This is a genomic window from Acidovorax sp. K2F (genome assembly GCF_025246485.1).
Lineage (GTDB): Bacteria > Pseudomonadota > Gammaproteobacteria > Burkholderiales > Burkholderiaceae_C > Acidovorax > Acidovorax delafieldii.
In genome coordinates, this window is sequence record NZ_JAOBSQ010000030.1 from 170,158 (window position 1) to 227,828 (window position 57,671).

The 57,671-nt window shown below is 64.4% G+C and carries 45 protein-coding genes and 2 tRNA genes (2 of these 47 only partly in view); 25 read left to right on the forward strand and 22 right to left on the reverse strand.

Annotated elements, in window-relative coordinates; translation table 11 throughout:
* The 3 genes from N4G42_RS09940 to N4G42_RS09950 form a co-directional block, all read left to right on the forward strand.
* Window positions 1-1,499, forward strand: the 3' portion of a protein-coding gene (locus tag N4G42_RS09940) for a methyl-accepting chemotaxis protein (RefSeq protein WP_260667028.1). It extends 304 nt beyond the left edge of the window; 1,499 of the gene's 1,803 nt are visible here — the last part of the coding sequence; the start codon falls outside the window, past its left edge; it ends in the stop codon at window positions 1,497-1,499.
* 604 nt (window positions 1,500-2,103) lie between these two features.
* Window positions 2,104-3,897 carry a methyl-accepting chemotaxis protein gene (locus N4G42_RS09945; RefSeq protein WP_260667029.1) on the forward strand — a complete coding sequence of 598 codons (1,794 nt, stop codon included), beginning with the start codon at window positions 2,104-2,106 and terminating at the stop codon, window positions 3,895-3,897.
* Between the two features lie 400 nt (window positions 3,898-4,297).
* Complete coding sequence (locus tag N4G42_RS09950; RefSeq protein ID WP_260667030.1) at window positions 4,298-6,049, forward strand: methyl-accepting chemotaxis protein; 1,752 nt, start codon at window positions 4,298-4,300, stop codon at window positions 6,047-6,049.
* A gap of 105 nt (window positions 6,050-6,154) precedes the next feature.
* Here N4G42_RS09950 and N4G42_RS09955 read toward each other — a convergent pair whose 3' ends face one another.
* Window positions 6,155-7,414: a GNAT family N-acetyltransferase gene (locus N4G42_RS09955; protein WP_260667031.1), complete on the reverse strand. Its 1,260-nt coding sequence runs from the start codon at window positions 7,412-7,414 to the stop codon at window positions 6,155-6,157.
* Between the two features lie 80 nt (window positions 7,415-7,494).
* On the opposite strand from N4G42_RS09955, the gene N4G42_RS09960 reads away from it, so the two are divergent.
* Entirely contained in the window at window positions 7,495-9,153 is a 1,659-nt protein-coding gene (locus tag N4G42_RS09960) for an NAD+ synthase (protein ID WP_260667032.1), read from the forward strand.
* A gap of 54 nt (window positions 9,154-9,207) precedes the next feature.
* Window positions 9,208-9,546, forward strand: a complete 339-nt coding sequence (locus N4G42_RS09965; protein WP_015013651.1) for a P-II family nitrogen regulator — start codon at window positions 9,208-9,210, stop codon at window positions 9,544-9,546.
* Between the two features lie 174 nt (window positions 9,547-9,720).
* Here N4G42_RS09965 and N4G42_RS09970 read toward each other — a convergent pair whose 3' ends face one another.
* The 6 genes from N4G42_RS09970 to N4G42_RS09995 are packed head-to-tail and all read right to left on the reverse strand — an operon-like array spanning window position 9,721 to window position 13,252.
* Window positions 9,721-10,314 carry a TIGR00730 family Rossman fold protein gene (locus tag N4G42_RS09970; RefSeq protein WP_260667033.1) on the reverse strand — a complete coding sequence of 198 codons (594 nt, stop codon included), beginning with the start codon at window positions 10,312-10,314 and terminating at the stop codon, window positions 9,721-9,723.
* A complete protein-coding gene (locus tag N4G42_RS09975) occupies window positions 10,307-10,717 on the reverse strand; it encodes a diacylglycerol kinase (protein WP_056744177.1) in 411 nt (136 codons plus the stop codon). The genes N4G42_RS09970 and N4G42_RS09975 overlap by 8 nt, the downstream gene beginning before the upstream one ends.
* Window positions 10,718-10,721: 4 nt before the next feature.
* Entirely contained in the window at window positions 10,722-11,273 is a 552-nt protein-coding gene (locus N4G42_RS09980; protein WP_082522553.1) for an RDD family protein, read from the reverse strand.
* Between the two features lie 37 nt (window positions 11,274-11,310).
* Window positions 11,311-12,210: a DUF3106 domain-containing protein gene (locus tag N4G42_RS09985; protein WP_260667034.1), complete on the reverse strand. Its 900-nt coding sequence runs from the start codon at window positions 12,208-12,210 to the stop codon at window positions 11,311-11,313.
* Between the two features lie 20 nt (window positions 12,211-12,230).
* On the reverse strand, window positions 12,231-12,686 hold the full coding sequence (locus tag N4G42_RS09990; RefSeq protein ID WP_108499920.1) for a DUF3619 family protein: 456 nt from the start codon (window positions 12,684-12,686) through the stop codon (window positions 12,231-12,233).
* Window positions 12,683-13,252, reverse strand: coding sequence for an RNA polymerase sigma factor (locus tag N4G42_RS09995; RefSeq protein ID WP_056067354.1), 570 nt, complete (start codon window positions 13,250-13,252; stop codon window positions 12,683-12,685). Before N4G42_RS09995 ends, N4G42_RS09990 begins: the two co-directional genes overlap by 4 nt.
* Before the next feature lie 292 nt (window positions 13,253-13,544).
* Here N4G42_RS09995 and N4G42_RS10000 point away from each other — a divergent pair, with 292 nt between their 5' ends.
* The 6 genes from N4G42_RS10000 to N4G42_RS10025 all read left to right on the forward strand — a co-directional run bounded on the left by N4G42_RS10000 (window position 13,545) and on the right by N4G42_RS10025 (window position 21,017).
* Window positions 13,545-15,338 carry an acetolactate synthase 3 catalytic subunit gene (locus N4G42_RS10000; RefSeq protein ID WP_146872388.1) on the forward strand — a complete coding sequence of 598 codons (1,794 nt, stop codon included), beginning with the start codon at window positions 13,545-13,547 and terminating at the stop codon, window positions 15,336-15,338.
* A 144-nt stretch (window positions 15,339-15,482) separates the two neighbouring features.
* Window positions 15,483-15,974 (forward strand): acetolactate synthase small subunit, encoded by a 492-nt coding sequence (ilvN, locus tag N4G42_RS10005; protein ID WP_015013659.1) that lies wholly within the window; start codon window positions 15,483-15,485, stop codon window positions 15,972-15,974.
* A 63-nt stretch (window positions 15,975-16,037) separates the two neighbouring features.
* On the forward strand, window positions 16,038-17,054 hold the full coding sequence (gene ilvC / locus N4G42_RS10010; RefSeq protein ID WP_056067358.1) for a ketol-acid reductoisomerase: 1,017 nt from the start codon (window positions 16,038-16,040) through the stop codon (window positions 17,052-17,054).
* 192 nt (window positions 17,055-17,246) lie between these two features.
* The gene (pssA, locus tag N4G42_RS10015) at window positions 17,247-18,080 is read left to right on the forward strand and encodes a CDP-diacylglycerol--serine O-phosphatidyltransferase (protein WP_056067359.1); all 834 of its coding nucleotides are present in this window, start codon (window positions 17,247-17,249) and stop codon (window positions 18,078-18,080) included.
* Between the two features lie 206 nt (window positions 18,081-18,286).
* Window positions 18,287-19,825: a 2-isopropylmalate synthase gene (locus N4G42_RS10020; RefSeq protein WP_056067361.1), complete on the forward strand. Its 1,539-nt coding sequence runs from the start codon at window positions 18,287-18,289 to the stop codon at window positions 19,823-19,825.
* A gap of 115 nt (window positions 19,826-19,940) precedes the next feature.
* A complete protein-coding gene (locus tag N4G42_RS10025) occupies window positions 19,941-21,017 on the forward strand; it encodes a serine hydrolase (RefSeq protein WP_260667035.1) in 1,077 nt (358 codons plus the stop codon).
* A gap of 275 nt (window positions 21,018-21,292) precedes the next feature.
* Here N4G42_RS10025 and N4G42_RS10030 read toward each other — a convergent pair whose 3' ends face one another.
* The 5 genes from N4G42_RS10030 to N4G42_RS10050 form a co-directional block, all read right to left on the reverse strand.
* Window positions 21,293-22,120 carry an IclR family transcriptional regulator gene (locus N4G42_RS10030; protein ID WP_116749561.1) on the reverse strand — a complete coding sequence of 276 codons (828 nt, stop codon included), beginning with the start codon at window positions 22,118-22,120 and terminating at the stop codon, window positions 21,293-21,295.
* A gap of 56 nt (window positions 22,121-22,176) precedes the next feature.
* On the reverse strand, window positions 22,177-22,935 hold the full coding sequence (locus N4G42_RS10035) for an arginyltransferase (RefSeq protein WP_056744184.1): 759 nt from the start codon (window positions 22,933-22,935) through the stop codon (window positions 22,177-22,179).
* Window positions 22,932-23,687, reverse strand: coding sequence for a leucyl/phenylalanyl-tRNA--protein transferase (gene aat, locus N4G42_RS10040; protein ID WP_260667036.1), 756 nt, complete (start codon window positions 23,685-23,687; stop codon window positions 22,932-22,934). Before aat ends, N4G42_RS10035 begins: the two co-directional genes overlap by 4 nt.
* 112 nt (window positions 23,688-23,799) lie before the next feature.
* Window positions 23,800-23,875: transfer RNA gene (locus tag N4G42_RS10045), tRNA-Asn, on the reverse strand.
* Between the two features lie 66 nt (window positions 23,876-23,941).
* Window positions 23,942-24,017: transfer RNA gene (locus N4G42_RS10050), tRNA-Asn, on the reverse strand.
* 164 nt (window positions 24,018-24,181) lie between these two features.
* Between N4G42_RS10050 and def the strand changes: the two genes are divergently transcribed.
* Complete coding sequence (gene def, locus N4G42_RS10055; RefSeq protein ID WP_260667037.1) at window positions 24,182-24,721, forward strand: peptide deformylase; 540 nt, start codon at window positions 24,182-24,184, stop codon at window positions 24,719-24,721.
* A 33-nt stretch (window positions 24,722-24,754) separates the two neighbouring features.
* Here the strand turns inward: def and N4G42_RS10060 are convergent, their stop codons facing one another.
* Window positions 24,755-27,355 (reverse strand): [protein-PII] uridylyltransferase, encoded by a 2,601-nt coding sequence (locus N4G42_RS10060; RefSeq protein WP_056067374.1) that lies wholly within the window; start codon window positions 27,353-27,355, stop codon window positions 24,755-24,757.
* Between the two features lie 95 nt (window positions 27,356-27,450).
* Window positions 27,451-28,266 carry a type I methionyl aminopeptidase gene (gene map / locus N4G42_RS10065; RefSeq protein ID WP_056067376.1) on the reverse strand — a complete coding sequence of 272 codons (816 nt, stop codon included), beginning with the start codon at window positions 28,264-28,266 and terminating at the stop codon, window positions 27,451-27,453.
* Window positions 28,267-28,403: 137 nt separating this feature from the next.
* Between map and purL the strand changes: the two genes are divergently transcribed.
* A complete protein-coding gene (purL, locus tag N4G42_RS10070; protein ID WP_260667038.1) occupies window positions 28,404-32,411 on the forward strand; it encodes a phosphoribosylformylglycinamidine synthase in 4,008 nt (1,335 codons plus the stop codon).
* Between the two features lie 186 nt (window positions 32,412-32,597).
* On the opposite strand, the gene N4G42_RS10075 is transcribed toward purL, so the two are convergent.
* Window positions 32,598-33,287: a class I SAM-dependent methyltransferase gene (locus N4G42_RS10075; RefSeq protein ID WP_116749566.1), complete on the reverse strand. Its 690-nt coding sequence runs from the start codon at window positions 33,285-33,287 to the stop codon at window positions 32,598-32,600.
* A gap of 234 nt (window positions 33,288-33,521) precedes the next feature.
* Between N4G42_RS10075 and N4G42_RS10080 the strand changes: the two genes are divergently transcribed.
* From N4G42_RS10080 to egtB, 4 genes are all read left to right on the forward strand, one after another.
* A complete protein-coding gene (locus N4G42_RS10080) occupies window positions 33,522-34,508 on the forward strand; it encodes a DUF808 domain-containing protein (protein ID WP_260667039.1) in 987 nt (328 codons plus the stop codon).
* A gap of 129 nt (window positions 34,509-34,637) precedes the next feature.
* Window positions 34,638-35,228, forward strand: coding sequence for an OmpW/AlkL family protein (locus N4G42_RS10085; protein ID WP_015013729.1), 591 nt, complete (start codon window positions 34,638-34,640; stop codon window positions 35,226-35,228).
* A 240-nt stretch (window positions 35,229-35,468) separates the two neighbouring features.
* The gene (gene egtD / locus N4G42_RS10090) at window positions 35,469-36,386 is read left to right on the forward strand and encodes an L-histidine N(alpha)-methyltransferase (protein ID WP_108499952.1); all 918 of its coding nucleotides are present in this window, start codon (window positions 35,469-35,471) and stop codon (window positions 36,384-36,386) included.
* 12 nt (window positions 36,387-36,398) lie between these two features.
* The gene (egtB, locus tag N4G42_RS10095) at window positions 36,399-37,604 is read left to right on the forward strand and encodes an ergothioneine biosynthesis protein EgtB (protein WP_260667040.1); all 1,206 of its coding nucleotides are present in this window, start codon (window positions 36,399-36,401) and stop codon (window positions 37,602-37,604) included.
* 205 nt (window positions 37,605-37,809) lie between these two features.
* Here the strand turns inward: egtB and N4G42_RS10100 are convergent, their stop codons facing one another.
* From N4G42_RS10100 to N4G42_RS10110, 3 genes are all read right to left on the reverse strand, one after another.
* Window positions 37,810-39,093 carry an O-acetylhomoserine aminocarboxypropyltransferase/cysteine synthase family protein gene (locus N4G42_RS10100; RefSeq protein WP_260667042.1) on the reverse strand — a complete coding sequence of 428 codons (1,284 nt, stop codon included), beginning with the start codon at window positions 39,091-39,093 and terminating at the stop codon, window positions 37,810-37,812.
* Between the two features lie 169 nt (window positions 39,094-39,262).
* Entirely contained in the window at window positions 39,263-41,956 is a 2,694-nt protein-coding gene (locus tag N4G42_RS10105) for a cation-translocating P-type ATPase (protein WP_260667043.1), read from the reverse strand.
* A gap of 55 nt (window positions 41,957-42,011) precedes the next feature.
* Window positions 42,012-44,015 carry a peptidase U32 family protein gene (locus N4G42_RS10110; protein WP_260667044.1) on the reverse strand — a complete coding sequence of 668 codons (2,004 nt, stop codon included), beginning with the start codon at window positions 44,013-44,015 and terminating at the stop codon, window positions 42,012-42,014.
* 196 nt (window positions 44,016-44,211) lie between these two features.
* On the opposite strand from N4G42_RS10110, the gene N4G42_RS10115 reads away from it, so the two are divergent.
* The 4 genes from N4G42_RS10115 to N4G42_RS10130 all read left to right on the forward strand — a co-directional run bounded on the left by N4G42_RS10115 (window position 44,212) and on the right by N4G42_RS10130 (window position 48,277).
* Window positions 44,212-45,366, forward strand: a complete 1,155-nt coding sequence (locus tag N4G42_RS10115; RefSeq protein WP_409557814.1) for a branched-chain amino acid ABC transporter substrate-binding protein — start codon at window positions 44,212-44,214, stop codon at window positions 45,364-45,366.
* 141 nt (window positions 45,367-45,507) lie between these two features.
* Window positions 45,508-45,759: a hypothetical protein gene (locus N4G42_RS10120; protein ID WP_121943192.1), complete on the forward strand. Its 252-nt coding sequence runs from the start codon at window positions 45,508-45,510 to the stop codon at window positions 45,757-45,759.
* 58 nt (window positions 45,760-45,817) lie between these two features.
* On the forward strand, window positions 45,818-47,209 hold the full coding sequence (tadA, locus tag N4G42_RS10125; protein WP_260667045.1) for a tRNA adenosine(34) deaminase TadA: 1,392 nt from the start codon (window positions 45,818-45,820) through the stop codon (window positions 47,207-47,209).
* 84 nt (window positions 47,210-47,293) lie between these two features.
* Entirely contained in the window at window positions 47,294-48,277 is a 984-nt protein-coding gene (locus N4G42_RS10130; protein WP_260667046.1) for an LD-carboxypeptidase, read from the forward strand.
* Window positions 48,278-48,368: 91 nt separating this feature from the next.
* Here N4G42_RS10130 and N4G42_RS10135 read toward each other — a convergent pair whose 3' ends face one another.
* Window positions 48,369-48,728: a hypothetical protein gene (locus tag N4G42_RS10135; protein WP_056067399.1), complete on the reverse strand. Its 360-nt coding sequence runs from the start codon at window positions 48,726-48,728 to the stop codon at window positions 48,369-48,371.
* Between the two features lie 400 nt (window positions 48,729-49,128).
* On the opposite strand from N4G42_RS10135, the gene N4G42_RS10140 reads away from it, so the two are divergent.
* The 3 genes from N4G42_RS10140 to N4G42_RS10150 all read left to right on the forward strand — a co-directional run bounded on the left by N4G42_RS10140 (window position 49,129) and on the right by N4G42_RS10150 (window position 53,756).
* Window positions 49,129-50,058, forward strand: a complete 930-nt coding sequence (locus N4G42_RS10140) for an adenylate/guanylate cyclase domain-containing protein (protein WP_056744210.1) — start codon at window positions 49,129-49,131, stop codon at window positions 50,056-50,058.
* A gap of 113 nt (window positions 50,059-50,171) precedes the next feature.
* Window positions 50,172-52,724 carry a penicillin acylase family protein gene (locus tag N4G42_RS10145; protein ID WP_260667047.1) on the forward strand — a complete coding sequence of 851 codons (2,553 nt, stop codon included), beginning with the start codon at window positions 50,172-50,174 and terminating at the stop codon, window positions 52,722-52,724.
* A gap of 18 nt (window positions 52,725-52,742) precedes the next feature.
* On the forward strand, window positions 52,743-53,756 hold the full coding sequence (locus tag N4G42_RS10150) for an asparaginase (RefSeq protein ID WP_260667048.1): 1,014 nt from the start codon (window positions 52,743-52,745) through the stop codon (window positions 53,754-53,756).
* Window positions 53,757-53,853: 97 nt separating this feature from the next.
* Here N4G42_RS10150 and N4G42_RS10155 read toward each other — a convergent pair whose 3' ends face one another.
* A complete protein-coding gene (locus tag N4G42_RS10155) occupies window positions 53,854-54,471 on the reverse strand; it encodes a hypothetical protein (RefSeq protein WP_260667049.1) in 618 nt (205 codons plus the stop codon).
* Window positions 54,472-54,704: 233 nt separating this feature from the next.
* Between N4G42_RS10155 and N4G42_RS10160 the strand changes: the two genes are divergently transcribed.
* Window positions 54,705-55,433, forward strand: a complete 729-nt coding sequence (locus N4G42_RS10160) for a hypothetical protein (protein ID WP_260667050.1) — start codon at window positions 54,705-54,707, stop codon at window positions 55,431-55,433.
* Window positions 55,434-55,469: 36 nt separating this feature from the next.
* On the opposite strand, the gene N4G42_RS10165 is transcribed toward N4G42_RS10160, so the two are convergent.
* Together N4G42_RS10165 and N4G42_RS10170 are read right to left on the reverse strand one after the other, a co-directional pair.
* The gene (locus N4G42_RS10165) at window positions 55,470-56,744 is read right to left on the reverse strand and encodes an acyl-CoA dehydrogenase family protein (protein WP_056067410.1); all 1,275 of its coding nucleotides are present in this window, start codon (window positions 56,742-56,744) and stop codon (window positions 55,470-55,472) included.
* A gap of 52 nt (window positions 56,745-56,796) precedes the next feature.
* A protein-coding gene (locus N4G42_RS10170; protein ID WP_260667051.1) for a phosphotransferase crosses the window boundary here: on the reverse strand, window positions 56,797-57,671 show its 3' portion. Its footprint extends 211 nt past the window's final position; 875 of the gene's 1,086 nt are visible here — the last part of the coding sequence; the start codon falls outside the window, past its right edge; its stop codon occupies window positions 56,797-56,799.

A 57,671-nucleotide genomic window follows, 5' to 3' on the forward strand; every position in this document is an offset into this window, starting at 1 on the left:
CCTTGATAACCTCGGAGAAGGGCAGAGCGCTCTTGGCGACGATGGAGCAGCGTCGCGCCGACTTCATGAAGTTGAGGGACCAATATCTTGCAATGGTCCAGCAGGGTCAACGGGATGAAGCGCTGAAACTTCTGGAAGAGCAACTTCGACCTGCGCAGCGTGCCTACCAGAGTGCCATAGAAGATCAGTTGAATTTTCAATCGGAGAAGGCTGCAGAATCAGGCGCTCGAGCCGAGTCTGCAGCGGTTGCACTTCAACGCGATGTCTTGATCGCCGGAGCAATTGCGATTGGTATCGCCATCTTCTTGGCCATCACCATCATCCGCTCCATCACCCGCCCCCTGGCGCAGGCGGTGGAAGCGGCCGACCGCGTGGCCAGTGGCGACCTGAGCGGCCAGATCGTCGTGCAGTCCAAGGACGAAACCGGCCACCTGCTCAGCGCCCTGCAGCGCATGCAGCAAAGCCTGGTCAACACCGTCAGCTCGGTGCGCCAGAACGCCGAAGGCGTAGCATCGGCGAGCGCACAGATCGCCTCAGGCAACAACGACCTGAGCGCACGCACGGAACAGCAAGCCAGTGCACTGGAAGAAACGGCCGCCTCGATGGAAGAGCTGGGCTCGACCGTGCGCCAGAACGCCGACAACGCGCGAGCCGCCAACCAGCTGGCCGTGAGCGCCAGCACCGTGGCCGTGCAAGGCGGAGACGTGGTGGCCGAAGTGGTCGAGACCATGAAAGGCATCAACGCCAGCAGCAACAAGATCGCAGACATCATCAGCGTCATCGACGGCATCGCCTTCCAGACCAACATCCTGGCGCTCAACGCAGCCGTGGAAGCCGCCCGCGCCGGCGAACAAGGCCGGGGCTTTGCCGTGGTGGCCGGAGAAGTACGCAACCTGGCAGGACGCAGCGCAGAAGCCGCCAAGGAAATCAAAGCCCTCATCACCGCCAGCGTGGAACGCGTGGAACAAGGCACCGCCCTGGTCGACAAGGCCGGAGCCACCATGACCGAAGTCGTCAGCGCCATCCGGCGAGTGACCGACATCATGGGAGAGATCAGCGCCGCCAGCAGCGAACAAAGCGCAGGTGTCGGCCAGGTGGGAGAAGCCGTCACCCAGATGGACCAGGCCACCCAGCAAAACGCCGCCCTGGTGGAAGAAATGGCCGCAGCTGCCAGCGCACTGAACGCCCAGGCCGGCGAACTGGTCAACGCCGTGGCCGTGTTCAAGCTCGACGCCAGCAGCACGAACAGCAGCTACAGCCCGAACCGCCACACGGCAGCCCCCGCCCGCACCCCCATTGCAGCGCCCAGCTACAAAGCCCCGGCCCGCAGCACCAGCCTGGGCAGCAGCGCCAAGAGCAGAAGCAACAAACCCGCCGCCAGCCTGGCGGCGCCCAAGGCCAGCCGCCCGGCAGCCTCAACTGCCGCCAAGCCTGCAGCGCCCAGCCCGGCCCCGGCACCCAAGGCTGCGGGAAGCGACGACGACTGGGAGAGCTTCTGACCAGGGCCCCGCAGGCCCCAGGGTGAAGAAATCAGGTGAAAACGGCTACAGGCGCAGGTTGAACATGCGCTGACAGCTATCAAAAACAAAGCAAGAAAGCACGCAGAGGGGGGTTACCTTCTGCGTGCTTTTTTGTGGGCGGGCGCTTTGTTGGTGATGGCTGAAGGCATGCGTGGGGCGGGTCAGCCACCCGCTGGCGCGATGCTTGCTGCAGGTGCGTGATGGCGAGTTGCCGTTGTGGGCAGCGGCGCGCCAATGTAGGTGGGCGATTTGTACGCAAACGTAACGGAAAGCGCTATGCTGGGCGGGCCCGCCACGGCGCGCGGCCCGTCGGTGGGTGGACATTCCTTTTTGGCGCCGTTCTCCACAGGAGTTCTGCAATGGACCGAGGTTTCAACGCGTCGCGCACGTACATGATGGGTAGCCGCCCCATCATCACCAGCGCGAGCCGCCGTGCGCCTGCCGTGTGGTCTGCTACGCCAACCGTGGCGCCGCCCAGGCCGCACCTAAGTCTGCTGCGCGCTCCCCATATGCCCCTTTCCAACCGCTGGTGCGCTGCCAGCCGGGCGCAGCCTGTTTGCTTGTTTCCCTCAGGAGTGTTGTCATGAACCAGTTCAAGATTTCCACCCGCCTGGCGGGTTTGCTTGCGGCCTTGTGCCTGCTGGTGTTGCTGGTGGGCGTGGCGGGGCTGTATGGCATGGGCAATTCCAATGCCGGGCTCAAGTCGGTATACGACGACCGGGTGGTGCCGCTCAAGCAGATCAAAGTCGTGGCGGACATGTATGCGGTCAACGTGGTGGACACGGCCCACAAGGTGCGTGACGGTACGCTGACACCCGCACAGGGCCTGCAGTCGGTGGCCGATGCGCGCAAGGCCATCGAGGCCAACTGGAAGGCCTATCTGGCCACCCAGCTGGTGCCGGAGGAAACGCAGTTGGTCGAGCGCTTCAAGCCGCTGCAGGCCAAGGCAGATGCGGCCACCGATGTACTGGCGGGGCACTTCAAGTCGGGCGATGTGGCGGCCCTGACCGCGTTTGCGGCCAAGGAGATGTACCCCGCCATCGACCCATTGCAGGAGGTGCTGGGCCAGCTGATGCAGGTGCAGCTGGACCGTGCCAAGGCCGAGTACGACAGTGCGGCCGCCAGCTACCAGACCATCCGCGCACTGGCGGTCACGGCCGTGGTGGCGGGCATTGTGCTGGCGGTGCTGATGGGCGGCGCCATGATCCGGCAGATTTCGCGCGCGCTGGGCGATGCGGTGCAGATCACCGACGCGGTGGCGCAGGGCGACCTGACCGTGGCGATCCACGCGCGGGGCAAGGACGAGATCGCCCAGTTGCTCAGCGGCCTCACCGCCATGCGGGACAACCTGGCGTATGTGGTGTCGGGCGTGCGTGGCAATGCCCAGGGCGTGGCGTCGGCCAGTGCCGAGATCGCATCGGGCAACAACGACCTGTCCATCCGCACCGAGCAGCAGGCCAGCGCGCTGCAGGAAACCGCTGCGTCGATGGAGGAGCTGAGTTCCACCGTCAAGCAAAACGCCGACAACGCGCGCCAGGCCAACCAGCTGGCGATGAGCGCATCCACCGTGGCGGGGCAGGGCGGCGATGTGGTGGCCGAGGTGGTGACCACCATGAAGGGCATCAACGACAGCAGCAAAAAGATCGCCGACATCATCAGCGTGATTGACGGCATTGCGTTCCAGACCAACATCCTGGCGCTGAACGCGGCCGTGGAGGCCGCCCGCGCGGGCGAACAGGGCCGGGGCTTTGCGGTAGTGGCGGGCGAGGTGCGCAATCTGGCCCAGCGCAGCGCCGAGGCGGCCAAAGAGATCAAGTCGCTCATCACTGCCAGCGTGGAGCGGGTCGAGCAGGGCACCCAGCTGGTGGACAAGGCGGGTATCACCATGACCGAGGTGGTGGGGGCCATTCGCCGCGTGACGGACATCATGGGCGAGATCAGCGCCGCCAGCAGCGAGCAGAGCACGGGCGTGTCGCAGGTGGGCGAGGCCGTCACGCAGATGGACCAGGTCACCCAGCAGAACGCGGCGCTGGTCGAGGAAATGGCGGCTGCTGCCAGCAGCCTGAGCCACCAGGCCCAGGCCTTGGTGGGGGCGGTGGCGGTGTTCAAGCTCACGGCCGACCAGGCGCGGGCATCGCAGCCTGGCGGCGCTGTGGACCCGGTGCCGCGCCCTGCGCCCGCCGCGGACACGCGCAAGGCGGCGATGGGCGGCCATGCGGCGGGCAGCAAGGCAACCCTTGCTTTGCGCTCTCCCTCTGCTCCTGCCGCCAAAAAGGCACCTGCTGCCAGTGCCACCCCCAAGGCCGCGGGCGTCGCACCCAAAGCGGCCCCACAAGCAGTGGCCGCCGGTGCCGAGGACGACTGGGAGAGCTTTTGACCGACGGCAGGCCGCGCTTGCACCGTTTGTAAGTTTTTTGCCCCGTTTTGGGGCGTAGACTTCCCCAAGCTGGTTCGGTGCCTGGCACTGCGCCGACAGCGCCCGCGATGTAGCACTCCAGCCCGTGCGTGCGCTGCACGCACGGGGCCTTGTGCGCTGTTTTGATATCCCCACGGCTGACACAGGGGGCCGCACCCATGCCCCCACCGGGGCAGCGCTTGCGCAGTGGGCCGTCGACTCTTTTGTGATGATTAAAATTGATAAAATCATATTTATCATAAATATGATATAATTATCACATCCCAGCCGCTGATTCCTTGTGGTCCCGCGCAGGTGCGCCGAACCACATCGGCGCAGCCATGGCTGGCAAAAGCCCCCATAAAAACCACGAAAGATTCCCATGAGCAACCTGAAAATCGGAGCGCGCCTGAGCCTGGCCTTTGGCCTTGTGCTGTTGATCACCGCCACCATCGCCGCCACCGGCGTCTGGCGACTGGCGGTACTCAAGGAGGCCAGCAGTCGCATTGCCACTGTCGAAATGGAACGCAACGCCCTGGCGCAGGAGTGGAAGGCGGCCATCGACCTGAACTGGGTGCGGGCGTCGGCGTCGCTCAAGGCCACGGACGCGGGCTATATCCAGTCGCTGACGGCCGACATGGCCACCACGTCGCAGCGTGCCAGCGAGGCACAGAAAAAGCTGGAAGCGCTGGTGGACGACCCGACCGAAAAGGCGCTGATGGAGCGCGTGGCGGTGACCCGCAAGGCCTATGTGGATGCGCGCGCCAAGCTGCTGGACCGCAAGAAGGCGGGCGAGGATGTGTTTGCGCTGGTGGACAGCGACCTCAAGCCGCTGGCCACGGCCTACCTGCAATCGCTGGCCGATGTGGCAGACAACACGCACAAGCAGCTCGATGAGTTTGAAGGCGCCATCCTCCAGGACGCGGTCACCAGCCAATGGGTGCTGGCGCTGGCTGCGATGGCATCGCTGGTGCTGGGCGCCTTGTTTGCGCTGTGGACCACGCGCTCCATCGTGGGGCCGGTGCAGCGGGCTGTGTACGCGGCCGATGAAATCAGCCATGGCAACTTGTCGGTCCACATTCCCGATCTGGGGGAGAGCCGCAATGAGATGGCGCACCTGCTGCGGTCGCTGAACGAGATGCAGCAGAACCTGTCGCGCATCGTGGGGCATGTGCGCTCCGGCTCCGAGAACGTGGCCACGGCGTCGTCGGAGATCGCCCAGGGCAACAACGACCTGAGCGCACGCACCGAGCAGCAGGCCAGCGCCCTGCAGGAGACGGCGGCATCCATGGAGCAGCTCAATTCGACCGTGCGCCAGAACGCCGACAACGCCCGCCAGGCCAACCAGCTTGCGCAGAGCGCATCGACGGTGGCCGTGCATGGCGGAGAGGTGGTGAGCCAGGTGGTGGACACCATGAAGGGCATTCACGACAGCAGCAGTAAGATCGCCGACATCATCGGTGTGATCGATGGCATTGCCTTTCAGACCAACATCCTTGCGCTGAACGCGGCCGTCGAAGCAGCGCGTGCGGGCGAGCAGGGCCGGGGCTTTGCGGTGGTGGCGTCCGAGGTGCGCAGCCTGGCGGGCCGTTCGGCCGACGCGGCCAAGCAGATCAAGACCCTGATCAACGACAGCGTGGAACGCGTGGCCGCAGGCACCACGCTGGTCGATCAGGCGGGTGCAACCATGACCGAGGTGGTGGGCTCCATCAAACGTGTCACGGATTTGATGGGCGAGATCAGTGCCGCCAGCTCTGAACAAAGCCAGGGTGTGGCCCAGGTGGGCGAGGCTGTGACACAGATGGACCAGGTCACCCAGCAAAACGCTGCCCTGGTGGAAGAAATGGCCGCCGCCGCTGCCAGCCTCAACAACCAGGCGCAGGACCTGGTGAGCACGGTGGCGTTCTTCAAGCTGTCGCCAGCGCAGGCGGCGCAGCCGGCTGCGTCTGCCTTTGCGTATGTGCCCAAGGCTGCAGTCCCATCTCCGGCCTTGGCCGGTTCCAGCAGACCAGCCCCTGTGGCCCCGTCCAAGGTGCCGCCCCTGCGTGCGGCCGCCAAGCCCGCACCGGCTCTTGCGTCAACGGCGCCAGCTCGTTCGGGCAGCGGCAATGATGCTGACTGGGAGAGTTTTTGACAGTGACTCGCCGCCCTCGGCAGGCGTGACGGGCCCTGCCTTCGCCGTGTGTTGGTTCAAACCTGGCTTTGATCTCGTCCGCGCGTCCTGCCTGACCACTGCAGGTCAGGCGGCCTTGAAGGGGCTTCGCGCTTGCAGGTCGCCGAGGTAGCTTTCCACGCCAGCGCCTTCGCGGTCCAGAAAGCGCTGCACTGCCTCAGCAAATGCCGGGTGTGCCAGCCAGTGCGCGCTGGTGGCCTGCACGGGCAGCAGCGCGCGGGCCATCTTGTGCTCGCCCTGGGCTCCCCCCTCAAACCGCACGGCACCGTGGGCGATGCACCACTGCAGCGGCTGGTAGTAGCAGGCCTCGAAGTGCAGGCAGTCCACGCGCTCCAGCGCGCCCCAGTAGCGGCCGTAGGCCACCAGCTCGGAGCGTGATTCGGGGTCTGATTCAGCGTCTTTTTGGGCTGATGCGCTAGATGCATATGCGCCGATAGCTATCAAACTGCTAGCAATAGGCCGCCCGTCCCGCTCCCCCACAAACAGCAGCCAGGCCTCGGGCATGTCCGCTGCCATGCGGGCGAAGAAGTCGCGCGTGAGGTAGGGCGGGTTGCCGTGCTCCAGATAGGTGCGCTCGTAGCAGCGGTAGAAAAAATCCCAGTCTGCAGCGCTGATGTCCGCCCCGCGTGACCAGCGGAAGGTGACTCCGGCATCGGCAACGCGGCGGCGCTCCTGGCGGATCTTCTTGCGTTTGTCTTGCGACAGGCTGGCGAGGAACTGGTCAAAGTCCTGGTAGCGCGGGGTTTCGCCGTCGGTGGCGGCTACACCCTGGGCCACAGGGAGCGTGGGCCGCTCATTCTTCCAGTGAAACTGCACGGTGTGCCGCAGCATCAGGTCTTGTTGCGCGCCGGTCAGCACATCGTCATCGCTGGCAAACAGCACATGCACGGACGATACGTCTTCTTGCTCGCACCACTGGCACACCGCCTGCACCAGCAGGGCGCGCGTGGTGGCATCGCGGGCCAGCAGCCGGCTGCCTGGCACGGGCGTAAAGGGCACGGCAATGACGGCCTTGGGGTAGTAGGGCACACGGTGCTGCTCGTAAGCGCTGGCCCAGGCCCAGTCAAACACATATTCGCCGTACGAATGGCTCTTGAGGTACAGGGGGCAGGCTGCCACCAGGGTGTCGCCGTCCCACAGCGTCATGAAGCGGGGCGTCCAGCCGGTACGCGGCGTGGCGCTGCCGCTGCTTTCCAGCGCTGCCAGGTATTCATGCCGCATGAAGGGCGTGGGGTGGCTTTGCTGCGCCAGCAGGTGGTTCCAGGCGGTAGTGTCCACGTCCAGCACGGAGGGGAGCACGCGGGCGATAATGGCAGCTTCAGCCATGCAGGCCCCTGTGATGCACCTTTGATTGCGGGCCTGCAACGGCGGTATTCAACCTGGCCGCAGGGGCCGATTCCAGTTCCATGACGCTCTCCATTTGCACTGCGCAGCTCAACTTTGTTGTGGGCGACATGCCCGGCAACGCCCAAAAGATCATTGCGGCAGCCCGCGAGGCCTATGCCCAGGGTGCTCGCCTGTTGCTGACACCGGAGCTGGCCATCTGCGGCTACGCGGCCGAAGACCTGTTCCTGCGCCCTGCCTTCATTGCGGCCTGCGATGATGCCGTGAAAACCGTGGCCCGCGAGACTGCGGGGTTGAAAGGCCTGGCCATCGTGCTGGGCCACCCGCAGGCCATGGCCCCTGGCGCCCAGGCCTTCAGCGTCTGCTTCAACGCCGCCAGCGTGGTGCGCGACGGCAAGATCGAGCAGACCTATGCCAAGCGCGAGCTGCCCAACTACCAGGTGTTTGACGAGCGGCGCTACTTCGTGCCCGGCAGCAAGCCCTGTGTGTTCGAGGTGGAAGGCGTGAAGGTGGGTGTGCTGGTGTGCGAAGACGCCTGGTTTGCCACCCCCGCGCGCGATACTGCTGCCGCCGGTGCGCAGTTGCTGGCGGTCATCAATGCATCGCCTTTCCACCTGGGCAAGGGCACGGAGCGCGAGGCCACCATGCGCTCCCGTGTGGTCGAGACGGGCCTGCCGCTGGTTTACGCCCACTTGGTGGGCGGGCAGGACGAGGTGGTGTTCGAAGGCCGCTCGTTTGCGCTGGCCGCCGACGGCTCGGTGGCGGCGCGGGCACCTGCTTTTGTGGAAAAACTGGTCTATGCGCTAGTCGAATCTGCCCAGGGTGCTATCAAAATTACAGCAGAGGTTGCCCCAGAGCGCACGCTGGAGGCCGACCTGTGGGATGCCCTGGTGCTGGGTGTGCGCGACTATGTGGGCAAGAACGGCTTCCCGGGCGCGCTGCTGGGGTTGTCGGGCGGCATCGACTCGGCGCTGGTGCTGGCGATTGCGGTGGATGCGCTCGGTGCCGACAAGGTCCGCACGGTGATGATGCCATCGCCCTACACCGCCGACATCAGCTGGATCGACGCGCGCGACATGGCCACGCGCATGGGCGTGCGCTATGACGAGATTTCGATCAAACCGCAGTTCGAGGCCTTCAAGGCCGCGCTGGCCGCCGAGTTTGCCGGGCTGCCCGAAGACACCACCGAAGAAAATCTGCAGGCGCGCATCCGGGGCACGCTGCTGATGGCGCTGTCCAACAAGTTCGGCGCCATCGTGCTGACCACCGGCAACAAGAGCGAGATGTCCACCGGCTACTGCACGCTGTACGGCGACATGGCCGGCGGCTTTGCCGTGATCAAGGATGTGGCCAAGACCCGCGTGTTTGACCTGGCCCGCTGGCGCAATGCCAACGACCCGTATGGCACCTGCGCCAGCCCCATCCCTGAGCGCATCATCACCCGGCCGCCCAGTGCCGAGCTGCGGCCCGACCAGAAGGACCAGGACAGCCTGCCGCCGTATGAGGTGCTGGACGCCATCGTGGCCCGCTACATGGAAAACGATGAGCCCATCGAGTCCATCATCGCCAGCGGCTTCGCCCGGGCCGATGTCGAACGCGTGACGCGCCTGATCAAGCTCAACGAGTACAAACGCCGCCAGGCGCCAGTAGGGATTCGTGTCACGCGCCGCAGCTTTGGCAAGGACTGGCGTTACCCTATCACCAGCAAATTCAGGGCGTGACGCTTCGGCGCCGTGCCCCCAGCCCGATTTTTTACATCCTCCAGGAGACCCGCCATGAAAATGATCACCGCCGTCATCAAGCCCTTCAAGCTCGAAGAAGTCCGCGAAGCCCTGGCCGAATGCGGCGTGACCGGCCTCACGGTGACCGAGGTGAAGGGTTTTGGCCGCCAGAAAGGCCATACCGAGCTGTACCGCGGCGCGGAATACGTGGTGGACTTTCTGCCCAAGGTGAAGGTCGAGGTCGTCGTCAAGTCCGAGGATGTGGACCGCTGCGTGGACGCGATCGTGAACGTGGCGCGCACCGGCAAGATCGGTGACGGCAAGATTTTTGTGACCGCCGTGGAGCGCACGGTGCGTATTCGCACAGGCGATCTGGACGACGCAGCGGTGTGAGGTGACAACCCCCTGAGTCGTTTCTTACCTTGCCCTTTCTCTTGAACGGCTGCGCCATTCGAGAAAAGGGAGGCAACGCCAGCGCAAGCAAGCGAAGCGCCGAATGCGCAGCCTGTTGGCCCTTGCTCGGTGGCCTTGGCTTGTGGGCCGCTCCAGTTTCGGAGTGCGGGGGAGTCAGATCACCGAGCGCAGCGGGACAGGCGCTTGGTCGGGCCCCGCGTCTTGCACCAGCGCGCGCAGCAGGGCTTCTGCATCGGTGGATGCGTGCAACAGGCCCATCTGCCATTCACCCATGAAGCCACTGGCCACGCTGCCCTGCAAGAATCCCAGCAGGCCGTCGTAGTAGCCCGCCACGTTCAGCAAGCCCAAGGGCTTGTCGTGGTAGCCCAGCTGGCGCCAGGTCCACACTTCAAACAGTTCTTCAAAGGTGCCGATGCCGCCGGGCAGGGCGAGGAAGGCATCGCTGCGCTCTGCCATCATGGCCTTGCGTTCGTGCATGGTCTGCACGATGTGCAGCTCGTCACATTGGCGGTTGGCCAGCTCTTTGTCCACCAGCGCCTGCGGTATCACCCCCACCACCCGGCCGCCCGCCAGACGCGTCGCCTCGGCCACCGTGCCCATCAGGCCACTGCGGCCACCGCCGTATACCAGTTGTCCGTTGTGGGCGCCGATCCATTGGCCCACTGCCTGCGCCGCCTGGGCATAGGCGGCGCTGTCGCCGGGGCGCGATCCGCAATATACGCACACAGAAAATGTGGGTTCAGCCATGGAAAAACCTCTGAAACAATGCGGCGGCCCAGATGCCAATGCACAGCAGCAAGGCCAGCAGAACCGCTGCGCTGCCCATGTCCTTGGCGCGTTTGGACAGGTCATGCCACTCGGGCCCGATGCGGTCGATGGCGGTCTCGATGCCCGTGTTGAGCAACTCCACAATCATCACGATGACCACGGAGCCCGCCAACAAGGCGACTTCGACCCAACTGCGGCCCAGCCAGAGCGACAGCGGCAGCAGCACCATGGCGGCGATGGCCTCCTGGCGAAAGGCCTTCTCGTTCCAGCCGGCCCGCAGCCCTTCCATGGAATAGCCGGCGGCATGCCAGATGCGATTGAGGCCCGAGCGCGCCTTTTGGGGGTTGGCCGGAGCGTCCGGAGAAGGGGAGGAGGGTTGCATGCGCTTATTTTTTGGGAATTTCGTAGTGCACCAGCCGGGTGCCGGCCAACGCGTCGTGCCAGAACTGCCGCGTGGGGTGGAACCGGCTGAGCAGCGCCCAGATGGCCACCCAGCCCAGCACGATCACGGCCGACTCACCCCCCGACAGGGAAAATGGTGCGATTGCCGCCAGCGGCGGCAAAAACCACAGCCAGCTCAATACATACCGCAACAAGGCGCGCGGCTGGCTGATGGGTTGCCCTGCAGTGCCCACCACGCGGATGTGCCAGGTTTTCTGTGCGAGGGTCTGGCCTTTGGCCCAGAACCAGGTGAAATAAATACCGAACACCACAAAGAGAAAGGCCTGCAGCGCATGGCGGTTGTCCATCGCATTGCGCGTCTGGCTCAGCGTGCCAAACAGGTACCCGGCGATAAAGACCACGCCGAACATCAGCATGCCTTCATATAGCCAGCAGGCCATGCGCCGCCACAGGTTGGGCGTGGGGCCGCCCGCGAGGACACCGCTTGAGGCGTTGGCCGCAGGCTGGGGCGTGGTGGGAGAGGGAGAAACGGACATTCCAGGTCAGGCCCGTCGGGCCAGGGCAGGTTGAGACCTACTGAGGATACAGGCCGGAGGTGTCAGGTGTTACTGCGGGGGTGCCGGGCGAGCCCGTGCTGTCGGCTCCGCCAGAGCCCAGGGGCGGAAGTACAGCAGGCACCGCACTGGGGATCGCCACGGGCGCTGTTTCCACGCCACCCGTCAAGGTTGCCGGCGCTGCGGATGCGGGGGCGGATGGCATCGCAGGCGCCGTCGGCTGAGGCACTGGGGCCGCAACGCGGGGCGAGTGGTCTACCACCGGTGGAATCTTGGGAGCGTTGGGGCGATCGGGGCTGGCTTGCGTTGCTGCGGGCACCTGGGCCAGCTTTTTGGGCGAGACAGGGCGCAGGGCCGTGGCAGCCCCGTGGGGATTGGGGGTCGCCTTGGAGGCCAACGCCTTGCGCTCTTCGTCAGACAGTGCCTGGTAGGCCTCCCACTGCGCCCGTTTGTCGTCCCCAGCCAGGCGCTTGGTGACCGCGTAGTTCAAGCGTGCCTGGTTGCGCTGCTGGGCACTCAGATTGGCCCAGTCGGTGATGCGGTCATGGAACTTGCGTTGTTCCTCTTCCGAAAGACTGGGGTAGTTGATGGCCAAGTCCAGCCAGCGGCGTTTTTGGGCTTCGCTGATCAGCGCCCAGCGTTCCGACAGCGGATACAGCGCTAGTTTTTGCGCCGTGGTGAGCGTGCCCCAGCCTGGTCCTGATTCCGTGGCAGGGGGCATGTTCACGGCTGACAGGTCTGTACGGGCGTTATTGGGGCGGGCCACTGCGGCCTCAGCGCCCGCTTGGAGCACTGTGCTGGGGGCCATGCGCATCTGCACCAACGCCTGCCAGCCACCAGCGGTAAGCGCACCCAGAAGCGCCAATGCCAGCACGAAGGCTGGCAGCGTGGAGGGAGCTTCAGAGGGGCTTGGGTGCATGCAGTCCAGAGTCAGGCAGATCAGTTTGACTGCGCGGAGGTCTTGAGGAATTGTACGAAGCCTGGGTCCGAATAAGCGGCGGGAGGCAGGTCATCGGTCAGCAGAGCGGCATCCACCTCGGCCACATCGTTGGCACTGCGTTCGTCCTGCGCGATGTTGATGACCACCAGTCCCACGACCAGCGCCAGTAGAGGCACGGCGGACACCAGGGCATTCCACCAGCCACCGCCTTCGCCGCCACGGCCCAGTGTGGCGGTGTTGCCTGCGTTGACCACCACTGCTGCGGGGGCGGCGCGATGCACCGGCGCGGTGACTTTGCGTTTGGCCAACGCCTGCATGCGCGAGGCGCGCAGCCGCTCGGAGATGTCATAGGGCAGGGCGTCGGTGCCGCTGGACAGGCGCGCCGTGACGCGCAGCGCAAAGCGCTCGGCAGCAGCTTCAGCTTGGGTCGGTGGGGTCTGTACAGTGTTCTTCATGGCTCGATTCCTTTGGCCTTCAGTGCCTTGCTGAGGGTTTGTATGGCGCGAAAGCAGTGTGTTTTGACACTGCCTTCGGAGCAGCCCATGGCGGCAGCCGTCTCTGCGACGTCCATTTCCTCCCAATAACGCATCAGGAACGCTTCCCGTTGACGTGGTGGCAACTCTGCAATTTCTTCTTCAATGCCCTGGAATATCTGGGCCCGGCGGGTCAGGTCTTCCGCGCTTTCGGCTTTGTCGCCGTCTTCTGTCCCTGAGTACGCTTCGAGTAGATCAAAATCCGTGCCATCTTCACCTGGGCCTTCGAAGTCGCTCATGCTCGAAAACAGTGCATTGCGCGTCTTCTGGCGGCGAAACCAGTCCAGGGTGCAGTTGGAAAGAATCCGCTGGAACAGCATGGGCAGCTCGCCCGCCGGTTTGTCCCCGTAGTGCTCGGCCAACTTGAGCATGCTGTCTTGCACGATGTCGAGCGCCGCTTCCTCGTTGCGAACGTGGTAGACCGAGCGCTTGAACGCGCGCTTTTCTACGCTTTTGAGGAAATCGGAAAGTTCTTGTTCGGTTGCCAAGACGGGTCAGCCCGGGAGGAGATCGGCGCAGATATCTGCAGTTTCGCAACTCAACGGCGCCGTAAAACCGCAGATTATCGCACCCGCCGGAGTTTTTTTCGGCTGCGGAGCGTTTTGTGAGTGTTGCAGTGCGATAATCGACCTGCAATTCAAAAGGCAAACGGGTCACGGTCCGGCGCGGCAATCATCCCGCCCATGTCCTTGGCCTCAAGTTCCAAGCTGGCTTCACAAGAGCGCGTGCGAGGGGCACCCAAGGTTTTTCGTCAGAGAAATTCACAAAGGTTGATCGATCATGGAAATCTCCAAGGCTGAAATTTCTTCAGCAGCCGCTGCTTCGCAGGGCAACACATCTCCCGCTTCCGGTTCGCAGGACCTCATGGGTTCTGAGATCCTTATCAAGGCCCTTCAGGCAGAGAACGTCCAGTACATCTGGGGCTACCCTGGCGGCGCGGTTCTTTACATATACGACGCGCTCTACAAGCAAGACACCATCCAGCACGTGCTGGTGCGTCACGAACAGGCCGCCGTGCACGCAGCCGACGGCTACGCTCGCGCCACGGGTGAAGTCGGCGTGGCCTTGGTCACTTCGGGCCCCGGCTTGACCAACGCCGTGACCGGCATCGCCACCGCGTACATGGACTCGATCCCCATGGTGATCATTTCTGGTCAGGTGCCTACGCCCGCCATCGGGCTTGATGCCTTCCAGGAATGCGATACGGTCGGTATCACCCGCCCCATCGTCAAGCACAATTTTCTCGTCAAGGACCCGCGCGACCTGGCCGCGACGATGAAGAAGGCCTTCCATATTGCCCGTACCGGCCGCCCAGGTCCTGTGGTGGTGGATGTGCCCAAAGATGTTTCCTTCAAGAAGGTGCCTTACACCGGCTACCCGCAAACGGTAGAAATGCGCTCGTACAACCCCGTGCGCAAGGGCCATGGCGGACAGATCCGCAAGGCCCTGCAGTTGCTGCTGACGGCCAAGCGCCCTTATATCTACACGGGCGGCGGAGTGCTGTTGGGCAACGCCACCAACGAGCTGCGTACGCTGGTGGACATGCTGGGTTACCCGGTCACCAACACGTTGATGGGCCTGGGGGCCTATCCGGCCAGCGACCGCAAGTTCCTGGGCATGCTGGGCATGCACGGCACCATCGAAGCCAACAACGCCATGCAGAACTGCGACGTGCTGCTGGCAGTGGGTGCGCGCTTTGACGACCGGGTGATCGGCAACCCCAAGCACTTTGCGCAGAATGACCGCAAGATCATCCACGTGGACATCGACCCGTCGAGCATCTCCAAGCGCGTGAAGGTCGACATCCCGATCGTCGGTGACGTGAAGGATGTGCTCACCGAGCTGATTTCCATGATCCGCGAGAGCAGCACCCGCCCTGACGCCGGTGCCCTGGCTGCCTGGTGGGACACGATTGAAGGCTGGCGCAAGCGTGAGTGCCTGAAGTACAGCATGGGCAGCGGCGATGTGATCAAGCCACAGTACGTGGTAGAGACGCTGTGGAACATGACGAAGGATGGTGATACATACATCACATCCGACGTGGGGCAACACCAGATGTGGGCGGCGCAGTACTACCGCTTCGACGAGCCGCGCCGCTGGATCAATTCCGGTGGTCTGGGCACGATGGGTGTGGGCATTCCCTATGCCATGGGGATCAAGCTGGCCAAGCCACAGTCCGAAGTGTTTTGTATTACGGGCGAAGGCTCGGTGCAGATGAACATCCAGGAACTGTCCACCTGCCTGCAGTACAACACGCCGATCAAGATCTGCTCGTTGAATAACCGTTATCTGGGCATGGTGCGCCAGTGGCAGGAGATCGAATACTCCGGTCGGTACAGCCACAGCTACATGGACGCGCTGCCCAACTTCGTGAAGCTGGCTGAGGCCTATGGCCACGTAGGGATGCTGATCGAGCACCCCAAGGACGTGGAGCCCGCATTGCGCGAAGCCCGCAAGCTCAAGGACCGCACGGTGTTCATGGACTTCCGTACCGACCCCACCGAGAACGTGTTCCCGATGGTGCAGGCCGGCAAGGGCATCACCGAAATGCTGCTGGGGTCGGAAGACCTTTGAGCCAAATCGGCCTCAGGCGCATGTTTTTCATGCGCTACCAGCTATCGAATAGATAGCATCTAAATTTTTGACGAATCTATTGCCTGCCAAGCCCATGCATTACCGTGCATGGGGGAGGGCAGCAAAAAGAGGAATCTCTTCATCATGAAACACATCATTGCTGTCTTGCTGGAAAACGAGCCTGGCGCTCTTTCCCGTGTCGTGGGCCTGTTCTCGGCCCGTGGCTACAACATCGAGTCGCTCACCGTGGCGCCTACCGAGGATGCATCGCTGTCGCGCATGACCATCCAGACCACGGGCTCCGATGACGTGATCGAGCAGATCACCAAGCACCTGAACCGCCTCATTGAAGTGGTCAAGGTGGTTGACCTCACCGAAGGTGCCTACACCGAGCGTGAGCTCATGATGGTGAAGGTGCGCGCGGTGGGCAAAGAGCGCGAGGAGATGAAGCGCATGGCGGATATCTTCCGTGGCCGCATCATCGACGTGACCGAGAAGAGCTACACCATCGAGCTGACGGGCGACCAGTCCAAGAACGACGCGTTCCTGCAAGCCATCGACCGCACGGCCATCCTGGAAACCGTGCGCACGGGCGCCAGCGGCATCGGCCGGGGCGAGCGCATTTTGCGCGTGTAAGACAATTCACCCCGTTTTTCCCATTTCAATCCCCCCAACAACGCATTTCAACCGGAGCGACCCATGAAAGTTTTCTACGACAAAGACACCGACCTGAGCCTGATCAAGGGCAAGACCGTGGCCATCATCGGCTACGGCTCGCAGGGCCATGCCCACGCACAAAACCTGAACGACAGCGGCGTGAAGGTGGTGGTCGGCCTGCGCAAGGGCGGTGCCTCGTGGGACAAGGTTGGCAAGGCCGGCCTGAACGTTCTGGAAGTCAACGACGCTGTGAAGGCCGCTGACGTGGTCATGATCTTGCTGCCCGATGAAGACATCGCAGCCGTGTACAAGAACAACGTCGAACCCAACATCAAGCAAGGCGCTTCGCTGGCCTTTGCCCACGGTTTCAACGTGCACTACAACCAAGTCGTGCCCCGCGCCGACTTGGACGTGTGGATGGTTGCCCCCAAGGCCCCAGGCCACACTGTGCGCAACACTTACACCCAAGGCGGCGGCGTGCCCCACCTGGTCGCAGTGCACCAAGACAAGTCCGGCAAGGCCCGTGACCTGGCCTTGAGCTACGCTGCTGCCAACGGCGGTGGCAAGGCTGGCATCATCGAGACCAACTTCAAGGAAGAAACCGAGACCGACCTGTTCGGCGAACAGGCCGTGCTGTGCGGCGGTGCCGTCGAGCTGATCAAGATGGGTTACGAAACCCTGGTCGAAGCTGGCTACGCTCCTGAAATGGCCTATTTCGAGTGCCTGCACGAGCTCAAGCTCATCGTGGACCTGATCTACGAAGGCGGCATTGCCAACATGAACTACTCGATCTCAAACAACGCCGAATACGGCGAGTACGTGACCGGTCCTGAAGTGATCAACGAGCAATCGCGCGCCGCTATGCGCAATGCGCTCAAGCGCATCCAGAACGGCGACTACGCCAAGATGTTCATCCAGGAAGGCCGCCTGAACTACCCATCGATGACGGCCCGCCGCCGCAACACGGCCGACCACAGCATCGAAAAGGTGGGCGGCCAGTTGCGCGCCATGATGCCCTGGATCGCCAAGAACAAGCTGGTCGACCAGACCCGCAACTGATGTTTCGTTTCTGAAACGTCAAAAGGCCACTTCGGTGGCCTTTTTCATTGGCGGGCGGCATGGTGGGCAGGCGCTACACTGCGGCCTTCGCCTTTTGCGCGCTTGGCAGTCGGTATTCCTGCGGGAAATGGTTCAATACTATAAATTTAATAGTTGCTTGTGCAATATTTGCAAGCGCTGGAGGTCTGTTTGATGCATGACGGCAATGAGTCCACCGAGAACCCCGGTGTGATGGTGCGCAAAAGGCGCAAAGGCATCTACATCCTGCCCAATCTGTTCACGCTGGCGGCCCTGTTTGGGGGCTTTTACTCCATCGTCATGGCCATGAATGGCCGGTTTGATCAAGCGGCGGTGGGCGTCTTCTGCGCCATGGTGCTCGACAGCCTGGACGGGCGCGTGGCCCGCATGACCAATACCCAGAGTGCGTTTGGCGAGCAGATGGACTCGTTGTCCGACATGGTGTCCTTTGGTGCTGCGCCTGCCCTGATTGCGTATGAGTGGTCCCTGCAGGGTCTGGGCCGCTGGGGCTGGATTGCTGCGTTTGTGTACTGTGCCTGTGCGGCGCTTCGCCTGGCGCGCTTTAACGTGAATACGGGCGTTGTGGACAAGCGCTATTTCCAGGGGCTGCCTTCACCAGCCGCTGCGGCCTTGGTGGCAGGGTTTATCTGGTTGATGACCGAGCTGGGCGTGCGTCCCGGCGAAGACCACTGGCTGACATGGAGCCAGGTGACCTGGATCATGTTCTCCTTCACGCTGTATGCAGGGCTCACCATGGTGACCAATGTGCCGTTTTACAGTTTCAAGGATGTGCAGATGAAAAAGAGCGTGCCTTTTGCTGCCATCGTGCTCATCGCGCTGGGCATCGCTGTCATCAACATTCACCCCCCTATCGTGCTGTTTGGTGTGTTCGTGTTCTATGGCCTGAGTGGTTATGGCGTGTACGCCTGGCGCAAGGCCAAAGGGCAGCACAGCAGCGTGATCAGCACCTCTACCGACGAACCCGACGAGCGCGGTCTGCACAAGTGATGGCCGTGATATCCGGCCAGTTGTGCTACATTGCGCGATATGAATTTGTTTGCTTTGGCGCTACTGCTACCTCCCCACGGGCGGAGACAGTAGGCGCACGCGCACACTTTTCCACAAAGGCCCGTTTGCACCCGCGACGGGCCTTTTGTTTTGGGCGCCAGATTTCTACGTTGCGGGGCCCCACCCACTGATACCAGGAGAACAACATGGCTGACAAACTGATCATTTTTGATACCACCTTGCGCGATGGGGAGCAGTCTCCCGGCGCCTCGATGACCAAGGACGAGAAGCTGCGCATTGCCCGCCAGCTCGAGCGTCTCAAGGTGGATGTGATCGAGGCCGGTTTTGCAGCCAGCTCCAATGGCGACTTTGAAGCCGTGCAGGCGATTGCCAACGCCATCAAGGAGTCCACCATCTGTTCCCTGTCTCGGGCCAATGATCGTGATATTTCACGCGCTGCCGAGGCCCTCAAGGGCGCGGCGAGTGCCCGTATTCATACCTTCATTGCCACTTCGGCGTTGCACATGGAGAAAAAGCTGCGGATGACGCCTGACCAAGTGCTGGAGCAGGCCAAACAGTCGGTCCGTTTCGCCCGCAACCTGGTGGGTGACATCGAGTTCAGCCCTGAGGACGGCTACCGCAGCGACCCCGACTTTTTGTGCCGCGTGCTGGAAGCCGTGATTGCAGAAGGTGCCACCACCATCAACGTGCCCGATACCGTGGGCTATGCCGTTCCGGAGCTGTACGGCAACTTCATCAAGACACTGCGCGAGCGCATCCCCAATAGCGACAAGGCGATCTGGTCGGTGCATTGCCACAATGATCTGGGCATGGCGGTGGCCAACTCGCTCGCCGGTGTGAAGATTGGCGGTGCGCGGCAGGTCGAATGCACCATCAACGGTCTGGGTGAGCGCGCCGGTAACTGCTCCCTCGAAGAGGTGGTGATGGCAGTCAAGACCCGCCGTGACTACTTCGGCCTTGAACTGGGGATTGATACCCAGCACATTGTTGCAGCCAGCCGCATGGTCAGCCAGACCACTGGTTTTGTGGTGCAGCCCAACAAGGCCGTGGTGGGTGCCAACGCATTTGCTCATGCCAGCGGTATCCACCAGGATGGCGTGCTCAAGGCACGCGATACCTACGAGATCATGCGGGCGGAAGATGTGGGCTGGAGCGCCAACAAGATCGTGCTGGGCAAGCTCAGTGGTCGTAACGCCTTCAAGCAGCGCCTGCAGGAACTGGGTGTCAGCCTGGATAGCGAAACCGAAGTCAACACCGCTTTCACGCGCTTCAAGGAATTGGCTGATCGAAAGAGCGAGATCTTTGACGAAGATATCTTGGCACTGGTGAGCGACGAGAGCGTGACTGCTGAAAAAGAGCAATACGGGTTCGTATCGTTGTTCCAGCAAAGCGAAACCGGTGAGCAGCCCCGTGCACGCATTGTGTTCACCGTGGATGGGCAGGAAGTGCGCGGCGAGGCCGAGGGTAACGGTCCTGTCGACGCCTCGCTCAAGGCCATCGAATCGCATGTGAAGAGTGGCGCCGAAATGGTGTTGTATTCCGTCAATGCCATCAGTGGCTCTACCGAGAGCCAGGGCGAGGTCACGGTGCGGTTGCAGAACAGCGGGCGTGTGGTGAATGGGGTGGGCGCGGACCCAGACATCGTAGTGGCGTCGGCGAAGGCCTACCTTAGCGCTTTGAACAAGTTACAAAGTAAAGCCGATCGGGTGGCCGCACAAGGTTGACTGATCAATTTATAATTCACTCACTTTCTCGGAAAGTCGCGCAAGGTATTGATCTTGCGCGACTTTTTTTGATTCTGTACACTGCTCAATAATTCTTACCGTTTGGAGCACTTTGATGCACCATCGCCGCAACGCTGCAGTGAATCGATTTTTCCAGTGGATGGGTTTGGCGCTCTTGAGCGCTGCCCTCATTTCGCCCTCTGTGCATGCGGCAGATGTCAAAAAGCCAGGGGTCAAAAAACAGCAGGTCAGCGCAAGCAACGCCAAGCGTGCTGTGGCACCACGCAAGGTGGCCGCCAGCATCAAGCCCACGCGCGTCGCTGCCCGGACTGCCAAAGCACCTACCAAGGTGGCGTTTGTTCCAGCCAAGCCCTCTTTCGGCCAGATGGCGGGCTTGCACGAGGTCAATGATCCGCTGGACCTCAAGTCCAGCGTAGCGCTGGTGGTGGACCAAGACACCCATGAGGTGTTGCTCCGCAAGAACGATCAGGCTGTGCTTCCCATCGCCTCGCTGACCAAGCTCATGACGGGTATGCTGATTTCGCAGGCCAAGTTGCCCATGGACGAGCCTGTCACCATCACGCAGGACGATGTAGACACCGAAAAGGGGAGTCGGTCGCGTCTGACAGTGGGTACCACGCTGACGCGTGGCGAGATGCTGCACTTGGCGCTGATGTCCAGCGAGAACCGGGCAGCCCATGCACTGGGTCGTACTTACCCGGGTGGGTTGGAGGTCTTTGTGACGCAAATGAACTCCAAGGCCAAGTCGCTGGGCATGAACGATACTCACTATGTGGAGCCCACTGGTCTGTCCAGCCGTAACCAGTCCAGTGCCCGCGATCTTGCAACGCTGGTGGGTGTGGCGCATGGAGATCCTTTGTTGCGCGAGCTGTCCACTTCCCCCGGCTATGAAGTGGCGGTGGGGCATAAGACGCTTCAGTACAACAACACCAACGGTCTCGTGAAAAATCCTACCTGGGACATCGGTCTGCAGAAGACCGGTTATATCTCCGAGGCAGGGCGTTGCTTGGTGATGCAAGCCCAGGTGGCGGGACGCAAATTGATCATGGTGTTCCTGGACTCTGCAGGTAAATTCAGTCGACTGGGCGATGCCGAGCGGGTGCGCCGCTGGGTGGAGTCGAATCCTTCGCTGGCCGCACCTTTACAGGCGGTACGGAGCAACAACGGCTGATAGGCAGACATCTCTCCCACATGCGCCTGACAGGCTGGTCCTGTCAGGCGTTTTCATTTGTAGTGCGAGCCCGGCCTTGCAAACAGTCTTGGGTAAATCGGGTCAGCGGGTATCTCTTGTCTTGAATGGGTTGGGATGCGATGAGCTTGCAAGACCATGCCGGAGGCCTGCTGCGCGTGTCCCTCCCACACCGTGCAGCACCTGCCTCGATGCCTCAATACGCCACTGCGGCCCCCCCATGGCGCCATTGGCAAATGGGGTGTGGATGCAGAACGTCAGCGCAATTCGGTGCGTTGGTTGGTGATTGGGTTGTGACTGGCGTCGGTACTTGGTGTATGACCCAGGGCCAGTGAAATTTCGTTCGCCGTTGCTTGCAGCTTGGGCAGCCAGCCTTCATCCAGTCTGTCAGCGGGGGCAGAAATGGACAGGCCTGCTACCAGTTTTCCCTGGTCGTCATACACACCGGCTGCCATACAGCGCACGCCCAACTCAAGCTCTTCGTTATCGCGGGCAATGCCGTATTGCCGGGCCTTTGCCAGTTCTCGCTCCAGCACGGGCAGCTGGGTGATGCTGTTGCGGGTATGGCCTGCAAGACCAGTGCGGGTGGCGTAGGCACGAACGCGCTGGGGGTCATCCAGTGCGAGGAAGAGCTTTCCTGTAGAGGTCAGGTGCAGTGGTGCCCTGCCGCCGATGGCTCGCACCACCTGCATACCCGACCGCTCACTGTAGGCGCGCTCCACATACACAATCTCATCGCCCTGGCGCATGCTCAGGTTCACGGGCTGCTGGATCAGCTTGTGCAGACTGCGCATGGGGGTCAGCGCCGCATCACGAACGCTCAGGCGTGCCTTCACCAGGTTGCCCAGCTCCAGTAGTCGCATGCCCAGCCGGTAGCTTCCCGATTCGGGGCGGTCCACAAACCGTCCGATGGTCAGGTCGTTCAGGATGCGGTGGGTCGTAGAGGGGTGCAGCCCTGTCTTTTCGCTGATTTCCTTGAGGGAAATCGCCTCTTCACGAGAAGCCAGAACATCGATCAGAGTGAACATGCGCTCAAGCACCTGAACGCTGGGTTTGAGAGGGATGCTGGAATCGGTTTTTTTCATGAGCGGCTATGGTGCGAAGGCCGCTACATTTTATCTTGTGAAATGTTAACGCGTATTCAGGTGCTCGCGTGGCCGGTGTCTGCTACCCGGTGCCATAGCCCATCGGTACGGATTTCATGGGGCACAAAGCGTGCCTTGTAGTTCATCTTGGGGCTGGTTTCTATCCAGTACCCCAGGTAGACATGGGGCAGGCCCAGTGCATGGGCTTGCGCAATTTGCCACATGACGTTGTAGGTGCCGTAGCTGCAATGGGGCTCGGGTTCGTAAAACGTATACACGGCAGACAGGCCGTCATCGAGCACGTCAAGAATGGAGACCATCTTGAGCGCACCGGGTTCGCCTGATGCGTCTGTCTCGCGGAACTCCACCAGTCTCGAGTTCACCCTGCTTTGCAGCAGAAACTGTGTGTACTGGTCGATGCTGTCATGGTCCATGCCACCGCCTGCATGGCGGCCGTTCTGGTAGCGCAGGTACAGCTGGTAATGTTCGGGCACAAAACACAGCCGTAGCACCCGGGCCTGCAGTTGGCCGTGGCGTGTTGCCGCGCGTCTTTGGCTGCGATCAGGCTTGAATTCGTTGACCAGGACCCGCAGCGGTGTACACGCCTGGCATCCGTCGCAATAGGGGCGGTAGGTGAACATGCCACTGCGGCGAAACCCTTTGGTTACGAGGTCGGAATAGAGATCGCTCTGGATCAGATGGCTGGGGGTGGCGACCTGCGATCGTGCCTGACGGTCCGGCAGGTAACTGCAGGGGTAGGGGGCTGTCGCGTAAAACTGCAGGGTCTGCAGTGGAAGGTCATTGAGTTGCGTCATGCCGGATCGATCTTGGGTGGCAGCAGCTCGTTCCAGTATACGGGCTCAAATATCCAGGGGATGGCAGGCTGTTGTCGCGCTTTGTCCACATGTACCAGGAAATCGGCGCGGGGTATTTCCCGGCCGCCCAGGGAGGTCAGGTGCTGCGTATTCTGCTGGCAGTCAATCAAGCTGATGCCATGGCGGCGGCAAAGGCAGACCAAGGCTGCAAGAGCGATCTTGGAGGCGTCGGTCGCATGGGCAAACATGGATTCTCCGAACACCGCACGACCCAGTGCCACGCAGTACAGGCCCCCTATGAGTCGGTCGTCCACCCAGGTTTCCACGCTGTGGGCATGGCCTGCTCGGTGCAAATCAGTGTAGGCGTTCACCATCTCCGGCACGATCCAGGTTCCAGCCTGGCCATCGCGTTCCTTGGTGGCACAAGCCGTGATGACGTCCTGGAATGCGCTATCGACGCGTATTTCGCAATGCGCCTGTCTGCGAAACGCCTGCAGCCGTTTGTTCAGTGATCGATGCAGCCGAAATTCCGACACCGGCAGCACCATGCGCGGATCGGGTGCCCACCACAGGATGGGTTGCCCAGGGCCATACCAGGGAAAGGTGCCCTGCGCGTACGCGGCACGGAGGCTGTCCACATCCAGTGCACCACCTGCGGCCAGCAGTCCCGGCGCAGGGTCACCTTCTCCCCATGCAAGGGTCGGGGCTGGAAGGGGGGCGTCAGGTTCGAGCCAGGGGAGTTGCGGGGGCATGCGGGCGTGTGTCGCAAAGGCACTATTGTCTGGCAAGCACTGGCGCGCTGCGTGGTGGGGTTTCGGCCAACAAAAAAGCCCCACGCTCAGAAAGTGTGGGGCTTTTTCAGATTGGCTCCTCGACCTGGGCTCGAACCAGGGACCTACGGATTAACAGTCCGGCGCTCTACCGACTGAGCTATCGAGGAATGATCGGTATCTATCAACTGACTAACTAAAAGGCCCCGCTTTTTTATGCAGGGCCTGCAAATTCTTGGCTCCTCGACCTGGGCTCGAACCAGGGACCTACGGATTAACAGTCCGGCGCTCTACCGACTGAGCTATCGAGGAACAAGACTTAGATTATATACACAAAAATTGTCCCGAATCCACAAAACTGACTGCATCGGTTCGCAAACCTGCGCGCCAACCTGGAGCCCTACGGCGCGATATGCTGGGCACCCTGCTGCCAATTTGGCGGTCTGTGCCTTGCCTCCAAGCCTGTCTCATATTTCATGACCATCCACACCATTTTGAAAATGGGCGACCCCCGCCTGCTGCGCGTGGCGCAGCCTGTCACAGCGTTCGACACTGACGAGTTGCATCAGCTGGTGCGGGATATGTTCGAGACCATGGCCTCCGTGAACGGAGCCGGCCTTGCGGCGCCGCAGATTGGGGTGGATCTGCAACTGGTGATTTTTGGTTCCAACGACCGCAATCCGCGCTATCCGGATCGGCCGCTTGTGCCGCCCACCGTACTGCTCAACCCGGTGATCACGCCCCTGGGGGTGGAAGAAGGGGAAGACTGGGAGGGTTGTCTCTCCGTGCCCGGCTTGCGCGGCAAGGTGCCCCGCTGGTCGCGCATCCGCTACACAGGCTTCGATCTGTACGGCGACCCCATTGACCGCACGGTAGATGGCTTCCATGCGCGCGTCGTACAGCACGAATGCGACCACCTGATCGGCAAGCTGTATCCCATGCGGGTGCGTGATTTCACGCAGTTCGGGTTTACCGAGGTGCTGTTCCCGGAGATCAGTGCCACCGAAGACGACTGATAGAGATCCTCTCCTGGGCCTATCCCTGCGCGGTCAGGACGACAGTTCCTGCAGCAGCTCGGTCTCGATCTGGATCTGGCGGGCGTTGTTCTGCAGCTCTGGGCCCTGGATGAGAAAGGTGTCTTCCACCCGCTCGCCCAGGGTACTGACCTTGGCCAGTTGCACGCTCAGGTGGTGCTGCGCCAGGATGCGTGCCACGAGATAGAGCAGACCGGCACGGTCGCTGGCCGAGATCGCCAGCAGCCAGCGCTGGGCCTTTTCGTCGGGGCGCAAGGTCACCCGGGGCGCTACAGGAAAGCTCTTGACACGGCGTGACACCCGCTTGCGGGTGGGTTCTGGCAAAGGGCCTCCTTCCTCGATCACGCGCATCAGGTCGCTCTCGACCATGTGGGTCAGCTCGCGGTAGTGCCCTGGCTGCTCCGATGCCGAAGAGGCCACGACCTGAAAGGTGTCCAGCGCATAGCCATTGTTGGCGGTGTGCACCCGCGCATCGAGGATGCTGAAACCCACACGGTCGAAGTAGCCGCAGATGCGTGCAAACAGGTCGGCCTGGTCGGCGGCGTAGACCATCACCTGCAGCCCATCACCCGCCAGCGACTGGCGGGCGCGCACCACGGGCTTGGCCGTGCCCACATGGCGCGACAGGTGGCGTGTGTGCCAGGCAATGTCAGCAGCGTCGTGGCGCATGAAATAGCTCACATCCAGCGTGGCCCACAGCGCCTTGTGGGCCTCAAAGGGCAGCGCATTCAGCGCCAGCAGAACCAGAGCCTCGCGCTTGCGGGCTTCGATTTCGGCCGCAGCATCGGGTGCGCGGCCACCCAGGGTGCGCAGCGTGGCGCGGTACAAGTCCTCCAGCAGCTTGCCTTTCCAGGCATTCCAGACCTTGGGGCTGGTGCCACGGATGTCCGCCACCGTGAGCAGGTACATGGCCGTGAGGTTGCGTTCATTGCCCACGCGGCGTGCAAAGGCAGCAATCACATCGGGGTCGCTCAGGTCCTGCTTTTGCGCCACGGTGCTCATGGTCAGGTGCTCACGCACCAGAAACTCGATGAGCCGGCCATCTTCGCGGTCCACGCCGTGCTGGCGGCAAAACCGCCGCACTTCTTCAGCGCCGATTTGCGAGTGGTCGCCACCGCGTCCCTTGCCAATGTCATGGAAAAGCGCCGCCACATACAAAATCCAGGGCTTGTCCCAGCCGCCCGCCAGCTGCGAGCAAAACGGGTATTCGTGCGCATGCTCGGCCATGAAGAACCGGCGTACGTTGCGCAGCACCATCAGGATGTGCTGGTCCACCGTGTAGACGTGGAACAGGTCATGCTGCATCTGCCCCACGATGCGACGAAACGGCCACAGGTAGCGCCCCAGCACCGAGGTCTGGTTCATCAACCGCATGGCGTGCGTGATGCCCGAGGGCTGCTGCAGGATGCGCATGAAGGCATCGCGGTTGACCGGGTCTCGACGGAAGGCGCTGTCCATCACGCCGCGTGCGTTGTACAGCGCGCGCAAGGTGCGCGCCGACAAGTCCTTGAGCCCGACCGTGGTCTGGTAGAGCAGGAAGGTCTCCAGGATCGCATGCGGGTCGCGGGTGTAAAGGTCGTCGCTGGCCACCTCGATAAGACCCGCCTTCTCAAAGAACCGTTCGTTGATCGGACGCGGCTCATGGGTCGATGGGTTCAGGCGCTCTTCGATGTTGAGCAGCAGGATCTGGCTGAGTTGCGACACGGCCTTCGCTGCCCAGTAGTACCGCCGCATCAGACTTTCGCTGGCCCGCATGGGCAGGCGCGAACCATCGGGTGCTTGCGAGCGGTAGCCGAACGACTCGGCCACGGCGGTCTGCAAGTCGAACACCAGCCGGTCTTCGTGCCGCCCGGCAGCCGCATGCAGACGGGCGCGAATCAGGCACAGCAGTGCCTCATTGCGCTCGATCTGGCGCACTTCAAAGGCCGTGGCCAGGCCACTGGTGGCCAGTTCCTTCCAGTTGCTGCCCAGCCCGGCAGCCTGTGACACCCACAGGATCATCTGCAGGTCCCGCAGCCCGCCGGGCGACTCCTTGCAGTTGGGCTCCAGCGAATAGGGCGTGTTCTCGTACTTGGTGTGGCGCTGGCGCATCTCCAGGGTCTTGGCGACCAGAAACGCCTGGGGGTTCATCTGCGCGCGGTACTGGCGCTGGAATTCTGCAAACAGCGCGGCGCTGCCGCACACCAGCCGCGATTCGAGCAGCGAGGTCTGCACGGTGACATCGCCCGCGCTTTCGGCAAGGCATTCGGCCACTGTGCGCACGCTCGATCCGATCTCCAGGCCCGTGTCCCAGCAGCTACCGATGAAGCCTTCCAGCTTCGTGCGCAAGGCACTGCCGGCCTCGGGCGCCGTGCCGTCGGGCAGCAGCAGCAGAACATCGACATCGGAATAGGGGAACAACTGGTCGCGCCCAAATCCGCCGACGGCCACCAGGGCCATATCGTCGGGCAGCGCAGCACGCTGCCACAGGGTCTGCAGCAGGTTTCCCGCCAGCGACGACAGCTTGCGCAGCAGCACCCGGATGCCGCGTGTCGATGCGCCGGTGGATTGCATGGCCGCCAGCAGCGCGGCCTTGTCGCTGCGGTAGGCGTCGCGCAGGGCATGGAGTTCAGTCATGGTCGGTAAGTATCGTGGGAGGCCATGAAAAAGCCATGCAAGAGTTGTGCAAGCGGCTGCCTTTTTGCGCGGGAACCGGTGGCCCGGCGCTCGCCTCAGGTCTTGGTGGCGGTCACAAAGGACGGCAACGGGGGCGAACCCGCTGACAGCGTCATCACCTCGTACCCCGTGGGCGTGACCAGTACCGTGTGCTCCCACTGGGCCGACAGGCTGTGGTCCTTGGTCACGATGGTCCAGCCGTCGTTGCCAAATTCCTTCACTTCGCGGCGGCCGGCATTGATCATGGGCTCGATGGTGAACACCATGCCGGGTACCAGCTCTTCGAGCGTGCCGGGCTTGCCATAGTGCAGCACCTGGGGTTCTTCGTGGAACTTTTGGCCAATGCCGTGGCCGCAGAACTCGCGCACCACCGAGAAGCCGTGCCCTTCGGCAAACTTCTGGATCGCGTGGCCGATATCCCCCAGCCGTGCGCCGGGCTTGACCTGCACGATGCCATGCCACATGGCTTCAAACGTCAGCGCTGACAGGCGCTTGGCGGCGATCGAGCACTCGCCGATCAGGAACATGCGGCTGTTGTCACCGTACCAGCCGTCCTTGGTGATCACGGTCACGTCCACATTGACGATGTCGCCCTTCTTGAGCGGCTTGTCGTTGGGGATGCCGTGGCACACCACATGGTTGACCGAGGTGCACAGCGAAGCCGGGTAGGGCGGGTAGCCCGGTGGCTGGTAGCCCACGGTGGCCGAGATGGTGCCCTGCTGGGCCATGCATTCGGCGCCCAGGCGATCGATTTCTTTGGTGGTGATGCCGGGCTTGATGTGCGGTGTGATGTAGTCCAGCACTTCGGAGGCCAGACGGCAGGCCAGGCGCATGCCCTCGATGTCCTCGGCGCTTTTGATGGTGATGCTCATGGCGCAATTATCCCATCGGGCCCCCGGCTGCGCAGGCGGCCCGGCCATGCCCGGTAAAATGGAGGGCTCCGGTGCTGGTTGCACGCTGGCGCCCGGAGCCACCCTCTACCCCTGACACCCCCCAACAGGCCGCTACCGTGACCTTGCACATGACCACGCTGGCGGGCGGCAACGCCCTCAGCTCCTTCCGCGCCCAGCAACTTCAACCCGCCCTGGAGGCGATCCACCCCAAGATCAGTGGCATTGCAGCGCGTTTCGTGCACCTGGTCGCCACCGATGCGGCCCCCACTCCTGCAGAACAAGAACGCCTGGCCGCGCTGCTGACCTATGGCGACCCCTACGCGGGCCCTGAAGACGGCGCCGCGCTCATCGTCACGCCCCGCCTGGGCACGCTGTCGCCCTGGGCCTCCAAGGCCACCGACATTGCGCGCAACTGCGGCATCGCCATCCGCCGTGTCGAGCGCATCACCGAGTACCGCATCAGCCTGAAATCCGGCCTGCTGGGCAAGACACCCGAGCTGACGGCCGAGCAACTGGGCCAGATCGCCGCACTGCTGCACGACCGCATGACCGAATCGGTGGTGGCCGACCGCAGCGCCGCAGCCGCCCTGTTCACCGAACTGCAGCCCGCCCTCATGGAGCATGTGGATGTGCTGGCCGGTGGTCGCGCGGCACTCGAAGCGGCCAACACCCGCTTCGGCCTGGCCCTCGCCGACGATGAAATCGACTACCTCGTGACCGCCTTCACGGGCCTGAAGCGCAACCCCACCGACGTGGAACTGATGATGTTCGCGCAGGCCAACAGCGAACACTGCCGCCACAAGATCTTCAACGCCGAGTTCACCATCGACGGCGTGGCGCAGAGCAAGAGCCTGTTCGGCATGATCCGCAACACGCACCAGCTGGCGCCCCAGCACACGGTGATCGCGTATTCAGACAACGCCTCGGTCATGGAAGGCCATCAGGTGGAGCGTTTTGTGGCAAAAATGGCCGCAAGCGCTAGTGAATCAAGCGCTAATAGCTATCAAAAAAGTAGCGTTACCCAGCATGTGCTGATGAAGGTGGAAACGCACAACCACCCCACTGCCATCTCGCCCTTCCCAGGCGCATCGACCGGCGCGGGCGGCGAGATCCGCGACGAAGGCGCCACCGGCCGGGGCTCCAAACCCAAGGCGGGCCTCACGGGTTTCACCGTGTCCAAGCTCTGGGGCAGCACCGTGGGCAAGCCTGAGCACATTGCCAGCCCGCTGCAGATCATGGTCGAAGGCCCATTGGGCGGCGCGGCGTTCAACAACGAATTCGGTCGTCCCAACCTGAACGGCTACTTCCGCGAGTACGAGCAGAACGTCGGCGGTGTGCAGCGTGGCTACCACAAGCCCATCATGATCGCGGGCGGTGTGGGCGTGATCGATGCAGAGCTGACGAAAAAGATCGAATTCCCTGCAGGCTCGCTGATGATCCAGCTGGGCGGCCCCGGCATGCGCATCGGCATGGGCGGCAGCGCGGCGAGCTCCATGGCCACCGGCACCAATGCGGCCGAGCTGGACTTTGACTCGGTGCAGCGTGGCAACCCTGAGATCGAGCGCCGTGCACAAGAGGTCATCAACCACTGCTGGGCACAGGGCACGAACAACCCCATCCTGGCCATCCACGACGTGGGCGCGGGCGGTTTGTCCAACGCCTTCCCCGAGCTGACCAATGATGCTGGCCGCGGCGCGCGCTTTGACCTCCGTGCCGTGCAGCTCGAAGAGTCCGGCATGAGCCCGAAGGAAATCTGGAGCAACGAGTCGCAAGAACGCTACGTGCTGGCGATTGCGCCCGAATCGCTGGAGCAGTTCAAAGCCTTCTGCGAACGCGAGCGCTGCCCGTTTGCCGTGATCGGTACGGCCACCGAAGAGCGCCAGCTGGTGTTGCACGACCCCGCTGCCACGGCCGACGACCAGAAGCTCCCCGTGGACATGCCCATGAACGTGCTGCTGGGCAAGCCGCCCAAGATGCACCGCGACGTGAAGACCGTGGTGCGCGAATTTGCACCGATGGACTTGACCGGCGTGCCGCTGCAAAAGGCCGTGATCGATGTGCTGGCCCATCCCACGGTCGCCTCCAAGCGCTTCCTCATCACCATTGGCGACCGCACCGTGGGTGGCCTGTCGCACCGCGACCAGATGGTCGGCCCCTGGCAAGTGCCCGTGGCCGATTGCGCCGTGACACTGGCCGATTACAAGGGCTTTGCGGGTGAAGCGATGAGCATGGGCGAGCGCACGCCGCTGGCCGCCATCAACGCGCCCGCCTCGGGTCGCATGGCCGTGGCCGAGGCCATCACCAATCTGCTGGCTGCGCCCATTGAGCTGCCGCGTGTGAAGCTATCGGCCAACTGGATGGCCGCCTGCGGCGAGCCCGGCGAAGACGCTGCGCTCTACGAAACCGTGAAGGCCGTGGGCATGGAACTGTGCCCCGCGCTGGGCGTGTCCATTCCCGTGGGCAAGGACAGTCTGTCCATGCGCACGCAGTGGAATGAAGGTTCCGACAAGAAGAAAGTCACCTCGCCCGTCAGCCTGATCGTGAGCGCCTTTGCTTCGCTGTCCGACGTGCGGGGTACGCTCACTCCCCAGCTCAACGCCACCGAGGCCGATACCACGCTGGTGCTGATCGACCTGGGCAAGGGCCAGAACCGCATGGGCGGCAGCATCCTGGGCCAGACGCTGGAGCAAAGCGGCGACGTGGTGCCCGATGTTGACGACCCCAAAGACCTGGTCAACTTGGTCAACGCCGTGAACGCACTGCGCGCCAAGGGCCAGATCCTGGCCTACCACGACCGCAGCGATGGTGGCCTGCTGGCCGCAGCAGCCGAAATGGCCTTTGCAGGCCATGTGGGCGTGGCGCTCAACGTGGACATGCTGGTGACTGAAGGCGACGGCATCAGCGACAGCCGCATGGAAACCGGTGACGCCAAGAACTGGGCGCAGCAGGTCAGTGCCCGCCGTGAAGAACTGACGCTCAAGGCGCTGTTCAACGAAGAGCTGGGTGTGCTGCTGCAAGTGCGCACCGCCGAGCGCAACGATGTGATGCAGGTGCTGCGCGAGCATGGCCTGTCCAAATTCAGCCACTTCGTGGGCAAGACGCGCCCAGTGTCGTCCGAAATCGACGCAGGCAAGGGCGAACTCCAGGTCTGGCGCGATGCCAAGGCCGTGTTCAGTGCCTCGCTGGCCGACCTGCACCAGGTGTGGGATGCGGTGAGCTGGAAGATCTGCCAGCAGCGCGACAACCCCGCCAACGCCGATGCCGAGCACGCTGCAGCGGGCGAGCCCGCCGACCCGGGCTTGCACGTGCACCTCACGTTCGACGCAGCCGACAACGTGGCCGCGCCGTACCTCAACCTGGCCAAACCCAAGGTCGCGATCCTGCGCGAGCAGGGCGTGAACTCGCACATCGAGATGGCCTACGCCTTCACCGAGGCGGGCTTCGAGGCCTACGACGTGCACATGACCGACCTGCAGACCGGCCGCGTCCAACTCGAAGACTTCAAGGGCGTGGTGGCCTGCGGCGGCTTCAGCTATGGCGACACGCTGGGCGCTGGCATTGGCTGGGCGCGGTCCATCACCTTCAACCCGGTGCTGGCCGCACAGTTCCAAGGCTTCTTCGGTCGTGCCGACACGTTTGGCCTGGGCGTGTGCAATGGCTGCCAGATGTTCGCGGAACTGGCCGACATCATCCCCGGCGCACAAGACTGGCCGCGCTTCACCACCAACCAGAGCGAGCGCTTCGAGGCCCGCCTGTCGCTGGTGGAAGTGCTCGAATCTCCCAGCCTGTTCCTGCAAGGCATGGCAGGCAGCCGCCTGCCGATTGCGGTGGCACACGGCGAGGGCTATGCCAACTTCAAGTACCGGGGCAACGCCGACAAGGCCATTGCTGCGATGCGCTACGTGGACAACCACGGCCGCGCGACGGAGCAGTACCCCTTCAACCCCAACGGCAGCGCGGGTGGCCTGACGGCAGTGACCACGGCCGACGGCCGCTTCACGGCCATGATGCCGCACCCCGAGCGCGTGTTCCGCAACGTGCAGATGAGCTGGACCAGCGAGGACAAGGCCCAGGCCAGCGGCTGGATGCGCATCTGGCGCAACGCGCGCAAGTGGGTTGGGTAGCAGGGGGCATCCCCCTGAGCGGCTGCGCCGCTTCCCCCTTCTCTCGATTCGCTGCGCGAATCGGGAAGAGGGACGCAGCCCTCGCTGCGGGGCGGCCCTTGCTCGGCTGCCCTGGCGCTTAGGGTGCGCGGGCTCGGCGGTCTGATGGTGGCGCTATCGCGCCGGGCCAACCCTTCAAAGTCGTGTTCAGGCCGCTGTTAAGGTGCGCTGGTACATCAGCAGCCGCCCTTTGTACGCCGGCACATCGGCCAGGGCGGGGTGGTCCAGTCGCTCTTCGATCACATCGAAACGGTGCACAGCCATCTGCTTATGGAAGGTGGAGCGGTTGCCCCTGTTCGGGTCCACGATCCAGATCTGCGCGCCGTCGCCTGCGTGGTGGTCCAGAAAGGTGGCCAGGGACGCACGAGCGTCGCGTTCGTACAGCACATCGCTGCCGATGATGAGGTCGAACTGGCCTTGCACCGCGTTGGCCGGTGCTGGCGCGTCCGAGCCCCATTGACCCGTGCGGTACTTCACGGGTGACAGGCCGTTCAAGCGCGCGTTTTCCTGCAGGAACTGTTGGGCCAGAGGATGGCAGTCGCTGGCGGTGACATCGATACCGCGCCGGTGGCACACCAGGCTGGCCAGGCCCAGTCCGCAGCCGATCTCCAGCACACGTTCGCCCGCCAGCAGGGGGCGGCTGGCCATGCGCTGGGCCAGCTGCGCGCCCGACGGCCACAACAGGCCGAAGAGGGGCCAGGCGGCTGATGAGATGCCCAGCGCCTCGGCGGCGCCCAGCGGGTCGGCAAACTGCTGCTTATCCAGCAGCGACTGGATGATCAGGTCTGCCGCGCCGGTGATGGCGATGTCTTCTTGTTTGGTCAGGTAGCCGGGCATGGCGGGGCGGTGAAGCCCGCAGAAGGCCCCATAGCGGGTAGTGGATGAGGGCGCGAGTATGCGCCTTGTGGCTGGGCAGGCATGCCCGCAGGCAATGTGGGGCTATCTGCGAATGGCATGGCCGCTGCACGACGATGGGGGCTTGCGCGGCGGTTGCCTGTGCGTTGCTATAGTGCGGCGCACACCGGCGGCTTGTTCGCCGCATTTTTTTGCGACTCATCCCAAGGACTTCCCATGGCCGCTGGCAGCCTGCTTGCTTTGCTCGACGATATCGCCACCATCCTCGACGATGTGGCCTTGATGACCAAGGTGGCGGCCAAGAAGAGCGCTGCCATGGCCGACGATGTGTCGGTGATGACCAAGGTGGCTGCACAGAAGACGGCGGGCGTGCTGGGGGACGACCTGGCGCTCAACGCCCAGCAGGTGACCGGGGTGCGCGCTGAGCGCGAGATTCCGGTGGTGTGGGCGGTGGCCAAGGGCTCGTTCATCAACAAGGTCATCCTGGTGCCCGCTGCGCTGCTGATCAGCGCCTTTGCGCCGTGGGCCGTGACGCCGCTGCTGATGGTGGGGGGCGCCTTCCTGTGCTTTGAGGGCTGTGAGAAGGTGGCGCACAAGCTGCTGCACGCCCAACATGAGGATGAGGCCGAGCATGAGAGCCACGCCAAGGCCAATGCCAATCCAGCGGTAGATCTGGTGGCCTTTGAAAAGGACAAGATCAAGGGCGCCGTGCGCACGGACTTCATCCTGTCGGCCGAAATCATTGCGATCACGCTGGGCACGGTGGCCGCTGCGCCCTTCGTGCAGCAGCTCACGGTGCTGTCGGGCATCGCCATCATCATGACCATCGGTGTCTATGGGCTGGTGGCGGGTATCGTCAAGCTGGACGACCTGGGCCTGTGGCTCAACAACAAGGCCAGCAGCGCCGCGCGCGCCCTGGGATCGGGCATCCTGCGCGCAGCACCTTGGCTGATGAAGGGGCTGTCCATTGCGGGCACTGCGGCGATGTTTCTGGTGGGCGGTGGCATTCTGGTGCACGGCGTGCCTGCGTTGCACCATGCGGTTGAGGCTGCAGGCACGGCAGCGGCGCAATGGCCCGTGGGCGGGCTGTGGGCGGTGCTGGTGCCCAACCTGCTGAATGCCGTGGTGGGCATCGTGGCGGGTGGCCTGGTGCTGGCCGGGTGGACCCTGGTTCAGCGCCTGCGGGGCAAGTCCACAGCTTGATAGTGGGTATTCCTTGATCTAGGTCTAAGGGTTACTACCGAGGGCTTGAGGTAAGGCAAGGCCGGGTCGTGGCCGCAGCGGTTCAATGCATGCACGGGGGTCGTCCCCGTCCAACCGATGCGAAATACCATGAAAAAGAACCTGCTGGCTGTCGCCGTTCTCTGTGCCCTTTCTTCTGGCGCTGCCCTGGCGCAACAGGCTGAAGGCCCCTGGATGGTCCGTGCACGTGCGGTGCACCTGGACAGCGCCAACAAGGACAGCACACCGCTGGGCCTGTCGGTCAACAATAAGACCATCCCTGAAGTGGATGTGACCTACTTCTTCAACAAGAACATCGCGGCCGAGCTGATCCTGACCGTGCCCCAGAAGCACACGCTCAGCGCTGGCGGCGCAGCCATTGGCACGCTCAAGCACCTGCCCCCCACACTGCTGGCGCAGTACCACTTTGATGCCCCCGGCTTCAAGCCCTACGTGGGCGCGGGCCTGAACTACACGCGTTTCTCGAGCGTGAACCTGCCCGCAGGCGTGAGCATTGACCGCAACAGCTTCGGCCCCGCGCTGCAAGTGGGTGTGGACATCCCGCTGGCCAAGAACCTGTACCTCAACTTCGACGTGAAGAAGGTTTTCATCAAGACCGACGTGAGCGCAGGCGGTGCCAAGCTGGGCACCTTCAAGGTGGACCCCGTTCTGGTGGGCGTGGGTCTGGGCTGGCGCTTCTAAGGGCACAGGGCCCCAGGCGGGCCCTGCGTTCCTGACAATAAAAGTTCTCCAAGGGTCTGAAGGGCTGGCGCATGTGCCAGCCCTTTTTTTGTGGGTGCGGAAATGGCCTACACACGGCAGTCAGCGAGGCAACGCACAATGGGGCAGGGGAGCGTGTGGGGCGTGCCGCAATGTGGGCGCTCCAGGTGCCTCTGCTTTTGACCACCCGGCGGCGCTGCCGCCCCAACGTCCTGACGACCCATGCTCCTGCCTCGCTATTCCGACATCACCCGCGGACTGACCCAGCGGCCCGCACGCATCTCCCCCAAGTATTTCTACGACCAGCATGGCTCGCAGCTGTTTGAAGCCATCACACGCCTGCCGGAGTACTACCCCACACGCACCGAAATGGCGCTGATGCAGACACATGCAGACAGCATCGCGGGCGCCGTGGGCGCAGGCCGCACCCTGATCGAACTGGGCGCGGGCAACTGCCAGAAGGCCCGCACCCTGTGCCGCCTGGTGCAGCCGGCCTGTTTTGTGGGCGTGGACATTTCGGCGGATTTTCTGGAGCAGGCGGTGCAAGGGCTGCGCGACGACTTCCCGGCGCTGGATGCCCGCGCGCTGGCGGGCGACATGACCCTGGGGGTGTCACTGCCTGACGACATTCCCCGCACCGGGCGCCTCGTGTTCTACCCGGGCTCGTCCATCGGCAACTTCGACCCGCCGCACGCGCTGGAGCTGCTGGCCCACATGCGCGATCTGATCGACGACGATGGCGGCCTGCTCATTGGCATCGATTTGCCCAAGGATGTGGCGGTGCTCGAAGCCGCCTACGACGATGCAGCGGGGGTCACCGCCGAGTTCAACCGCAATGTGCTGCGGCATGTGAACCGCCTGATCGGCAGCGACTTTGACGTGGCGCAGTGGCAGCACCGTGCGTTCTTCAACACCGAGGCGTCGCGCATTGAAATGCACCTGGAGGCTGCCTCTGCCACCGAGGTGTGCTGGCCCGGCGGCGGTCGCAGGTTCGACCAGGGCGAGCGCATCCACACCGAGAACAGCTACAAGTACCCGTTGCCCGTGTTCACCGACATGCTTGCGCGCGCCGGTTTTGCGCAGGCCCAGGCGTGGACGGACGAGCGTGGCTGGTTCGCGGTGGTCCACGCCCGTCCTTGACCGGTGGCTGCCATGACCGTGACATCCCCCGCATTCGACACGCTGTTGGCGCGCTACACCGCGGTACGCGGCCGCTCGCTGGCCCTGGCGGCTCCGCTGTCGCCCGAGGACTGCGCCGCGCAGTCCATGCCCGACGCCAGTCCCACCAAATGGCACCTGGCCCACACCACCTGGTTCTTTGAGACCTTTGTGCTCGAAGCCCACGAGCCAGGTTTCCAGCCGTTTGCACCGGCGTTCCGGGTGCTGTTCAACTCCTACTACAACGGTGTGGGCGCCAAGCACCCGCGTCCGCAGTGCGGGCTGCTCACGCGGCCATCGCTGGACGAGGTGCTCTCCTACCGCGCCAATGTGGACGCCCGCATGGCACGCCTTTGGCCCACCGTGGCGCACGACGACGCGCTGCGTGGCCTGATCGAGCTGGGCCTGCAGCATGAGCAGCAGCACCAGGAGCTGATACTCACCGACATCCTGCACCTGCTGTCCTGCAACCCCTTGTTCCCTACCTATGCCAAGCCTTCAGACGCTGTGGCGCCCGAGGCTGACCAAACACTGGCGTGGCATTCCTTTGACGGGGGGCTGGCCGATATCGGCCACGCTGGCAGCGGCTTTGCCTTTGACAACGAGGGCCCGCGCCATCGTGTGTATCTGCATCCCTACGCGCTGGCCTCGCGGTTGGTGACGCAGGCCGAGTATCTGGCGTTTTTGGAAGGTGGCGGCTACCGCAACCCACTGCTCTGGCTGGCCGAAGGCTGGGACTGGCGGGCGGCGCAGGGTCTGGAGCAGCCGCTGTACTGGCATCGCGTCGACGGGGCCTGGCACCAGTTCACGCTGGCCGGCCTGCAACCGCTGCAGGGCAACCAGCCGGTGGTGCATTTGTCGTACTACGAGGCCGATGCCTACGCGCGCTGGGTGGGCGCGCGCCTGCCCACCGAGGCCGAATGGGAGCATGCGGCCGCGCAGGGTGCCGCTGGCATGGCGCAGTGGCACGACGCTGCCTGGCAGTGGACGCAGTCGAGCTACGCGCCGTACCCCGGCTTCCGGGTGGCCGAAGGCGCCGTGGGTGAGTACAACGGCAAGTTCATGGTCAACCAGTACGTGCTGCGGGGCTCGTCCAGCGCCACGCCGCCGGGGCACGAGCGACTGACCTACCGCAACTTCTTTCCGGCCACGGCGCGCTGGCAGTTCACCGGCATCCGGCTGGCGCGCGACATCGGCTGAAGGCCGCCAGCGCCCGGCGCTGGCCGTCATCGGCCCGCCGCGTTGGGGCCGGCATGACGGTGTCGCTGCGTGCCGTGGTCTTGTTTGCTATTAAATATGTAGCTGGTGGCGCATATTCCACTAGCGCTTGGACGCAAAAAGCCTCAAAAGTACGGTGACAGGTGCTTGGCCATGCGCTTTTGGGGGGCGCATGGCCATTCGCACATCACACCTTGTCGAGTGCCTGCGCCAGGTCCGCCCGCAGGTCGTCGATGTGCTCGATGCCGACCGACAGGCGCACCATGCCTTCGCTCACGCCCGCCTTGGCCAGCTCTTCGGGATTGAGCTGGCGGTGGGTGGTGGACGCGGGGTGGGTGGCCAGCGACTTTGCATCGCCAATGTTCACGAGGCGCGTGAAGAGCTGCAGCGCGTCGAGGAAACGGGCACCGGCCGCACGTGGATCGGCGTCGCTGTTCTTCACGCCAAAGCTCAGGATGCCCGATGCCTTGCCGCCTGACTGGCGTTGCACCAGCGCGTGGTCCGGGTGGTCGGGCAGACCGGCGTAGCGCACCCATTCGACCTTGGGGTGGCTTTGCAGGTACTGGGCAATGGCCAGCGTGTTGTCGCAGATACGGTCCATGCGCAGCGCCAGGGTTTCGATGCCTTGCAGGATCAGGAAGGCATTGAGCGGCGCCAGCGCCGCACCCGTGTTGCGCAGTGGCACCACGCGTGCACGGCCGATGAAGGCGGCGGGGCCCAGCGCCTCGGTGTAGACCACGCCGTGGTAGCTCACGTCGGGCTCGTTCAAGCGCGGGAAGCGTGCCTTGTGCTCCGCCCACGGGAACTTGCCGCTGTCCACAATCGCGCCACCCACGCTGTTGCCGTGGCCGCCCAGGTACTTGGTGAGCGAGTGCACCACGATGTCCGCGCCATGCTCGATGGGGCGCAGCAGGTAGGGGCTGGGCACGGTGTTGTCCACGATCAGCGGCACGCCGTGGTCGTGCGCCACCTGGGCCAGCGCGGCGATGTCGGTCACGTTGCCCAGCGGGTTGCCGATGGACTCGATGAAGATCGCCTTGGTGCGCGCATCGATGTGCTGCGCAAAGCTGGCCGGGTCGCGCGGGTCGGCAAAGCGGGTGGTGATGCCCTGCTGCGGCAGCGTGTGGGCAAACAGGTTGTAGGTGCCGCCGTAGAGCGTGCTGGCCGAGACGATGTTGTCGCCCGCCTCGGCAATGGTCTGGATGGCGTAGGTGATGGCGGCCATGCCCGAGGCCACGGCCAGCGCGGCAATGCCGCCTTCCAGCGCCGCGACGCGCTTTTCGAGCACGTCGGTGGTGGGGTTCATGATGCGGGTGTAGATGTTGCCCGGCACCTTCAAGTCAAACAGGTCGGCGCCATGCTGGGCGCTGTCAAACGCGTAGGCCACCGTCTGGTAGATGGGCACGGCCACGGCCTTGGTGGTGGGGTCGGGGCTGTAGCCTGCGTGGACGGCCAGGGTTTCGATTTGCATGGGTGCTGTCTCTTTCATTGAAGGGATGGGAGTGGCACAACCGGGCTCGGCCCATTGCTGGACGAGGCCCGATGTGCCGAGGGCGCGGGCCATTCTGGCACCCTGGACCCGTGGCGTCATCGAATCGTTGGCTATGTGCTTATGACGTTCTTGTGCGCCCTGGACTCTTTCAGGCCGAGGGCTCGTCCATGGCGCTGTCCATGGGCTCTGGGGTGGTGCGCCGCGCCTGCTGGCTGCGGCGCCAGGCCTTCTCGACTTCCACGACCACCAGCACCACCAGCGCGGCGCCAATGCACAGCGCCAGCTCGCCCAGGCTCAGCGGCTCGGTGCGGAAGATGGGGTTGAGCCAGGGCACATAGATGGTGGCCATCTGCAGCGCAAAGGTGAGCAGCACGGCACCCAGCAGCGGGCGGTTGCTCAGCAGGCCCAGGCGCCAGATGGGTTCGGATTCGGAGCGGATGGCGATCACATGCGCCATCTGCGCCAGCGTGAGCACGGTGAACACCATGGTCTGCCAGTGCGTGTGGCCGGTGTGCAGGGCCCAGGCCTGCACCGCCAGGCACAGCCCGCCGATGAGCAGGCCCACGCCCAGGATGTGCTGCCACATGCCGTGGGCAAACAGGCTCTCGCGCGGCGCGCGGGGCGGGCGCTGCATGATGCCGCGCTCGGCCGGTTCGGCCGCCAGCGCCAGGCCGGGCAGGCCGTCTGTCACGAGGTTGACCCACAGGATGTGGATGGGCAGCAAAGGGATGGGCAACAGCAACAGCGGCGCCAGGAAGATGGTCCAGATCTCGCCCGAGTTGCCCGTCATCGCGTAGCGCACAAACTTGCGGATGTTGTCGTAGATGCGGCGGCCCTCGCGCACCGCCGCGACGATGGTGGCGAAGTTGTCGTCCAGCAGCACCAGGCTCGATGCCTCGCGTGCCACGTCGGTGCCGCCCTGGCCCATGGCCACGCCGATGTCGGCACGCTTGAGCGCCGGGGCATCGTTCACGCCGTCGCCCGTCATGGCCACAAAGTGGCCCTGGGCCTGCAGCGCCTCGACGATGCGGATCTTCTGCGCCGGGTCCACGCGGGCGTAGACCTGCACCTGCTCCACGCGGGCGCGCAGCGCAGCATCGTCCAGTGTGGCCAGGTCGGCGCCGGTAAGCACCGGGGCATCGCTGCTCTTCACAATGCCCAGGCGGTGCGCAATCGCGCGCGCGGTGGCGGGGTGGTCGCCCGTGATCATCACCGGGGTGATGCCCGCGCTGATGCAGTCGCGCACTGCGGCCTGGGCCTCGGCGCGGGGTGGGTCGATGAGGGCGATCAGGCCCAGCAGCTCCAGCTGGTTTTCTACTGCGTCGATGTCGTTGGTGTCGGGCAGGCGGGCGTGGCTGCGGCGGGCGAGGGCCAGCACGCGCAACCCCTGTGCAGCGAGCTGCTGGGCAGTGGCGAGGACCTTGGCGGTGTCTAGTGCGGCAGCGCCTTCAGGCGTCCAGTGGGCGGTGCAGCGGGGCAGCACGGATTCGGGCGCGCCTTTGGTGTAGGCCACAAAGCCTGCGGCCGCGCGGTGGAAGGTCGTCATGCGCTTGCGGTCGGAGTCAAACGGTTGCTCCTGCACGCGGGGGCTTGCAGCGTCGAGCTGGGCCTTGTCCAGCCCGCCCGCGTGGGCGGCCAGCACCAGCGCGATCTCGGTGGGGTCGCCCAGCCAGTGGATGCCCGACTGGCCCTCTTCGTTGTGGACCTGCAGCGTGGCGTCGTTGCACAGCGCGGCGGCACACAGGGCTTCGGCATGGGCGGGGCCGGGCAGGGGATCGCCGGGCACCCAGCGCACACCGTGGGCCAGCAGCAACTCTGCATGCATGCGGTTCTGGGTCAGGGTGCCGGTCTTGTCCGAGCAGATGGTGGTGACCGAGCCCAGGGTCTCCACCGAGGGCAGGCGCCGCACCAGGGCATGCACCGCCACCATGCGGCGTGCGCCCAGGGCCAGCAGCACCGTGACCACGGCGGGCAGGGCCTCGGGGATGGCGGCCACCGCCAGGCTGATGGCGGTGAGGGCCATGAGCAGCGGCGCCTCGCCGCGCAGCACGCCCACCACAAAGATCACCGCGCAGATGCCCAGCACCGCTATCGCCAGGCGCTTGCCAAACGCCGCGAGGCGCAATTGCAGCGGCGTGCTGCGGTCGCCGGTGTCGAGCAGCGTGGCCACCTTGCCCAGCTCCGTGCGCATGCCGGTGGCCACCACCAGCCCGCGTGCGCGGCCATGGGTGGCGGTGGTGCCCTTGAAAGCCATGTTGGTGCGGTCGCCCAGCGCGCCCACGTCTTCGGCTGCCAGGGCTTCGGTCTGTTTGGCCACCGTGACGGACTCGCCCGTGAGGGCCGATTCATCCACCTGCAACTGCGCGATCTCAATGAGCCGCAGGTCGGCCGGGATCTGGTTGCCCGCCTCCAGCAGCACGATGTCACCGGGCACGAGCACGGTGGCAGGAACCACCTGCACCGCACCGCTGCGCAGCACGGTGGCGTGCGCCGCTGCCAGCTGGCGCAGTGCCGCCATGGCCTGGTCGGCGCGCCAGGCCTGCACAAAGCCGATGACGGCATTGAGCACCACGATGACGAGGATCACCAGCGTGTCGGTGACCTCGCCCACCAGCCCCGAGATGACGGCCGCACCCAGCAGCACCAGCACCATGAAGTCCTTGAACTGGTCGGCCAGCAGACGCCACCAGGGGCGGTCCTGCGATGCGGCCAACTCGTTGGCGCCATGGGTGGCGCTGCGGCGCAGCGCTTCGTCGGCGTGCAGGCCTGCGTCAGGGTTGACGCCATGGGCCTGGGCCACGGCGTCGGTGGGGTGCAGGTGCGGCGCGGTGGATGGGGACATGCGGCGATCGGTGAAACGGGCCGCACGCCCGCACAGGGACTTCTTCGGCGTTGCCTTAGTGCGCGACTTGCGGCCGGGCTTTGTAGAACTGGAGCGGGGCTTCTGGCACCTGGTTCAGTACCTGGCGCTTGATCTTGCCCACCACATGCATTTCACAGGGCTTGCAGTCAAAGCGCAAGGTCAGCTTTTCCTTGCCATTGATCAACATCAAGGGTTCGGCCTTGATGGTGCCCTGCACACCCGTCACGCCCTTTGCCTGCTTGGGGCACAGGCTCATGGAAAAGCGCACGCAGTGTTTGGTGATCATGAGGCTAACCTCGCCTTCCTCTTCGTGCGCCTCGTAGGCCGCGTCGATCACCTTCACGCCGTGGCGCACGTAGAAGTCGTGGGCCTTGTGGTTGAACACGTTGCCCAGGAAAGAAAGCGTGTCCTCAGGGTAGGGCGCAGGCGGCTCCACCGGCGTGGCGCGCGGCAGGCGGGCAAAGTTGTGGGCCCGGTTGGCTTCCAGGTCGGCCACAGCATCGCGGCGCAGGGCGTTGAGCACCGAGGCGGGCACAAACCACGGCTGCGAGAGTTGCAGCGCAATGTCGTGCACCGCAAACACCGTGGCGCCAAAGCGGCCGAGCTGCTCGCGCAGGCTGGCTTCGGCCTTGGTGGCGTCGGTGGCAACCTGATGCGGCTGCTGCACGTCTGCGCAACCCACATTGCCGTCATCGTCGGTCAGCATCAGGCTGAAGCCGCTGGGCGTTTCGCTGAGGTGCGCCCACAGGCCGATGCGGCGGTCGCTGGACTTTTTCTCCAGCGTGCGCACCCAGTCCATGTCGCGGTTGCGGTTGACTTCGGTGCCCTTGCGCAGGTCCTTGAAGCCGTCCATCGGGTCCTTGGGGTACACCCGCCACTGGCCGACGCTGCGTGCCGACAGGGGCTCGGCCACGTTGATGGCCATGCCCACCAGCTCCTTGTGCAGGTCGTAGTAGCACAGGCCGTCGCCGTTGTGCAGCACGGTGGCGGGGTCGCTCACTTCCAGCTCCACAAAGTCGGGGCCTACCTTGGTCACCCAGCCGATGGCTTGGCCGGGGTTCTTGGGGGTGTCGAAGGCGCCGATGTCTTCCTTGCGGCCGGTGACAAAGTAGTCGGTGAACTCGCGGTTGAAGTTTTGGAGCGGGTCGGGTTTGAAAGTGAAAGTGGTGCGCCCGCTGGACGAGCGCGACAGCGGGCGGCCTTGCGCCTCGCGCTCTTCAATGATTTCGTCGAGCAGCGTGCGGTAGTGGGCGGTGATGTTCTTCACATAGCCCATGTCCTTGTAGCGCCCTTCGATCTTGAAGCTGCGCACGCCTGCGTCGATGAGAGCACGCAGGTTGTCGGACTGGTTGTTGTCCTTCATGCTCAGCACGTGCTTGTCATGCGCGATGAAGCGGCCCTGCGCGTCCGTCACCTGGTAGGGCAGGCGGCAGGCCTGGCTGCAGTCGCCCCGGTTGGCGCTGCGGCCCGTTTGCGCATGGCTGATGTTGCACTGGCCGCTGTAGGCCACGCACAGCGCGCCATGGATGAAGAACTCGATGTTGGCGCGGCCAGGGGCATCGACCGGGCCCAGCGCCTTGTGCACGGCGGCGATCTGCTGCACCGTCAGCTCGCGCGCCAGCACGATTTGCGACAGGCCTGCGTCCTGCAAAAAGCGCGCTTTTTCGGGCGTGCGGATGTCGGTCTGGGTGCTGGCGTGCAGCTGGATGGGGGGCAGGTCGATTTCCAAGAGGCCCATGTCCTGGATGATGAGTGCGTCCGCGCCCGCCTCGTACACCTGCCAGGCCATGCGGCGCGCGGCTTCGAGCTCGTCGTCGCGCAGGATGGTGTTGAGCGTGATGAAGATGCGGCTGTTGAAGCGGTGCGCGTGCTTGACCAGGCGCTCAATGTCCCGGATGTCGTTGCCCGCGCTGGCCCGGGCGCCGAAGGCCGGGCCGCCGATGTAGACGGCATCGGCGCCGTGGTTGATGGCTTCGATGCCAATGTCTGCGTCGCGCGCAGGCGAGAGCAGTTCGAGCTGGTGGGGCAGGAGGGACATGGGGCGTGATTATCCCAGCCAGCCTCGCCGGGCGGTGCGCGCCGGACGTATTAGCCCGGTTAATGCTGGAGCAAATTACTAAGTTTGCTTAGTAATTTTCCAGAAATGAGGGTTCGGGTGGCTACGATGCAGGGTTTGTTGTGTACAAGTTCGGTGCACAACAGGATGCTTTGACCGACCCAGGAGACTTTGTACTGTGCTGCGCCCCGTTTTCGCTTCTTCGCCCCTGTTCCGTATTTCTGCCCTGACCGCCCTTGCGCTGGCGGCCAACCTGGCCTCCGCCCAGGACGTGCAAACCGTCAAGATCGCCCACGCAGGCCCGGTGTCGGGCGGCATTGCCCACATCGGCAAGGACACGGAAAACGGTGTGCGCCTGGCCATTGACGATCTGAACGCCCAAAACCTCGTCATCGGTGGCAAGAAGATCAAGTTTGAAATCGCGGCCGAAGACGACGCGGGCGACCCACGCCAGGCCACCGCCGTGGCGCAAAAGCTCTGCGACCAGAAGGTGGCGGGCGTGGTGGGCCACCTGCAGTCGGGCACGTCCATTCCCGCGTCGGCCGTCTACGCCAAGTGCGACCTGCCCCACATCACGGCCTCGGCCTCCAACCCCGACCTGACGAAGCCCGGCCACAAGACCACCTTCCGCCTGATCGCCAACGACAACGCGCTGGGCGCTGCGCTGGCGCTGTTTGGTGCGGACCACCTCAAGCTCAAGAACGTGGCCATCATCGACGACCGCACGGCCTACGGCCAGGGCGTGGCCTCGGTCTTCAAGGCCACGGCACAGCAAAAGGGCCTGAAAGTGGTGGCCGAGGAGTTCACTAACGACAAGGCCACCGACTTCATGGCCATCCTCACCGCCATCAAGAACAAGAAGCCCGACGCGATTTTCTACGGCGGCCTGGACGCCCAAGCCGGCCCCATGCTGCGCCAGATGGAGCAACTGGGCCTGGGCAACGTGAAGTTCTTCGGCGGTGATGCGCTGTGCACCGAGAAGCTGCCCGAACTGTCGGGCAAGACCCCCGCGCTGAAGAATGTGACCTGCGCGACGGGCGGTGCCTCGGTGGACAAGATGCAGGGCGGCTCGGACTGGAAGAAGCGCTACGACGCCAAGTTCCCCGGCCAGTTCCAGATCTACAGCCCCTACGCCTATGACGCCGCCATGGTGCTGGCCGACGCGATGAAGCGCGCCAACTCGGTGGACCCCAAGGTGTTCGCGCCGTTCCTCGTCAAGACTGAATACAAGGGCGTGACCGCCAACATCGCCTTCACCGCCAAGGGCGAGTTGACCACGCCCGCCGTGACCTTGTACACGTTCAAGGACGGCAGCCGCGTGGCATTGAACTGAGGTCACTCTCCGGCGTTGCTTCAGCGACTCCTGACCCAACGGCCGCTCCCTGCGGCCGTTTTTGCGTGCGGCGTTTGGCTTTACAGTCAGATCCCATCGCAAGAACGCGCGGGCCCCCGGTGCCCGCCAAGGAGCCCAGGTATGCGCGCAATGTTTGGATTGGTCGGACTGGTGGTGGTGCTGGCCATCGTGGGCCTGCTGGCCAAGAAGCAACTGGCGGCCACGCGCGCCCCCGTGCCCGCATTGCAAACCGCCACAGGCGCGGCGGGGCCTGCGTCGGTGCCGACCGGAACGGTGCGTGAGCAGAGCCAGCAGATGCAGCAGCAGGTCAAGCAGCAGGTAGAAGGCCTGATGCAACAGGCACGCCCCATGCCCGAAGACGAGAAAAAATGAGCCAGATCGGCTTCAAGCGCTGATATTTCATGCCTTAGATGCTATTGAAAATATAGTGATGAAAATCGCCGACGATGCGCACTGGATGCGACTGGCCCTGGCCGAGGCGCAAGCGGCTGCCAGCGCGGGCGAGGTGCCCGTGGGCGCCATCGTGGTCAAGGACGGCCAGGTCATCGCCACTGGCCGCAATGCCCCGGTGGAAGGCCACGACCCGACGGCCCATGCCGAGATCGTGGCCCTGCGTGCTGCGGCGCTGCGCCTGGGCAACTACCGGCTGGACGGCTGCAGCCTGTATGTGACGCTGGAGCCTTGCGCCATGTGCAGTGGCGCCATGCTGCATGCCCGCCTGGCACGGGTGGTGTTTGGTGCGATGGAGCCCAAGACGGGGGCGGCAGGCTCGGTGCTCAACCTGTTTGGGCATGCCGAGATCAACCACCAGACCGAGGTGCAGGGCGGGGTGCTGGCCGAGGAGTGCGGCGGCCTGCTGAGCCGCTTTTTTGCGCAGCGGCGCCGCCAGCAACGCGCCGAGGCATTGGCTCGCCACCCCCTGCGTGACGATGCCTTGCGTACACCCGATGCGGCTTTCGCGAACCTGCCCGGCTACCCCTGGGCTCCCCACTACGTCAGCGACCTGCCGACTCTGGCGGGCCTGCGCCTGCACTACCTGGACGAAGGCCCGCGCGACGCATCGCGCACCTGGCTGTGTCTGCATGGCAACCCGGCCTGGAGCTACCTCTATCGCCGCATGCTGCCCACCTTTCTGGCTGCAGGCGACTGCGTGGTGGCGCCCGACCTGATCGGGTTTGGAAAAAGCGACAAGCCCAAGAAGGAAGGTGCGCACCAGTTCGAATGGCACCGCCAGGTGCTGCTGGAGCTGATCGAGCGGCTGGACCTGTGCAATGTCGTGCTGGTGGTGCAGGACTGGGGCGGCATCCTGGGCCTCACGCTGCCCATGGCGATGCCTGAGCGGTTTGGCGGCCTGCTGGTGATGAACACGCTGCTGGCCACAGGCGATGCACCGTTGCCCCCGGGCTTTGTGGACTGGCGTGCGATGTGCCGGGACAAGCCGCTGTACGGGGTAGGGCGCCTGCTGGCACGCGGCAACCCGCACATGAGCGCTGCGGAATGCGCGGCCTACGATGCCCCCTTTCCGGACAAAGGTTACCGGGCTGCGCTGCGTGCGTTCCCCGAACGTGTCCCTGCCGCCCTGGATGACGCCGGTGCGGCGCTGTCGCGTGCAGCCCGCGATTTCTGGCAGCACCAGTGGCAAGGCCGCAGCCTGATGGTGTTGGGGGCGCAAGACCCCGTGCTGGGGCTGCCCACCATGCGGGCGCTGCAACACAACATCCGTGGATGCCCCGAGCCGGTGGTGCTGCCCCATGCGGGCCACTTTGTTCAGGAGCATGGCGAGGCCATTGCCGCACAGGCTGTGGAATACTTCACGCACTGATGTGCCCGCTCGTGCCCCTTGACTGCATGGGGCAGCGGGCATCCCCCCTGTTTACGGAGCAGGCCCCACCGGGGCCTGAGCGCTTTGCACGACCACCATCACGATCCCTCGCAGTGCGACCACGACCACGGTCCCAAGCACATCTACATCTACTCGCCTTCCAGTGCAGTGCGCGACAAGGCCGCCTTCAAGCGGGGCATCGCCCGTCTCAAGGCCCAGGGCCATGAGGTGGAGGTGGATGTGGACGCGCTGGCCACACACACACGCTTTGCGGGCGACGACGCCACCCGGCTGGCCGCCATCCACCGTGCGGCGGCCAGTGGTGCCGATGTGGCGCTGATCTCGCGCGGGGGCTATGGCCTCACCCGCATCCTGCCGGGCATCCGCTACAAGGCGGTGGCCAAGGCCATCGAAAAGGGCACCCACTTCGTGGGCGTGAGCGACTTCACCGCCTTTCAGCTTGCCGTGCTGGCCAAAACCGGGGCCACCACCTGGGCGGGGCCGTCGCTGGGGGCCGATTTTGGCGTAGAGGGCGCGCCTGACGACATCATGGAAGCCTGCTTTGACGACCTGCTGACCGGCCATGGTGAAGGCACGGGCTGGCGCACGCACAAGGAAAAGCCCCATGCCACTACCGGCAAGCCTGCTGTGCCCAACGTCTATGTGAAAAGCGCCACCCTGTGGGGCGGCAACCTGGCGGTGCTGGCTTCGCTGGTCGGCACGCCGTACTTCCCGCAGGTCAAGGGTGGGGTGCTGTTTGTGGAGGATGTTCACGAGCATCCCTACCGCGTTGAGCGCATGCTGACCCAGCTGCTGCACGCCGGTGTGCTGGCCCAGCAAAAGGCCGTGGTACTGGGGCAGTTCACCAACTTCAAGCTGGCGCCGCACGACAAGGGCTACAAGCTGCAGTCGGTGGTGGACTGGCTGCGCACCCAGATCAAGGCGCCCGTGCTGACCAACCTGCCGTTTGGGCATGTCGAGACCAAGGTGCTGCTGCCCGTGGGCGCAACGGTGTCGTTGTCGGTGGAAGAGCGCGATGCGCTGATCTATTGGGGCCACCAGCACTGAACAGGCGGCGCTAACCCGGGGCCGCAGCGTGGCACGATGCCGGTGCGGCGTGGTGACCGGCCCCGGCCGTCAAGGCTGCAATCTCAGGGTTTCAGAGGTGCGCGCGGGGTGCGTTGGGCATTTGTGGCACCCGCAGCGACAGCGGCAACTGCCCCTGGAACATCGGCGTGACCTGGTCCAGCACCGTCTGTGCGATGGCCTCGCCGCGCAGCAGGGTGAGCGTGTCGAGCAAATCGCTGCGCAGGTACCACAGCGCTTCAATATCGCCCGCATAGCGCAGGCGCATATTCATGCGCGCCACTTCGCAGCCGGTCAACCCCATCAGGCTGTGCAGCATGGCACGCCGCACCTCTTCCAGACCCTGGTCGCGCACCCAGGCCGTCGATGACGGCTTGTCACGACCGAGCAGGTCGTGCAGGTTGTTGCGGAGATTGGGCTTGTTCCAGCGCATGGACGGTGGGCTGTGCGATTTTTGTAACAGGGTCGATCAAAGTAAGCGGGAGTGAGGATTGACGCAAGGGTGGCGCTCCTGTTTTTGCATAAAGACAACACGGCGCCCCCGTTTGTTGCGAACTTTTACGCAATTCATCGCGAATGCTTGCGGCGGCCTGACGCGAGGCAACCGGGTGAACAGGTGCCTTGCTCGGCGTGTGCTTTGCCGGGTCTTCAGGCACCCAAGATGCGCGCCCTCTACGCCTACTGCCACCACCAGCGCCTGCAGTGAGGCCGCAAGTACTGGCGTGCGTGGCCCGCAAAGACCTTGGCAAAGGATTGTTGACGCTTTGATAGATGCGTCTTCGTTGAGCTTGCACTAAACTGGTTCACATGATGTTACTAATCGGCCATCGTTCATGAGTGTGTTGTCAACGGTGGTCTTCGCCGACATTTCGGGCAGCACCTCGTTGTATGAAACGCTGGGCAACGAGCGCGCCACCGAGGCGGTGACGCAGGTCACGCAGTGGATCAGTGACACCATCGAGGCGCATGCAGGCCGCGTGGTCAAGAAGCTGGGCGACGGAGTGTTGTGTGTGTTTGGTGATGCGGCCAGTGCCGTGACTGCCACCACCCACATGCTGCGCCAGCACCAGGCGCGTCTGGACCGGTGGCCGCAGCCGCTGCGCATGGACATCCGCGTGGGAGTGGCCAGTGGCGAGGTGGTCGATGTGGATGGCGACTGCTACGGTGATGCCGTCAATGTGGCCTCCCGCCTGTGTGAGCGCGCGGGCCCCGCCGAAATCTGGGCCACCGAGACGACTGTGCTGCTGGCGGGGGCCGCTGCCGATGTGTGGTACCGCAAGCTGGGCCTGATGGAAATCCGCGGCAAGGCCGAGCTGCAGATGCTCTATCAGGTGGAGTGGCGCGAGAACGAAGAGCCCGACTCGCTCACCATGCAGGCGGCGCTGGTCAGCAGTTTTGCTCCGGCCGATTCCATCCTGGGGCAGATCCAGTTTTCCTGGCATGGGGTGGACATGTCTTTCACCTCGTCGGATGCGCCCGTGCATGTGGGGCGCGCCAACCATGCCCAGCTGTGCATCAATGACCCCCGCGTTTCACGGCTGCATGCGCGCATCGACTGGCGCAACAGCGGCTTTGTGCTGACCGACATGAGCAGCTTCGGCACCTGGGTGCGGTTTGACGGCAGCGACTCGCCCGTGCGGCTGCGCCGCGATGCCTGCATCCTGCATGGCACGGGGCAGATTGCGCTGGGGGTTCCCTTTACCGAGTCCAGTGCTCCGATCATGAACTTTCAGGTCGCCGGCACCAGCGTTCATCTGGGCTGAGGCCGTCGGCTGCCGCCGACAGCTGTCACAGCGCGGCGGGCTCCCGGTCTGCGCGCAGCCCTTTCACTTCCGAACCAACAGAAATAACCCAGAACAATCAGGAGACACGAGACATGGCGTGGATGAAGCGAACGGCCGTCGGGCTGGTGGTGGCGGCCTTGCTGGCTGGCACGGGGGCCGCCGTGTATGTACAGCGTAGCTTTGCGACACTGGATGGCAAGTTGGTCGTGAAGGGCCTGCGGCAGGCCGTGCATGTGCAGCGCGATGGCGCAGACGTCACCCACATTCGCGCGCAGAGCCCGCAAGACGCCTGGTTTGCGATGGGCTACGTGCATGCGCAGGAGCGCACCTGGCAGCTGGAGTTCAACCGCCGTGTGATGCACGGCGAGCTGTCCGAAGTGTTTGGGCCTGCCACGCTGGAGACCGACAAGCTCATGCGCACGCTGGACATCATGGGCACGGCCAAGCGGCAGTATGCAGGCCTGCCGTTGTATGCCCAGGAGGCCCTGCAGGCCTACAGCCAGGGCATCCACGCCTTCCACCAGAACCGCCCCCAGGCGCTGCCGCCGGAGTTCCATATCCTGGGCGTTCAGCCCGGCGGGACCACGGGCGCTGTGTGGGAGCCGGAGGACAGCGTGGGCTGGGCGCTGATGATGGCGCTGGACCTGGGCGGCAACTGGGGCAACGAGTTTGCGCGGCTGTCCGTTGCGAAAACGCTGGACACCGAGCGCTTGTGGCAACTGATGCCACCGTACCCGGGCGAGCGCCCCGCAGCCTCGGCCGACCTGGCCGCGTTGTACCGGCAGTTGGGGGTGTACCGGGCCACCGATGCCAGCGCTTCTGCTGCACCGGCGGCCGCCGCTGAACCGGTCGACCGGGGAGCTGCATCTGCCGCGCTGGGTGACGGGCCTTTGTCCCGCCAGATCAGTGCCGGCATGCTGGCCTGGGCTGACGAACTGACCCGCAATGCGGGTACCAACGAGGGCAAGGGCAGCAACAACTGGGTGCTGGCAGGCACCCGCACCGTCAGTGGCAAACCGTTGCTGGCCAACGACCCGCACCTGGGCCTGTCGGCACCCGCCATCTGGTACTTTGCGGGCTTGCAGGCTCCCGCAGGCCAGGCGTCTGACGGCACCCCCATGGGTGCCATCGACGCGGTGGGCGCCACCTTGCCCGGCATGCCCTTTGTGGTGCTGGGCCGTACGGACAAAGTGGCCTGGGGCTTCACCAACACCGGCCCCGATGTTCAGGACCTGTACCTGGAGCAGATCAACCCCGCTGATGCCTCGCAGTACCGCACGCCCGAGGGTTGGGCGCCCTTCACGGTGCGCAACGAAACCATCCGTGTGAAAGGGCAGGCCGACGTCGCCCTGAAAGTGCGCAGCACCCGGCATGGCCCTGTGTTGAGCGACGCGCAGAAGTCGCATGCCGACGTGCTGGACCTCGGCAAATACGTGCTGGCGCTGCGCTGGAGCGCGCTCGATGCCGACAACCAGACGGTGCTGGCGGGCCTCCAGACCAACCAGGCGAAATCGGTGGACGCGTTGTTCGCGGCCCTGTCGCACTACCACTCGCCGATGCAGAACGTGGTGGCTGCCGATGACCAGGGCAACATCCGTTTCAAGGCCGCAGGCCGCGCACCCGTGCGAGACCCGGCCAACGACATCCGGGGCGTGGCGCCCTCACCGGGCTGGGATGCGCGGTACGACTGGAAGGGCTGGCTGCCGTATGACCAGACGCCCGAGGACAACGGCGCCCGGGGCTGGATTGCCACCGCCAACCAGCGGGTGACCGCGCCGGACTACCCCCACTACCTCACCCAAGACTGGGCCTTGCCCTACCGCTACGAACGCATTGCGCAGTTGATCGAGGCGACCGACAAGCACGATGCCGCGAGCATGCAGGCCATCCACCGCGATGTGACCTCGCTGGCCACGCGCAGGCTGCTGCCCTACCTGCAGCAGGCCAAGTCATCACACCCCCTGGCCGCAGCTGCGCAACAGCAGCTCCAAGGCTTTGACGGTGTGATGGATGCGGGCAAGGCTGCGCCCCTGGTGTTTGCCGCATGGACCGACGAGCTGGCGCGTGGCCTGATCGTGCCGCGCATCGGTGACGCGCGGTTTACCGCCACCTACGGCAAACGCGACTACCGGGCCGCGCTGGAGGGCATCCTGGAGCGCAACGACCCCTGGTGGTGCCAGCCGGCATCGTGTGCAGAGCAGTCGGCCGCAGCCCTGGGACGCGCGCTCGACCGGCTGCAGGCGGCCTACGGCGCAGACCCCGCGCAATGGCGCTGGGGCGCGGCGCACCCGGCACTCAGCGTGCACCGGCCATTTGGCAATGTGCCTGCACTGGCCCGCTTTTTTGACGTGAGCGAGCCATCGCATGGCGACGCCTACACCGTCAACGTGGGGCAGTACAACGCGGGCGAAGCCAAGGGGCCGTTTGTGAACCGCCACGCCGCATCGCTGCGCGCGGTGTACGACCTGGCCGACCTGGAGCAGTCGCGCTTCATCTACCAGACCGGACAAAGCGGCCTGGTGTTTTCGCCGCGTTACCGCGACATGAGCAGCACCTGGGCGCAGACGGGCTACCGCGCCCTGCAGCGACAGCCTGCTCGCTGGTCCCATGAGCTGACGCTGGCCCCCGCACCGGCGGCGCAGTAACCACTGCTGGAGATCACCATGGGTTTTGTTCCGCTGATCGAGGTGACCCGGGGCGACCTCGCCGAATGCCAGCACTGGGGCGCCGTGGCGGTGTCCGACCGCCATGGCCGTGTGCTGGCGCAGGTGGGCGACCCGTACACGGTCACGTTCACGCGCTCCACCATCAAGGCATTTCAGGCCCTGCCGTTCATGCAGTCTGGCGGCGCCCAGGCGCTGGGCTGGGGCGCGGGCGAACTGGCCCTGCTGTGCGCCAGCCACAACGGCGAGGCCATGCATGTCGAGCAGGTTGAGCACATGCTGGGCAGTGTGGGGCAGAGCTACCACGCCCTGCGCTGCGGCTGCCACCGGCCGCTGTTTGCCGAGCTGGGGTTGGGGTCGCTGCCAGAGGGTTTTGTGCCCGACGAACGCCACAACAACTGCAGCGGCAAACACGCGGGTTTTGTCGCCCATTGTGTGCGGCAGGGCTGGCCGCTCGACAAGCATCTGGACTCTGCGCACCCGTTGCAGCGGGCGATTCGTGAGCGGGTGGCGCAGGCAGTGGGGCTGGGGCCTGAGCAACTGGTCGTGGGCATCGATGGCTGCTCCGCCCCCAACTACGCCATGCCGCTCGCGCACCTGGCCCGGGGCTATGCGCGCCTGGCGGGTGGGGCGCCCGACACGGATCTGGACCAGAGCCTGACCGCACTGGCCGATGCCATGGTGCAACGCCCGGAGCTGGGCTCCGGCACCGGCCGGCACGACCTGGATTTCATGCGGGCAGGGCGGGGCGATTGGGTCTCGAAGACCGGGGCCGACGGGGTGCAGGTGGTGGGCAGCCGCAGCCGTGGCGAGGCCTTTGCCCTCAAGATCATGGACGGCAACATGGTGGCGCAGGTGGCGGCTGCGGTGGAGGTGATGGACCAGCTGGGATGGCTGGACGCCACCCAGCGAGAGGCCCTGGCGCTGCGCAGCAACGCGGTCATCCGCAATGCCAAGGGGCTGGTGGTGGGCGGCCGGCGGCCGGTCTTTCGCTTGCAACGCGCAGCGGCTTGAGCCTGGGCGACGTCTGGGTGGCTACCGTCGGAAGTGCCGGTTCCTGCTCCCACGGCGTGTTGGGCAGAGAATTTGCGTGAAATCGGCCGGTAGCGCACTATTCATATGTGCTGGCTGCTTCAAAAAATGTAGCAAAAGACTCGGTGTCCGGCAGCACGTAGATCACCCCTGGCGCCCGGCCGAACCTGGGCGCGATGAATTGGTCGTAGAACGCTGCGGGTGCGTTCACACAGCCGTAGCTGATGCGTTTGCCCCTCGCGCCGGGGCTTGCAAGACGCTGCAGGCGGCGCTCTGCGGCGCTCACGCTGCGCACCCGGTGCAGTGAGACGGCAGCGTCGTAGTCGATCCACACAATGTCTTCACCCTGCAGGTTGCGGCCAGGCTCGGTCACAAAGCGGCCTGCAGGGGTGGTACGTTCGTGCGGGCGGATGTGGGACAGAGGCTTGGCCCCGATGCCCGGGGCTGAGCGGTCGCCTGCCGCGGCACCCAGCAGCACAGGCGCGCTGCCCAGCCATTGGGCCTGGGCAGAAAACACGTGGATGCGCGCGGCAGGCTTGTCGATCACGGCAAACGGCAAGCCCTGGTGGTCGGCCGTCGCGGTGGACCAGCGGACCAGCTGGCGCACCCGGGCCGATGCGTCGTCGGGCAGTGCCAGGGCAATCCCCGGTGCGACGAGCGCACCAGCCAGGGTGATCAGGGCAAGTCTGCGGTCCATAGAGAAGAGCATGTGGGCTGTTCAGATCGCCAAAAGTGAATGCGGCGGGGTTGCTCCGGCGCGGTGCAGTGCCCATGCGCTTGGGTAGTGGCCGCACCAGCCGTTCGCCGCTTTGCCCTTCCGGTATGGTGAACCAGGTCACAGAAGGCGTTCCGCCGGTTTGCCGCAGCGGCCGATGCCCCCAATAATGCCTGCATCCGTGACTTCCGCGAAGCCTTGGGCTTCGAATCGCCATGTTTGACCGTCTTCGCAAAGCGCTGCATCTGCCCGGTGGCCCGAATGCCGCACGGCCCGTGTCCAACCAGGAGGTGGTGCGTTGGGCGGCCACCCAGCGCCTGGCGGTGGTGCCGCAGGCGGTGGACGGGCATTTTGACCTGGGGGGCGACCTGAATGGCCACCCGTGGCGGCTGGAATGTGGCAACCCCACGCGTGACTATGTGCGCGGCCTGGAGTTGCGGGGGCGCGCCGATCTGGGGGTGGACCCGGACGCGGCGGTGATGGTGCTCAACCGCCCCTTGCAGGAGTCCCTGGAGGGCAATGCCTACAACGCCATCACCGACACCCTGCAGACCACGGTGAATGCCAGCCTGCCCGAGGAAATGCGCTGGCTGGCCATGTTTGAAGAGGTGACCTGGCCGGGCCTGCCGGCCTCGTTTCGCCAGCACTTTGCGGTGGTGGCCGAGCGCATGGAGACCGCGCAGCGCTGGATCCATGCGCCGGTGGTATCCCAGTTGCTCAACATCGTGGAAGGCGAGGGCGGGGCGGTGCGGGCGCAGTCGCCGCTGCTGTTGATGCTGGTGCGCGGCAAGGTGTACCTGCGCATGGAGCACACGCAGCGCAGCCTGACGGAGATCGCCCAGGCCACGCAATTGCTGCTGGCGGCTGCCCAAGGGGCATTACACAACCTGCCGCCCCCTGCGGCCGCAGGCGGGGCGACGGGAGACGCTGAGGACCCGCAGTAGAGCGTCTGCGGGTCCTGTGTCCTGTGCCGTGGAGCGTCAGCTACCGCGGGTCACCGGCACGGCGGCGTCCCGGCCGTAGGTGCCGTACTTGCCCAGCTCCCACTTGGCAATGGCGTTGCGGTGCACTTCGTCCGGGCCGTCGGCAAAGCGCAGGGTGCGCGCACCGGCGTAGGCATAGGCCAGCGGGAAGTCATCAGACATGCCGCCACCGCCGTGCACCTGCATGGCCCAGTCGATGACCTGGCAGGCCATGCTGGGGGCCACCACCTTGATCATGGCGATCTCGGTCTTGGCGACCTTGTTGCCAGCCACGTCCATCAGCCAGGCAGCCTTCAGGGTGAGCAGGCGGGCCATGTCGATCTTGCAGCGGGCCTCGGCAATGCGCTCCTGTGTCACCGTCTGCTGCGCAACGGTCTTGCCGAAGGCCACGCGTGACGATGCGCGCTTGCACATCAGCTCCAGCGCACGTTCGGCCAAGCCAATGAGGCGCATGCAGTGGTGAATGCGTCCAGGGCCCAGGCGGCCTTGGGCGATCTCGAAGCCACGGCCTTCGCCCAGCAGGATGTTGGAGACGGGCACACGCACGTTCTCGAAGGTCATCTCGACGTGGCCGTGCGGTGCGTCGTCGTAGCCCAGAACATTCAGCGGACGGATGATCTTGATGCCAGGGGCGTCGGCGGGCACCAGCACCATGCTCTGCTGCGAATGGCGTGGGGCTTCGGGGTCGGTCTTGCCCATGGTGATGAACACTGCGCAGCGCGGGTCGGCGGCACCAGAGATCCACCACTTGCGGCCGTTGATCACGTACTCATCGCCCTGGCGCTCGATGCGGGTCTCGATGTTGGTGGCGTCGCTCGATGCCACATCGGGCTCGGTCATGGCGAAGGCCGAGCGGATCTTGCCTTCGAGCAGGGGCTTGAGCCAGCGGGCCTTGTTGGCTTCGTCGCCGTAGCGGGCAATGGTTTCCATGTTGCCGGTGTCGGGCGCGGAGCAGTTGAACACCTCGCTGGCCCATGGCACGCGGCCCATGATTTCGGCCAGCGGTGCGTATTCCTGGTTGGTCAGCCCGGCACCTGCATAGCCGGATGCTGCGGCGCTGTCGACCGGCAGGAACAGGTTCCACAACCCGGCGGCCTGGGCCTTGGGCTTGAGGTTCTCGATGGTGTTCAGCGCGCTCCAGCGCTTGCCTGCGACGGTGTTGGCGGCCAACTCATCCTTGTAGGCAGACTCGTTCGGATAGATGTGGTCATCCATGAACTGGAGCAGCTTGGCCTGCAGTTCCTTGGTTTTGGGCGAGTAGTCAAAGTCCATGGGTTTCTTCTCCGTTGGTAATCGTGGGCGGCGCTGGTGTTGCGTCGTGTGTTCAGCCGCGTTGCGCGAAGGACCAGGCCAGCTGGGCCATGGGTCGTGCGGTGTCGCCCGAGGCCTTGGCCTGGGCGCTGGAGGCCGTGCCAGCCTCTACCCGCTTGGCAATGCCCTGCAAAATGGCGGCGATGCGGAACATGTTGTAGGCGAGGTAGAAGTTCCAGTCGGCACGCAGCGCATCGGGGGTGGTGATGCCGGTGCGCTCGCAGTACAGGCGGATGTAGGTGTCTTCGTCGGGAATGCCCAGCGCGCCCAGGTCCAGCCCCGCAATGCCACGCCCCAGCGAGGCAGGAATGTGCCAGCTCATGCAGTGGTAGCTGAAGTCCGCCAGCGGATGGCCCAGTGTGGACAGCTCCCAGTCGAGCACGGCGATCACGCGGGGCTCGGTGGGATGGAACATCAGGTTGTCCAGGCGGTAGTCGCCGTGCACGATGGACACATGGCCCTCGTCGCGTGCGCTGGCGGGCATGTTGGCGGGCAACCATTCCATGAGGCGGTCCATCTCTTCGATGGGCTGCGTGATGGAGGCCACGTATTGCTTGCTCCAGCGGCCGATCTGGCGGTCAAAGTAGCTGCCGGGCTTGCCGTAGCTGGCCAGGCCTCGGTCTGCAAATTTCACCGTGTGCAGCGCCGCGATCACCCGGTTCATCTCGTTGTAGATGTCACCACGTTCAGCTGGCGTCATGCCGGGCAGGGACTGGTCCCACAGCACGCGGCCCTGCATGCACTCCATCACGTAGAAGGCGCGCCCAATCACCGACTCGTCCTCGCACAGCACAAACATGCGCGGCACGGGAACGTCGGTGCCGTACAGGCCGCTCATCACCGCAAACTCGCGCTCGATGGCGTGTGCTGAAGGCAGCAGCTTGGCCA

What these genes read in the sequence shown, in the direction of transcription:
- N4G42_RS10145 (WP_260667047.1), top strand. Translation starts at nt 50,172, where the DNA reads ATGGCGTGGATGAAGCGAACGGCCGTCGGGCTGGTGGTGGCGGCCTTG.
- N4G42_RS10030 (WP_116749561.1), bottom strand. Translation starts at nt 22,120, where the DNA reads ATGAAAAAAACCGATTCCAGCATCCCTCTCAAACCCAGCGTTCAGGTG.
- ilvC (WP_056067358.1), top strand. Translation starts at nt 16,038, where the DNA reads ATGAAAGTTTTCTACGACAAAGACACCGACCTGAGCCTGATCAAGGGC.
- N4G42_RS10060 (WP_056067374.1), bottom strand. Translation starts at nt 27,355, where the DNA reads ATGACTGAACTCCATGCCCTGCGCGACGCCTACCGCAGCGACAAGGCC.
- N4G42_RS10080 (WP_260667039.1), top strand. Translation starts at nt 33,522, where the DNA reads ATGGCCGCTGGCAGCCTGCTTGCTTTGCTCGACGATATCGCCACCATC.
- N4G42_RS09980 (WP_082522553.1), bottom strand. Translation starts at nt 11,273, where the DNA reads ATGTCCGTTTCTCCCTCTCCCACCACGCCCCAGCCTGCGGCCAACGCC.
- N4G42_RS10135 (WP_056067399.1), bottom strand. Translation starts at nt 48,728, where the DNA reads ATGCGCTGGAACAAGCCCAATCTCCGCAACAACCTGCACGACCTGCTC.
- N4G42_RS10105 (WP_260667043.1), bottom strand. Translation starts at nt 41,956, where the DNA reads ATGTCCCCATCCACCGCGCCGCACCTGCACCCCACCGACGCCGTGGCC.
- N4G42_RS10025 (WP_260667035.1), top strand. Translation starts at nt 19,941, where the DNA reads ATGCACCATCGCCGCAACGCTGCAGTGAATCGATTTTTCCAGTGGATG.
- N4G42_RS10035 (WP_056744184.1), bottom strand. Translation starts at nt 22,935, where the DNA reads ATGACGCAACTCAATGACCTTCCACTGCAGACCCTGCAGTTTTACGCG.
- N4G42_RS10020 (WP_056067361.1), top strand. Translation starts at nt 18,287, where the DNA reads ATGGCTGACAAACTGATCATTTTTGATACCACCTTGCGCGATGGGGAG.
- N4G42_RS09955 (WP_260667031.1), bottom strand. Translation starts at nt 7,414, where the DNA reads ATGGCTGAAGCTGCCATTATCGCCCGCGTGCTCCCCTCCGTGCTGGAC.
- N4G42_RS09960 (WP_260667032.1), top strand. Translation starts at nt 7,495, where the DNA reads ATGACGCTCTCCATTTGCACTGCGCAGCTCAACTTTGTTGTGGGCGAC.
- tadA (WP_260667045.1), top strand. Translation starts at nt 45,818, where the DNA reads ATGAAAATCGCCGACGATGCGCACTGGATGCGACTGGCCCTGGCCGAG.
- egtD (WP_108499952.1), top strand. Translation starts at nt 35,469, where the DNA reads ATGCTCCTGCCTCGCTATTCCGACATCACCCGCGGACTGACCCAGCGG.
- def (WP_260667037.1), top strand. Translation starts at nt 24,182, where the DNA reads ATGACCATCCACACCATTTTGAAAATGGGCGACCCCCGCCTGCTGCGC.
- N4G42_RS10165 (WP_056067410.1), bottom strand. Translation starts at nt 56,744, where the DNA reads ATGGACTTTGACTACTCGCCCAAAACCAAGGAACTGCAGGCCAAGCTG.
- N4G42_RS10140 (WP_056744210.1), top strand. Translation starts at nt 49,129, where the DNA reads ATGAGTGTGTTGTCAACGGTGGTCTTCGCCGACATTTCGGGCAGCACC.
- N4G42_RS09975 (WP_056744177.1), bottom strand. Translation starts at nt 10,717, where the DNA reads ATGCAACCCTCCTCCCCTTCTCCGGACGCTCCGGCCAACCCCCAAAAG.
- N4G42_RS09990 (WP_108499920.1), bottom strand. Translation starts at nt 12,686, where the DNA reads ATGAAGAACACTGTACAGACCCCACCGACCCAAGCTGAAGCTGCTGCC.
- N4G42_RS10085 (WP_015013729.1), top strand. Translation starts at nt 34,638, where the DNA reads ATGAAAAAGAACCTGCTGGCTGTCGCCGTTCTCTGTGCCCTTTCTTCT.
- N4G42_RS10150 (WP_260667048.1), top strand. Translation starts at nt 52,743, where the DNA reads ATGGGTTTTGTTCCGCTGATCGAGGTGACCCGGGGCGACCTCGCCGAA.
- N4G42_RS10100 (WP_260667042.1), bottom strand. Translation starts at nt 39,093, where the DNA reads ATGCAAATCGAAACCCTGGCCGTCCACGCAGGCTACAGCCCCGACCCC.
- N4G42_RS09985 (WP_260667034.1), bottom strand. Translation starts at nt 12,210, where the DNA reads ATGCACCCAAGCCCCTCTGAAGCTCCCTCCACGCTGCCAGCCTTCGTG.
- N4G42_RS09945 (WP_260667029.1), top strand. Translation starts at nt 2,104, where the DNA reads ATGAACCAGTTCAAGATTTCCACCCGCCTGGCGGGTTTGCTTGCGGCC.
- N4G42_RS10155 (WP_260667049.1), bottom strand. Translation starts at nt 54,471, where the DNA reads ATGGACCGCAGACTTGCCCTGATCACCCTGGCTGGTGCGCTCGTCGCA.
- aat (WP_260667036.1), bottom strand. Translation starts at nt 23,687, where the DNA reads ATGCCCCCGCAACTCCCCTGGCTCGAACCTGACGCCCCCCTTCCAGCC.
- egtB (WP_260667040.1), top strand. Translation starts at nt 36,399, where the DNA reads ATGACCGTGACATCCCCCGCATTCGACACGCTGTTGGCGCGCTACACC.
- N4G42_RS10075 (WP_116749566.1), bottom strand. Translation starts at nt 33,287, where the DNA reads ATGCCCGGCTACCTGACCAAACAAGAAGACATCGCCATCACCGGCGCG.
- pssA (WP_056067359.1), top strand. Translation starts at nt 17,247, where the DNA reads ATGCATGACGGCAATGAGTCCACCGAGAACCCCGGTGTGATGGTGCGC.
- map (WP_056067376.1), bottom strand. Translation starts at nt 28,266, where the DNA reads ATGAGCATCACCATCAAAAGCGCCGAGGACATCGAGGGCATGCGCCTG.
- N4G42_RS10000 (WP_146872388.1), top strand. Translation starts at nt 13,545, where the DNA reads ATGGAAATCTCCAAGGCTGAAATTTCTTCAGCAGCCGCTGCTTCGCAG.
- N4G42_RS10110 (WP_260667044.1), bottom strand. Translation starts at nt 44,015, where the DNA reads ATGTCCCTCCTGCCCCACCAGCTCGAACTGCTCTCGCCTGCGCGCGAC.
- N4G42_RS09950 (WP_260667030.1), top strand. Translation starts at nt 4,298, where the DNA reads ATGAGCAACCTGAAAATCGGAGCGCGCCTGAGCCTGGCCTTTGGCCTT.
- N4G42_RS09965 (WP_015013651.1), top strand. Translation starts at nt 9,208, where the DNA reads ATGAAAATGATCACCGCCGTCATCAAGCCCTTCAAGCTCGAAGAAGTC.
- ilvN (WP_015013659.1), top strand. Translation starts at nt 15,483, where the DNA reads ATGAAACACATCATTGCTGTCTTGCTGGAAAACGAGCCTGGCGCTCTT.
- N4G42_RS09970 (WP_260667033.1), bottom strand. Translation starts at nt 10,314, where the DNA reads ATGGCTGAACCCACATTTTCTGTGTGCGTATATTGCGGATCGCGCCCC.
- N4G42_RS10160 (WP_260667050.1), top strand. Translation starts at nt 54,705, where the DNA reads ATGTTTGACCGTCTTCGCAAAGCGCTGCATCTGCCCGGTGGCCCGAAT.
- N4G42_RS10120 (WP_121943192.1), top strand. Translation starts at nt 45,508, where the DNA reads ATGCGCGCAATGTTTGGATTGGTCGGACTGGTGGTGGTGCTGGCCATC.